Below are 48312 nucleotides of genomic sequence, written 5' to 3'. Positions count from 1 at the left end.
TGACCGGTGGACGGCACCGAGCCGTCGGATGACTTGAAGAAGGGGGAGGCCTCGCGGCCTCCCCCTTTTTTGCGTTTTATAGAGAGCTGTAATACAAGAACTCGCCTTCTTTTAGCTTGTCTTACTGTTTGGCTGTATTTTGAGTCCTTCTTTTGTATTTGCGCGATAATAACTCCCATTGGCGTTAGGGAGGACTTGATGTTTACCGTTTTTGTCTTGGGCAATATTGCTTCGGGTAAGTCGACTGCCTGCCGCTATCTCGAATCTCATGGCGCCATGCTTATCGATCTGGACGAGCTTGCCAAATCGCTGTATGTGCCAGGCTCCGATATCGTCAATGCCCTCGCGGAAGAATTTGGCTGGGATATTTTGGACGAGGAGGGCGGCGTTCGCCGTAACATCCTCGCTTCTCGAGCTTTTGTTTCTCCTGATGCGGTCGCGAGGCTCAATAGCATTGTGCACCCCGTTCTCATTGAGCAGCTGTCACTGAGGATTCTTGATCCGGTTTGCTGCACGGTTTCGTCCCCCTGTTATCCCTTTGCGGTTGTCGAGGTTTCTGCCCCGACTGGTTTTGAGGATGCTTTTGGCCTGGCTGATGAAATTCTGGTTATCAGCGCTCCTTTAGCAGTTCGTCGCGGGCGTGCTATTCATCGTGGTATGGAGCCCTCTGATTTTGATGCGCGTTCTGCATGCCAACCTGATGAGGCTTCGCTTTGCAATCTCGCTTCGACGGTAATCGATAATGCGGCGGGCGATAACTCGCTCTTTGAACAACTGGACGCTTGGCTTGTGCGCCATGGCTTCGGGGATGTAGTGGATAAGGAGGAGGTCGATGCCTAGGACACGTTTCTTTACGTGGTATCGCGTGGCGTCACTTGCCGTTGTGTTCGTCTTTGGCCTTATTTCGCTCGTCTACTCGTATGCTCCTGCCGCTTTCTTTAAGCCTTTGTATCCGATTGACTACGAGGCGTACGTAAAGCAATCGAGCATTTCGCACAATCTTGATCCGTATCTGGTGTGTGCTGTCATAAAGTCGGAATCGAATTGGGATCCCGAGGCCGAGTCGAATCAAGGCGCTCGGGGATTAATGCAGCTGATGCCCGAGACTGCCCAGGATATGATTGCCAAAGGTCTTGTCGATGGTAGCGAGTATTCAGCCGACAACCTTAACGATCCCGCTACGAACATCGAGTTTGGCTGTGCGTATCTTTCGTATCTTCTAACGTATTTTAACGGGTCGACCGACAGTGCCATTGCTGCCTATAACGCTGGCATGGGCAATGTCGACGGTTGGGCGCAGCAGAGCACTTCGCTTCATAATGCAATCACCTTTCCCGAGACGCAGGCGTATCTGATTCGTGTCAATAATGCCTGGGTTCGCTATAAGACCCTCTATCCCGATCGGTTCGTATAGGACTATGCCTGCCGCCTGCGTATACTGCAGATATATGAGTTAGGAGTATCCATGGCGGAATTTGAAGTTGAGCGTGTTGGAGGAGAGCTCAAACGTTTTGGCGTTGAGGGCTCTGAGGTGCCATTTAAGGTTGTATCTCCTTATGAGCCTGCAGGTTCTCAGCCTAAGGCCATTGAGTCGCTTGTGCAGGGCGTGAGGGATGGAGATCGCTATCAGGTTTTGCTGGGCGTGACTGGTTCGGGCAAGACCTTTACGATGGCTAAAACCATCGAGGCCCTGGGGAAGCCGACGCTTGTCATGGCTCCCAATAAAACGCTCGCCGCTCAGCTTGCGAGCGAGCTCAAAGAGTTCTTTCCCAACAACGCTGTGGTCTACTTTGTCTCGTACTACGACTACTATCAGCCCGAGGCGTATGTGCCGCAAAGCGATACATATATCGAGAAAGACTCCTCGATTAACGAAGAGGTCGAGATGCTGCGACATCAGGCGACTGCATCGCTGCTCTCTCGACGCGATGTGATCGTTGTCGCATCGGTCTCGTGTATCTATGGCATTGGCTCTCCTGAGGACTATGCGGGTCTGGCTCCAAACGTCGACAAGAAGGTGCCGCTCGAGCGCGATGACTTTATCCACGCACTTATCGACATTCAATATGATCGCAATGACTATGACCTGGCGCGCGGCACGTTCCGAGTGCGTGGCGATGTCGTCGACGTGTATCCGCCTTATGCCGAGCATCCGTTGCGGTTTGAGTTCTTTGGCGACGAGGTCGAGCTGATTGCCGAGATCGATGAGGTCACCGGAGAGATGCTTCGTGAGTACGAGGCCATCCCCGTGTGGCCGGCCTCGCACTACGTGACCGAGAAGCCGAAGGTCAAGGCGGCTCTGAAATCGATCAGCGAAGAGTGCGAGAAGCGTGTGGCCGAGCTCAAGGCGACTGATAAGTTGCTCGAGGCGCAGCGTCTGCAGCAGCGCACCGATTATGATCTTGAGATGCTCGAGACCATGGGTTTTTGTAACGGTATCGAGAACTACTCGCGTCATCTGGACGGTCGCAAGCCGGGTGAGCCGCCGTTTACCCTGATCGATTACTTTCCCAAGGATATGCTCTGCATCATCGATGAGAGCCATGTGACGGTGCCGCAGATTCGCGGCATGCACGAAGGTGACCGCTCGCGTAAGGTGACGCTGGTGGAACACGGTTTTCGTCTGCCCTCGGCGCTCGATAACCGCCCACTTCGTTTCGATGAGTTTGAGGCGAGGATACCCCAGTTTATCTATGTTTCGGCCACACCGGGCGACTATGAGCTGCGGGTGAGCCAGAACGACGTTGAGCAGATTATTCGTCCGACCGGTCTGCTCGACCCCAAGATTGATGTGCGTCCGGTTCGTGGGCAGATTGACGATCTTGAGGACGAGATTCGCGAGCGCGTGGTGCGCAAGGAGCGCGTACTGGTGACCACGCTCACCAAGCGCATGGCCGAGGACCTGACCGACCATCTGCTTGATGCCGGCATTAAGGTCAATTACATGCACTCCGATACAGCGACGATGGACCGTGTCGAGATCCTGCGAACGCTGCGCGAGGGAAAGATCGATGTTCTCGTTGGTATCAACCTGCTTCGCGAGGGCTTGGATCTCCCCGAGGTCTCACTGGTGGCAATTCTCGATGCCGATAAGGAAGGCTTCTTGCGCAACCGCCGTTCGCTGATTCAGACGATTGGCCGCGCGGCCCGTAACGCCGATGGCGAAGTCATCATGTATGCAGACGTTATGACCGATTCGATGAAAGAGGCCATCGAGGAGACGCAGCGCCGTCGCGAGATTCAGATGGCATATAACGAAGAGCATGGCATTGTGCCCAAGACGGTGCGCAAGGCCATCAACGACATCTCAAGTTTTATTGCCGAGGCCGAAAAAACCGTGGGTTCCAAGGGACGCTCGAAGGGCGACTCTCTTGGCCATGGCGCATTCTATACGCCCGATGAGTCGGGCGAGGGTGGCGTGCCGGAAACGGTGGCGCCCGAGCAGACACTTGCGGAGCAGTTGGAAGAACTGCCGCATGACGAGCTCGTGCGGATCGTCGAAACCATGGAAGAGGATATGCGTAACGCTTCTGCCGCCATGGACTTTGAGGAGGCGGCGCGCCTGCGCGATGCCGTCGTTCAGATTCGGGCGATGCTCGAGGGTGCGTCTGAGGACGAGACGATCGAGCGCTTACGTTCGCAGGCTCGCAAGGGTTCCACGTTCGCATCGGGCAGAAAACGCCAGGGTGCACGGTTTAAGAAATAGCGAACATGCCCCGAGTTCCCTGCGGAGCTCGGGGCATGCGTCTTTTGCGCGCTGGAATTCGTGCGTTAGAGGTCTGCGATCAGGGCTTCGGCACAACGGATGCCGTCGGTGGCGGCGCTCATGATGCCGCCGGCATATCCAGCTCCCTCACCGCAAGGGTAGAGGCCCGGGGTCGACACGGCATGGCATGTTCGGTCTCGGGTGACGGTGACCGGTGAGCTCGAGCGAGTCTCCACGCCGGTAAGGACAGCATCGGAGCGGTCGTAGCCTCGTAGCTTTTTTCCAAGTAGGGGAAGTCCTAGGCGGAGCGACTCGACGATATGCTGCGGCAGGGCTTCGTCAATTGCCGTCCAGGTCACACCGAGCGGATAGGTGGGCTTTACCTTTCCGGGCGCCTTGCTGGCGCGTCCTGCGAGGAAATCTCCGACGAGCTGTGCCGGTGCGTTCCAGTTGGAACCGCCCAGGCGGTAGGCGGCCGCCTCGCAGGCGCGCTGGAGCTCGATGCCGGCGAGTGGGTCATCGTTGGGTAGGTCCTCAGGCGTGACGTTAACGAGCAGGGCGGCATTTGCGTTGCGTCCGTCGCGGGCATTGAGACTGGCGCCGTTGACGCACAAGTGGCCCTGCTCGGAAGAGGCGGCGACAACCTGCCCGCCGGGACACATGCAAAACGAGAACACGCTGCGGCCGTTGGGAAGATGGGCGACGAGCTTGTAGGGGGCTGCTCCGAGGGCAGGATGTCCCGCCGAGGCTCCGAATTGGGCTCGGTCGATGTCGCGCTGCGGATGCTCGATGCGAACGCCCATGGCAAAGGTCTTTTGTGCGAGGACCACGTTGTGGTCCTTAAGGAGCTCAAAAATATCGCGAGCAGAATGCCCGCAGGCGAGGATGAGGTGCTTTGTCTCGATTGGCTCGCAAGCGGTGTCTTGGGACGATTGGACATCAATACCGGTGATGGCGCCAGACGCGTCGATGCGAATGTCGACGAGCTTCGTTCGATAACGGACGACACCTCCGAGCTGCTCGATGCGCTGGGATATAGCGGTTACGACCGTGGGAAGGATGTCGGAGCCAATGTGCGGCTTGGCATCCCACAGAATATCGCGGGGCGCACCCGCCTCGACGAAGGTTTCGAGGATAAGGCGATGGGCGGGATTTTTGGTTCCCGTATTGAGCTTGCCGTCCGAGAAGGTCCCCGCGCCGCCCAGGCCAAACTGGATATTGCTCTCGGGGTCGAGGATGCGCTCCTTTAGAAAGAGGTCGATCGCCTGCGAGCGGCGAAATGCCGGGTCGCCGCGCTCGATGAGCAAGGGCTTAAGACCTGCTTCGGCGAGCGTAAGCGCAGCGAAAAGGCCGGCGCATCCGGCGCCGACAACGACAGGGCGTTCTTGAGGTGCGTCGGAGGCGGGGGAGGGGAATGAAGGCTCATCGTCTTCTATCGCGCGTACGCGCGAGCGGTCACGCTCGGCAACGCTGTCGACCGCTTCTCGCTCGAGGTGGGGACTAGTCAGCTCAACACGAAAGCTCAGGATAAAATGGACGTCTCGTTTTTTGCGAGCGTCGATTGACTTGCGGTGGAGCTCGATGGACTTGATCTCGGAGTCCTTGCAACGTAGGACGCGCTTGGCGACTCGCTTGCCAACAATGAGACAGGCATTTTCATCGTCGGCTTCATCGAGCGACGCGTTGACTTGGGTGATTTCGATCATCGAGGTCTCCTTAGAGGCAAGAAAGAGGCCGTCCGGTATCCCAGACGGCCCGAATGCGTTTTTGATTATAGACTGCGCGGCTACAGGCTGCTTGCAGCGCGAATGCCCGAGATCCAGGCCCACGCAAGGTTAAAGCCTCCGCAATCGGCGTCGATGTCGAGCGCTTCACCGCAGACGTAAAGCGGGGCGTCGACAACGCTGCGCGCGCGTAGGCTGGGTGTTGAGATGCTCTCGACAGATACGCCACCACGCGTGACCTGCGCTGAGCGCTCCTCGGCTGTTCCCTTGACGAGCAACTTAAAGTGCTTGAGGATCGAGACCAGGTGGATGACATCGTTGGAGCCTGGATGGCACTGCTCGAACGCTGTGCAGACGACGCGGGAGAGTTGCGGGGCGAGCATGCCGTCGAGCCAACGGGGATCGCGGGGCGAAAAGCCGCCGAGCAGCTCAACGCGCCGGTTGAGCGTATCGAGCAACTCGTCTTTGGAGAGGTCGGGGAAAACGTCGAGCAGGATCGTATCGCCGTGCTGGATACGACGAGAGAGGTTGAAGACAGCGACGCCCGAGATACCGAAGGTTCGAAACAGCACTTCACCGTCTTCGTGCCAGAGCTCATTATGATTGCGGGCGAGCGTCAAGCGGGCGCGGACGCGCAGGCCATCCAACGTCTTGAGCGCCGCCCGATCGCCAAAGACCGTTGCCGATACGGGGCAGAGGATGGGGCGCAGCGAAGTGAGGGGGAGGCGAAACGTATCGGCGATACCGGTGGGGTTGCCGCCCGTGGCGATAATTACGGCATGTGCCTGCAGGGCCACGTTCTTGCGAGGGGCATCGGCGAGCGCTTTCCGAAGCGAGCGGAGCTCCGATTTTCGGTCGTCGTGCTTTTTTGCCTTGAGCGCCCGCGCTGGACGGTCTATTTGGAGTGCCCAGCCTTCGGAAGCTTTGTGCGCCGAGGCAACGTAGGCTCCGCAGATTAAGGTGATACCTAGGCGGTCGCAAACGTTGAGAAGCGCGTCGCGCACCGATTCGGCGCGAAGGGAGCGCGGGTACAGCCGGCCTTCCTCGGAGGTTGTCATGATACCCAGCGAGGAGAAGAAACCCATAAGCTCTTGTTCGGGCTGGGGGCCCATGACGGATGTGACGAATGCTGGGTGGTTATACCGCTGAGGATCGATCGATTCGTTGGAGAGGTTGCAGCGGCCGTTACCGGTCGCAAGGAGCTTAAGGCCGCAGGCGACATCGCGCTCAACGATGCAGACGCTTTTGCCAACGCGTGCGGCCGTAATGGCGGCGGCGAGGCCTGAAGCCCCGCCGCCGATTACCAGGACGTCATAGAAGGCGCTCGCGTTCACTTAGGCCTCGTCGGTCTCGTGCGGGGTAATAGCCTCGACGGCAGAGACTGCCTTGGGCAACATGCCATCGGGCAGCGCGGTCTCGACCTCGCCCTTATCGCAGGCCTCGGCGAGTGCCGGATTAATGGGAAGCTGCCCCAAGATGTCGAGGTTATAGCGCTCTGCGACCTCGGGGAGCTTGCTCTTGCCAAAGACCTCGATCTTCTTGCCGCAGTCGGGGCACTCAATATAGCTCATGTTCTCGACAATGCCCAGAATGGGGACGTTCATCTTCTCGGCCATGTTGACCGCCTTGGCGACGATCATCGAGACCAGATCCTGCGGGCTCGTGACGATGACGATGCCGTCGACGGGCAGCGACTGGAAGACGGTGAGCGCGACGTCGCCTGTTCCCGGAGGCATGTCGACCAGCAGGTAGTCGATGGGGCCCCACGAGGTCTCGCTCCAGAACTGCCTAATGGCGCCTGCGATGACCGGACCGCGCCAAAGGACGGGGTCGGTCTCGTTTTGGAGCAGCAGGTTGGAGCTCATGACCTTGACGCCGTGCTCGGAGATTTCGGGCAGCATAAGGTTGCCAAGGGCATGGACGTGGCGTCCACTCATACCGAACATCTTGGGGATAGAGGGACCGGTGATGTCGGCATCGAGGACGCCGACCTTGTGGCCGTGACGGGCAAGCTCGGTGGCGATGGCACCGGTGACAAATGACTTGCCGACACCGCCCTTGCCGGAAAGCACGGCGATGACGCGCTTGACCTCGGACAGCGTGTTCTCCTCAAATTGCGACGGCGACGTTTGTCCGCCGGCGGCCTGTGCGTGTTCGCAACCCATGTATGACTCCTTTGTATATGCTGGGGCCGGGGCCCCGCGATGTGACACGAGCGTCATTGTACCCTCGTTTGCGAGCGGGAGTCATTTGCGATGCGTTTGGGCCGAGCGTGCTTGCAATACGATGGGCCCAAGCGAATGGGCGGGCTTACTGAACTTTGCTGGCGAACTCGAGGTATTGCATGCGCTGCAGCTTGTCGATCGTCGAGGCGTAGGGGCTGTCTTCCGATTCCAAGTCGTAGCGCAGCCCGTCGGCACCGAGATAGCCGGCGACATTGATGGTGGGCACATCTGACCTTGTCGCAAGCAGGGCCTTTTGGTAATTGGTGAGCGGGGCGCCGATCTTATTAAGGGTAATGGCTGCAATCTCGTTTGCCCCGACGGTGTCGTAGACGTTGAGCTCGGTATTGCCGGCGATCTCATAGTTAGCCCAGACGAGATATGTCGACTGATAGATACGGAAAGCGTGGCTTGCCGTATCTTCCTGAGGGTACAGCTCGTCGTTGAGAGTCGTTGCGGCGCTCGGCTGATGGTCGCCAAAAAAGACAAGAACAACCGGTCTGCCGATGTTGCGGAGCTCGTTGATAAAGTACTCGAGGTCCCGGTCGGATGCGTTGATGCAGGTGAGATAGGTGTTGAGCGCGCTGTTGGCGCCTTCGCTGGCTCCCTCGACCCAATAGTTTGTCAGCTCTTCGGCGGGAACGGTGCCATAGTCGTAGCCGCCGTGATTTTGCATCGTGACGTCAAAGATGAACTGCGGCGCTTCGTCGGTTCTAAGCAGGTCGAGTATCTTGTCGTAGGTGGCGTAGTCGCATACGCCGGCATGGTAATAGGGCGCACCTTCGAAATCGCCGATTGAAAGAAAGTCTCCAAAGCCCAGCTGCTGATAGATTTTATCTCGATGGTAGTTGACGGGGTTTTGCGGGTGCATAGCGGTAGTGGTATACCCAAGCTCTTTAAGGTCCTTTGCCAGGCTGTTTACGCCATTCATCTGATACAGCTGATAGGGGATCTTGCCTAATCCGACAAAGGCCGTTGTCGCTCCGGTCAAAAATTCGAATTCGGAGTTCGCCGTTCCGCCACCGGCGACCGAAGCGAGCATGGTGCCGCGAACAAGTGTGTCGGGAAGCGAGTTGTAGAATGCGGGGCCGAAGTACCCGGCCGCCTGGAGCTGCTCAAAGCACGAAAGGTCGCTAAAACTCTCGTTCATGACGGCAACAATCGTCGGCTTGATTTCATTGAACTGGGCAACGGCCGCCGCGCGCTGTTCGCTCGAGCCATATGTGCTGTCGTAGACGGCGGCGAGCTCCTGCTCGATGCTCTGCGCCTCATCGGGCGTATAGTCTTCGGGCTTCTCAATGGGCAACTCGTTGACCATTTCGGTGAACGAAGTGATAAAACCCTGAGACGCATACGTGGTGATGGGCTGCCAACGGTCAAATCCAAAATCCAGCGCCTGCTCCAAGTCGATGTTGGAAAAGCCTGAGAGCCCCACAACGGTCACTAGCAGAAAAGCACAGAGGTTAGCGGCGATAGCGGGGAAGACATGGGTGGGCGTACGGAGCTTTCGCGGTCGGATGAGCGAAAGAAGCCCCAGGGAAATCTCCAGCAGGGCGAGAGAGGTTACGATTCCGGCGGTAAAGGTAAACTCGTATCCCTCGCTCACTTCCATTGCGGTGCCAAGGGCCAAGATATCGCTTGGCAGGATGGCTTCGCCTTTAAACGTTATGACGAAGTGCTCGGCAATGCCAAGGACGCAACAGACGACGGGCACGAGGACCATGACGCCTCCATGACGCTGTCCCAGCAAATAAAGGGAGAGCAGAACCGTCGCGAGCAACCCGACGGAAAACCCGAATGAGTTGGCGGGAATGCGATAGAACGTTTCGTTGCAGGCAATTTCGATTGAAACGAACGAGAGCGCTGAAACAGCGGCGATGACAAGGATGTCGCGGCAAATACAGGCAACCGTTCCCGTCGCAAGGTCGGTTTGGTCGATAAGTCCCGAAACCAAGGGCTCGACAAGAAGCATGACGGCGGCAGCACCGAGCGCCGAATAAGAAAGGACCCATAGGGAGCTGCCCTCATTTACGAGCGATTGATTCGTAATCCATGCAGCTACCACGCCGAGCGGGATGAGGAGCGTCGCGCACCAAAAGACGCGGGCAATGGGTGGCTTTTCGTTGCGTTTGATTGAAAAATACACGCGCACGACGACGGCGGCCACGATAAGGACGGCGATGAATATGGGCAGATTGGCCATGTCGCTCGAAGTGATTTCAAGGGGGATATCTTCGGTCATGGACGTTCCTCTGGTACAGCAAATTAAGTTCAGTATTAGATTACTGTAACCTTTCCACGGCATTTCGAGAAACAAAGCGCCCGATACGCAAAGCTAAAGGTCTGCGAATCTTGTATTACGAACATCTGTGCGCGTCGAGTGCGCTAAACTCATCGGCAGTATGATTCGATGCAATAGGAGGCAAGGAGCTTCCATGTCTGATTCCTCTATCGTTATTCGCGGCGCTCGTGAGCACAACCTCCGTGATATCGATGTTTCCATTCCGCGTGACCAACTCGTGGTCATTACCGGTCTTTCTGGCTCGGGCAAGAGTTCGCTGGCATTCGACACTATCTATGCCGAGGGCCAGCGTCGATACGTCGAGAGCCTTTCGAGTTATGCGCGCCAGTTCTTGGGCCAGATGGACAAACCCGACTTGGATTCAATCGACGGCCTTTCGCCGGCGGTGTCGATCGACCAAAAGACGACATCTAAAAACCCTCGCTCGACGGTTGGCACCGTAACCGAGATTTATGACTATCTGCGTCTGCTGTTCGCCCGTGTGGGCACCCCGCACTGTCCCGAATGCGGCCGCGTCATTGAGCGCCAGACGACCGACCAGGTCGCCGATAAGGTCCTGGCGGCGGGGGAGGGCCGCCGCGCGTTTGTGCTGGCACCGGTGGTGCGCGGGCGAAAAGGCGAGTACACCAAGCTGTTTGAGGACCTTCGCGCCGAGGGCTTTAGCCGCGTGCGTGTCGACGGCGAGGTTCGCTCGCTTGATGCCCCTATCGATTTGGATAAGAAATTCAAGCACGATATCGAGGTCGTGGTCGACCGCATCGTGATTCGCGAGAACTCGCTGGGCCGTATTGCCGAGTCCGTTGAACAGGCGACTGCGCTGGCGCACGGCAATGTGAACGTATACTTGCTGCCCGACCGCGACGCTCCCGAGGGGACCGAAGGCGAGTTGCTGGAGTATTCGCTGGCGTTAGCGTGCCCGGAGCATGGACACTCCATCGATGACCTGCAGCCGCGTGATTTCTCGTTCAACGCGCCCTATGGCGCGTGCCCCGAGTGCGATGGCCTGGGCTTTAAGAAGACGGTCGATGCCGAGGCCCTAATCGAAGACCCCTCGAAGTCGATCGCCGACGGGGTCTTTGGCAGCCTGTTTGGCAACTCTAACTACTATCCGCAGATTTTCGCTGCGGTCTGCAAACACTTTAAGGTGAGCGTCGATACGCCGTGGGAGGATCTGCCTCCGCGGGTGTGTCGTGCGTTTTTAGACGGCATGGGCGACCAGAAGATTTCGGTCGACTATCAAAAGCTCGATGGGCGCCGCAGCCAGTGGGACACCAAGTTCTCGGGTGTGCGCAATATCCTGTACGAGCGCTATACCGAGACGACGAATGAGAACACCAAGGCGCGCTTGGAGAAGTACATCCGCGAGGAGCCGTGCTCGAGCTGCCACGGCGCTCGTTTGCGCCCCGAGATGCTCGCCGTCACCGTGGGCGGCAAGTCCATTTACGAGGTTTGTTGTCTGTCGTGCCGTGAGTCGCTCGAGTTTTTTGAGGGCCTGGAACTCACCGAGCGCCAACAGTTTATCGGCGGACGCATCGTCAAGGAAATCCTGGAGCGCCTGCGTTTTCTGGTCGATGTCGGACTCGACTATCTGACCCTCGATCGTGCCTCGGCGACGCTTTCCGGAGGCGAGGCCCAGCGCATTCGCCTGGCAACGCAGATCGGCGCCGGCCTCATGGATGTCCTGTACATTTTGGACGAGCCATCGATTGGCCTCCATCAGCGCGATAACGAGCGCCTGATCAAGACGCTTGAGCGCCTACGCGATATCGGCAATACCGTCATCGTCGTCGAGCATGATGAGGATACGATTCGTGCTGCCGACTATGTGATCGACATGGGCCCCGGCGCGGGCGTGAACGGCGGACACGTAGTCGCGGCGGGAACGCCTGCCGATATCATGGCGTGTCCCGAGTCGATGACGGGCGCTTATCTGACCGGCAAACGAATGATCCGGGTTCCCGATGAGCGCCGCAAGCCCGGTCGCGGCTGCCTTAAGATCACGGGCGCCCGCGCCAACAACCTCAAAAACGTTACCGCCAAGATCGAGTTTGGTACGCTTACGGTCGTTACCGGCGTGTCGGGATCGGGTAAGAGCTCCCTGGTTACCGACACTATCGCACCTGCCCTTACGAATGCCATTCACCGTTCGACGCGCCCTGTGGGTCCGTATAAGAAAATCGAGGGCATCGAGTGTATCGATAAGGTTATCGATATCGACCAGTCGCCGATTGGCCGCACGCCGCGTTCCAACCCTGCTACGTACATTGGCCTGTGGGATGATCTGCGCGCGCTGTTTGCGAGTACGCCGGAGTCGAAGGCGCGCGGCTACTCGCCGGGACGTTTCTCCTTTAACGTGAGCGGCGGTCGCTGCGAAGCATGCAAGGGCGACGGACAAATTAAGATCGAGATGCACTTCCTTCCCGATATCTATGTCCCCTGTGAGGTCTGCGGCGGCAAACGCTATAACCGCGAGACGCTTGAGGTCACCTACCGTGGTAAGACCATCTCGGACGTGCTCGACATGAGCGTCACCGAGGCACTGGCCTTCTTTGGGAATGTCCCGCAGATTAAGCGCAAGCTCCAGACGCTGTACGATGTAGGCTTGGGCTACGTGAGCCTGGGCCAGCCCGCTACGACGCTCTCGGGCGGCGAGGCGCAGCGTGTGAAGCTCGCCAAGGAGCTTCATCGACGCCAGACGGGCAAGACGTTCTATATTTTGGACGAGCCGACGACCGGCCTTCATTTTGAGGACGTCCGCCAGCTGCTCGATGTGCTGCAGCGCTTGGTCGATGCGGGCAACACGGTGCTGGTGATTGAACACAACCTTGATGTCATCAAGGTTGCCGACCGCCTGATCGATATGGGCCCCGAGGGCGGTAACGGCGGCGGAACCGTCGTGGTTTCGGGCACACCGGAGCAGGTTGCGGACTGTCCGCAGAGTTATACGGGCAAGTTTTTGGCGCCGTTGCTCAGGCGTGACCGGGAGCGTCAGGCTCAACTTGATGCTCAATAAATAGGCGATTCAGTTTATGGGCGCCATCGACTCCTTGTGATTCGATGGCGCTTGCTGTGTCGAAGTGACGTATGCAGCCGAATTGGACATATACTTAATCCTTGCGTCCGAATGCGAGGGAAAGGATATGTCATGGCAAAGGCTGTAAAGACGCCAAAAACCAATGCGATGCGCGAGCTGGAAAGCGCCGACATTTCCTATGTTCTACATACGTACGAAGACGATGGTGATGAGTCGGCGGGCCTGGGGGTCGCGATTTCGGAGCAGCTTGGCGAGGAGCCCGGTCAAGGATTTAAGACCTTGGTCTGCGTGACGCCGTCCAACGACCACGTCGTGTGCTGCATCCCTGTTGCCGACGAGCTCGATCTAAAGTCCGCTGCGCGTGCCGCGGGGGAGAAGTCCTTGGCCATGATGCATGTGAAGGATTTGCTTGCGGCGACTGGCTACGTTCGCGGCGGCTGCAGTCCGGTCGGTATGAAAAAACGTTACCGGACGCTCATTGATGAGACATGTGTCCTTTGGGATACCATTTTTATTTCGGGAGGCAAGCGTGGTTATCAGCTCGAGCTTGCACCTGATGATTTAATTGCGTTTTGCGGGGCGACAGTTGCCGCGATTACGAGAGAGGACTGAGCGATGCCGCAGGAAGAATTGAAGCGCGGAGCTCATTTTGCAGAAGAATCTGCGCCTCAGACACCCTCATCCGAAGCTTCTTCGTCGCGAGATGGCACTGATGATATGGGCTCGTCGGACTACTCCACGGTTGGTCGTTCCGCCGGGCTTATGACCATCCTGACCATCGTGTCTCGCGTCACCGGCTTTATCCGCACATGGGCAATGGCGGCCGCTATCGGCATGTCGCTGCTCTCGTCCTCCTATCAGGTCGCCAACAACCTGCCCAATATGCTCTACGAACTCGTGATGGGCGGCATGCTCGTGACGGCGTTTTTGCCCGTGTACATGGGCGTGAGGCGTGAGCAGGGTCGCGAGGCCTCGAACAAGTACGTGGGCAACCTGCTCGGTATTCTGCTATTGGTGCTGGGTGGCATTTCGTTGCTGGGGACCGTGTTCGCTCCGGGCTTTATTTGGACGCAATCGTTCCTTTCGGGTGACGGCGGCAGCATGGATACCGCTGCGTTCATGTTCCGTTTCTTCGCCATCCAGATTCTGTTTTATGGTTTGGGCTCGGTGTTCTCGGGCGTTCTCAACGCACACCGCGACTACTTCTGGTCGACGTTTGCCCCGGTCCTCAACAATGTGATCGTCATTGCGAGCTTTATGGGCTTTGCGCCCGTGTCCGCACAGTTTGGCGAACGTGCCGGCATCATCTTGATTGCGGCCGGTACGACCCTCGGTGTCTTTGTTCAGATGGCATGTCAGATCCCCGCGCTTGGCAAGCACGGCGTGCATCCCCATATCCATATCGACTTTAAGGACCCCGCACTGCGCCAGACGATTGCGCTCGGTATCCCGACGCTGCTCGCCACGGTGTGCATGTTTGTCTCGACTTCTATCACCAACGCTGCTGCGCTGGTGGTCCAGCCCGAGACTGGTCCTTCCGTCATCGCCTATGCGCGCCTGTGGTACACGCTGCCCTACGCGCTGATTGCCGCCTCGCTTTCGACGGCGCTCTATACCGAGCTCTCTCACGACGCACAGGAGAAGGATTACGACAGCGTCCGCACGGGCATTTCGCGTGGCGTCGCCCAGATGCTGTTCTTCCTGATTCCATTCGCGCTGTACCTGATTGTCTTCGCGCGTCCGCTCAACATGATTTACTGCGCTGGCAAGTTCGATGAGTCCGGTGTGGCGCTGGTGTCGGAGTTCCTTATCTACCTGGCACTTTCCCTGCCGCTCTACGGCGTGGTCGTGCTGATGCAGAAGAGCTTCTCTGCCTTGCTCGACATGAAGCCCTATAGCCGCTATTGTCTGTATTCCGCCATCGGCCAGGCGGGCTCGGTTTTGCTGTTTGGCGTTGTGCTGGGCTTCGGTATGCCGGCAATCGCGCTTTCGTATGTCGTCGACTACGTGATCTTGGTCGGTTGCTCGCTGTGGTGGCTGCGTCGTCGCCTGCGTGGTCTTCAGGTCAAATCTATCCTGCATGGCGGGTTCTTTGGCCTTTTGCTCGGTGGCCTGGGTGCTGCCGCAGGCGCCGGCGTCATGTGGGCGCTTGAGCACTTTGTCGGGGCACTTGGCGGCTCGATTCTGATTACTCTTGGCTACGTTTGCGTTGCGGGTGTCGTCTCGCTTGCTGTTACCTTTGGCCTTGCCGTCGTCCTTAAGATGCCCGAGGTCTCGGCGCTGATTCGTCGCAAGTAGGTGCGCGTGGCCGGTCACGACAACATTCCAACGCTTGCCGAGCAGGTTTCGCGCGTTCCCACGCAGCCCGGCTGCTACCTTTGGAAAGACGCCAAGGGCGATGTCATCTACGTGGGCAAGGCGAAAAACCTGCGCGCCCGTATGCGTCAGTACGTGACGCTGCAGGACGAGCGCCAGAAGATCCCGCTGATGATGCAGCTGGTGGCGAGCTTTGACTATATCGTGGTGGAGACCGAGCACGAGGCGTTGGTGCTCGAGCGCAATTTGATTGGTCAGTACCATCCGTACTTTAACGTCGACCTCAAGGATGACAAGAGCTACCCCTTTATCGCCATTACAAAGGGCGACCTGTATCCCGCTATCAAATACACGCGTGAGCGTCATAAGCCGGGAACGCGCTATTTTGGACCTTATACCGATAGCCGCGCGGCACGTGAGACGATAGATACGCTGCGCAAGGTTATCCCCATCTGCTCCGCATCCTGTGCGGAGTGGCGTCGTTGTCGCCGTATCGTCGAGTCCCACAAGGGCGAGGAAGACATCGTCAATATGATTTGCGCGCAAAACGGGCGCCCCTGCTTTGACTACCATGTCGGGCGCGGCCCAGGTGCGTGTGTCGGCGCGATTTCCCCGGCAGACTATGCCAAGAACGTCAAGCGTGTCGAGCACTTTTTGTCGGGCCATCGCAAGGATGTCGTCGATGAGCTGACCTCCGAGATGGCGGATGCCGCTGAGGCGCTCGACTTTGAGCGCGCGGCACGCGTCAAACGTCGTTTGGAGGTCATCAGGGGTCTGGACGATCGTCAGCAAGTCGTTTTTCCCTCCAGTGTCGATATCGATGTCATCGGTTTCTATCGCGAGGAGACCATCTCCGCCGCTTGCGTCTTCGTCGTTCGCGAGGGCCGAACAGTTCGCACCTGCGAGTTCATTCTCGACAAGGGTCTTGATGTTGACGAGGAAGAGCTCCAGTCGGGCTTTCTTAAGCGCTATTACGACGAGACGGCTGATATTCCAGCTGAGGTCAACCTTGCCGTCGAGCTTGAGGATGCGGAGGCGCTGGGGGAGTGGCTTGCGGGCAAGCGTGAGCGTTCCTGCCATCTCCATAGGCCGCAGCGTGGCGAAAAGCACCGTCTGCTCGATATGGCATCCAAAAATGCGCGCCATGCCCTCATGCGCTACATGATGCGAACGGGGTACGCTGACGACCGCACCAATCAAGCGCTCCTGGAGCTCGAAAGTGCGTTGGCGCTGCCATCGCCGCCGTTGCGTATCGAGTGCTTCGATATCTCGACGCTGCATGGCACCTTTACGGTCGCCTCGATGGTGGTGTTTACCAACGGGCGCGCCGACAAGAGCCAGTATCGTCGTTTTAAAATCCAGGCCGAATTGGACGAGGCAAACGACTTCGTGTCGATGTCCGAGGTTTTGGGACGACGCTATGCTCCCGAGCGCATGGCCGACGAGCGCTTTGGCTCGCGCCCCGATTTGCTCGTTGTCGATGGCGGTAAGCCGCAATTGACCGCTGCGATCAAGCAACTTGAGGCTCTTGGGCTCGATATACCAGTTTGTGGCTTGGCGAAGGCCGATGAGGAAGTTTTTGTGCCTTGGGACGAGACTCCCGTCGTGCTGCCGACCGGGTCCGCGTCGCTCTATCTAATTAAACAGGTGCGCGATGAATCGCACCGTTTTGCCATCACGTTCCATCGCGAATTGCGCGATAAAGCCATGACGGTTTCGGTACTCGATGACGTTCCAGGCGTGGGACCCACCAGAAAACGTGCCCTTATGCGCCATTTTGGCTCGATGAAGCGTTTGCGCGCGGCGAGCGAGCAAGAGATCGCGGAAGTTCGAGGCATTCCTGCCGATGTCGCCAAAGCGGTTCACGAGGCGCTCGTTGCATGGAATGCCGAGCGCGCCGAGGCGGCGGCAAAGCAATCCGAAAACTAAACACGCCTCTAAACCACTGATATACATGATTGCGTGATTTTCAATCATGTATTTCACGGCGATTACCAGCCGATTTCGGGTTTTATTAACGCTAAAACGTTTGACTAGCCATGGTGAACAACCCTGCTATTCTGCGGGTTGACGAAGACTGATATCTCACCTCGTCGATACATACTGTCTGGCGAATCGTTTGTCAATGAATTCGGTGAACGGTAGTAAATACCGTTCAAGCGTATGTATGTATCGGTCGCCGAGCGCGGCACCTCAGTTGGGCTCGTCGGTAGGTAAGGTATATATCGTCCGCAAGTTGCGCGGGGGCGCGTCTAGGTGCTCCCGGGTAAGATTCTCTATTGATAGGAGAAGACATGGCCATCATCAACAAGGGTATGTCCAGGCGTTCGTTCCTCGGCCTCACCGGCAGCGTCGCTGCTGTCGCAGGGCTTGGTCTCACCGGCTGCGGTGGCAGCTCTAGCGACGAGGGTTCCGCTTCCGGTTCCACCGATTCCGCCAACCGTGGCGGCGGCGTGATCACCGCTGGTTCCGCTTACGCTCCGTCCAGCTTCGATCCCGCCAGCACCGGCTCCGCTGTGGGCCTGGGTGCTAACTGGCACGTCGTCGAGGGCCTCTACGGCATCGATTACCACGACTACAGCACCTTCAACGAGCTCGCCACCGACGATCCCAAGTCTGTGGACGACACCACTTTCGAGGTCACCATCCGCAAGGGCGCCAAGTTCTCCGATGGCACCGAGGTCACCGCTGACGATGTCGTTGCCTCCTACACCGCTTGCGCCGCTTCCGCTACCTATGCTCCGTTCTTCCAGCCCTTCGAGTCCATCGAGGCCAAGGACGCCAGCACCGTGACGGTCAAGACCAAGGTCCCCAACTTCTCCCTGCTCAAGGATCGTCTGGCCATCGTCCGCGTTACCCCGGCCACCCAGACCGAGGAGGATCGCGCCAAGCAGCCGATCGGCTCCGGCCCCTGGATGTACGACTCTATCTCCGATACCGAGATCACCCTGGTTCCCAACCCCGAGTACAACGGTGAGTATGCTGCTGAGGATAAGAAGATCCAGTACAGCATCCTGACCGACCCCACCGCTCGCGTTACCGCTCAGCAGGAGGGCTCCACGCTCGTTATGGAGCTCGTTACCGCTGACGCCGTCGACCAGCTCGAGAGCGCCGGCTGCAAGATCGATAACGTTCAGGGTTTCGGCACCCGCTTCATCATGTTCAACGTCGCCAAGGAGCCTTGGAACAACGTCAAGGTCCGTCAGGCTGTCATGTATGCGCTCGACACCGAGAAGATGGTCAGCAACACCTTCGCCGGCCTTGCCACCGCTGCCAGCTGCTACCTGCCCAAGAGCTTCACCAACTATCATGAGGCTTCCACGGTGTACAAGACCGACGCCAAGAAGGCTAAGAAGCTCATCGAGGAGTCTGGCATCACCCCGGGTGCCATCACCCTGCGCACCACCGACAACGAGCAGATTAAGGGCATGGCCGCCCAGGTCAAGAACGACCTCGACGCTCTCGGCTTCGATGTGACCATCCAGACCGATACCTCGCCGGCCACCTACGCTGCCATCGACGGCGGCGAGGCCTACGATATCCTCCTTGCCCCTGGCGATCCTTCCTGCTTCGGCGCCGACCCCGACCTGCTGCTCAACTGGTGGTACGGCGACAACGTCTGGATGCAGACCCGTTGCCCGTGGAAGGAGTCCGCTGAGTGGCAGAAGCTCCACAGTCTCATGGACGAGGCTCTTGCCGCCGAGGGCGACGAGCAGCAGAAGAAGTGGAACGAGTGCTTCGACATCATTGCCGACAACGCCGTTCTGTACCCCGTTGTCCACGTCAAGACCGTCTCCGCTTCCTGGGACGATCCGTCCACTGCGCCCAACGGCGAGGCCCTCGATGGCTTCAAGGGCATCGGCACGACGAGCATGTCCTTCAGGGGCGTTGCGACCGTCAAGGCGTAAGACTCGCTTGAGTCTGTATGCAGGATGTCGGTCGTTGGGACCGTATCCTCATAGTTGAAACAAAGACCCGGGCGACCTCGATGTCGCTCGGGTCTTGTAATGAGTATCCGTACTCATATACCAGTTGGTCCTACCGACAAAAGAAAGGGGAGAGAACGTGAACAACTTGCTACGTTTGATTGGAAGGCGTCTTGTGGCGCTGCCGATCATGGCATTGGGCGTCACCGTCCTGGTGTTCTTCCTTATGTCGTTCTCCAAGACCGACCCCGCCTACACGGCGTTGGGTGACGGTGCCTCGCCCGAGGCGGTTGCCGAGTACCATGAGAAGTATGGTCTGGACGACCCCTGGCCCGTGCGCTACGTGCGCTATATGGGCGATTTGATCCATGGCGACATGGGCACCTATGGTGCTGCTCGCAACTCCGTTGCCAAGCGCATCTCCACGGCCCTGCCTGTCACGATGCAGCTGACCTTCATCGGCCTTGCCATCGGTGCGGTCGTTTCGTTTTTGCTCGGCGTCATCGCGGCACTGTATCGCGACAAATGGCCGGACCAAGTGATCCGCGTCTTTTCCATCGCCGGCTTGGCAACCCCGTCGTTCTGGCTTGCCGTTCTGTTGATCCTGCTGTTCTCTTCCTACCTTAAGGTGCTCCCGGCATCGGGTGCTCTGCCTCACTTCACCACGAATCCGGCTGGTTATCTGGGCCGCATGATTATGCCCGCCATCGCCTTGGCATTTCCGCTGACGGGCCAGATGACTCGTATCGTGCGTACCGCCATGGTCGAGGAGCTCGACAAGGACTATGTCCGTATGGCTCGCGGTGCCGGCGTTCCCGAGAAGGTCGTCGTCGGTATCAACGTTCTTCGCAATGCGCTGATCACCCCGGTCACCACCCTCGGTCTTAAGATCGGTTACCTCATGGGCGGCGCCGTCGTCATCGAGGTTATTTTCAACCTCCCCGGCATGGGCACCGCGATTCTGCAGGGCGTTCAGGGCAACGAGGCGAACCTGGTTCAGGGCGTCGTTATCGTCGTTGCTCTTGCCTTCATCATCATCAACATCGTGGTTGACATGCTCTACCTGCTCATCAACCCGCGCATCAGGACGGTGTAGATTATGGTAAAGATTCGAGAGAAGCAAACCGAGCAGCTCGAGAAGGCTGCCTCCAAGGGGCTCAAGCTCGGTGGCTGGAAGAAGATGACGCTGTCTTCTAAGATTGCCGCCGTCGTGCTGGTGCTGGTCGCCCTGACTGCGATTCTGGCGCCCCTTCTTGCCCCCTATAGCCCGGTCGAGATCTTTACGGCTCGCCAGGCTCCCGGCAACGGATTTATCTTCGGTACCGACGATAAGGGTCGCGATATTCTGTCGCGTATGCTCTACGGTGGTCGTTACTCGCTGATTATCGGCTTTGGCGCCACTGCCATGGCTCTGGTCTGCGGCTCGGTCGTGGGCGCCCTTGCAGCGGTTTCGCGCAAGGCCGTCTCCGAGACGATCATGCGTATCTTGGACATCATCATGTCCATCCCGGGCATCGCCCTCGCGGCCGTCTTCGTCTCCATCCTGGGCAACTCCGTGCCGTCGATCATCTTCGCCATCGGCTTTATGTACACTCCGCAGATTGCCCGTATCGTGCGCGCCAACATCGTGTCCGAGTACGGCGAGGACTATGTCCGCGCGGTCATCGTTTCCGGCGCCAAGGCTCCGTGGATTTTGATCAAGCATGTTCTGCGTAACTGCATCGCCCCGATCATGGTCTTCACCGTTACCCTGGTCGCCGACGCCATCATCTTCGAGGCTTCGCTGACCTTCATCGGCGCTGGTATCCAGGAGCCCACCGCTACCTGGGGCAATATCCTAGCCGACGCCCGCGGCGGCGTACTCGCCGGCCGTTGGTGGCAGGCGCTGTTCCCGGGCCTGGCCATCATGATCACCTGCCTGGCGCTCAACATCCTCTCCGAGGGCATTACCGACGCCATGGCCGCTGCTCCCTCCGCCGCCCTGGATCCGACCGATTCCTCCAAGCGCCGCGAGGCCGACCTGCTGGTCTCCGACCCCGTTCGCGCCTACAAGGAGCAGGCCCAGTCCCTCTCCGCTCGCCTTGGAGCCCTGCGCGATGTCGAGCTCAAGCGTGACGATCGCCATGTGCCCGACGAGTCTGTCGAACCGATCCTTTCGGTCCGTGACTTCTGCATCCAGTTTGAGCACCACGGCGATATCAACGTCGTCGACCATGTCAACTTTGACGTCCGTCCTGGCCAGACTATGGGCCTGGTGGGCGAGTCCGGTTGCGGTAAGTCCATCACCACGCTGGCCATCATGGGTCTGACCGACGATGACGAACATCTTTCCGGCGAGGTCCTCTGGGAGGGCCGTGACCTGCTCAAGATGAGCAAGAAGGAGTGGTTCGGCCTGCGCGGTACCGATATCGCCATGGTCTATCAGGACGCCCTGTCCTCGCTCAACCCCTCCATGCTCATCTCTGCCCAGATGAAGCAGCTCACCAAGCGCGGCGGCACCCGCAGCGCCGAGGAACTCCTGGAGCTCGTGGGCCTCGACCCCAAGCGTACACTCGAGAGCTACCCGCATGAGCTTTCCGGTGGCCAGCGTCAGCGTGTTCTGATCGCTATGGCCCTTACCCGCGACCCCAAGCTGGTCATCTGCGACGAGCCCACGACCGCCCTGGACGTTACCGTCCAGAAGCAGGTCATCAAGCTGCTCAACGACCTTCAGGCCAAGCTCGGCTTTGCCATGATCTTCGTCTCGCATGACCTGGCGCTGGTCGCCGAGGTCGCCCATAACATCACGGTGATGTACGCCGGTCAGGTTATCGAGCAGGCGCCCACCAAGGAGCTGCTCACCAACCCGATCCACGAGTACACCCGCGGTCTTCTGGGTTCCGTCCTGTCCATCGAGAGCGGTTCGGGCCGCCTGCACCAGGTGCCCGGCGCCGTTCCGAGCCCGCGCGATTTCCCCAAGGGCGATCGCTTCGCGCCCCGCTCGAGCCATCCGCGTATTGGCCTGGACACCCGTCCGGTCTTCAAGCGCGTGCCCGGCACCGAGCACTTCTATTCCGAGCTCCCCGACGAGGTGCTCAAGGCAAATGGTTTGACCCCTCACGCGGAGGTGATGTAGATGAGCGAGACCGCAGTCAACGGCGTCGAGCCGATCATCTTCCTTGATGACGTCCACGTCACCTTTAGGACCCGTACCGGCTCGATTCTGCACCCTAACCTGGTTCACGCCGTCCAGGGTGTAACGATTAAGCTCATGCCCGGTCAGACGATCGGCATCGTCGGCGAGTCCGGTTGCGGTAAGTCCACCACCGCCAACGTCATGTGCGGCCTGCAGGCCCCCACGAGCGGCAAGGTCTACTTTAAGGGCAAGGACGTTACCAAGCGTACCGCCGAGGACCGTCGTCACATGGGCCGCGTCATCTCGGTCGTGTTCCAGAATCCGGCTACGGCGCTCAACCCCCGCATGGTCGTTCGCGAGCAGCTGCTCGACCCCATGCGCGTTCACAACCTGGGTACCGAGGCCGAGCAGGAGAAGCGCGTCAAGGAGCTCTTGGAGCTCACCGGTCTGCCCAGTTCCGCCGCCGAGGTTCTTCCCGGCCAGCTTTCGGGCGGCCAGCGCCAGCGCGTCGCAATTGCCCGTGCCCTGTCGCTGAACCCCGATGCCATCATCGCCGACGAGCCCACCTCGGCTCTGGACGTTTCGGTCCGCGCGCAGATTCTGAACCTGCTGACCGACCTTAAGAAGGAGCTCGGCCTGGCCATGGTGTTCATCAGCCATGACATCCAGACCGTCCGCTATATCTCTGACGACATTATCGTTATGAATGGCGGCAAGATCGTCGAGCAGGGCGAGGCCAAGCAGGTCTTCCAGCACCCCCAGGACCCCTACACCAAGATGCTGCTCGGCGCTGCGCCGTCGCTGCTGCATCCCAAGCTCGGCGAGTAGCCTCGCTTTCCCTCCCGTGCGCCCGGTTCCCTTGCCGGGCCCACCTCCGTTGCGATTTCGAAAGGTTGGGTTCACGAGCCATGCCAAGTGCTCAGGAGCTACAACATCAATTTGGTGAATATCGAGGCGCCATGCCCCGTCCATCAGATTTCGATCTCTTTTGGAAGGATCGCATGGCCGAGGCCGACGCGGTCGGGCTTGACTATGCGATCGAGACGGCATCGGTCACAGATGCCGTGACCTGCCAGCTTTTCGACCTCTGGTATACCGGCATGTGTGGCGCTCGCCTGCATGCCAAGTACCTTAAACCCGTCTCGGACGAGCCCGTGCCATTGGTACTTCAGTTCCATGGATATCCGGGTGCAAGCCGCAGCTGGTTTGAGCAGGCGTCGTTTGCGGGCATGGGCATGGCACTCATCGCCCTCGACTGCCCCGGTCAAGGAGGTCCCTCCGAGGACATTGGTGGATTTGAGGGCACAACGGTCGCGGGCCATATCGTCGCCGGTATCGACGGCGACCCGGCCAACCTCTACTATGTCCGCTTGCACCAAGATATTCGCATCCTGTGTCGCATCGTTCGCGAGCTCGAGGGCATCAATCTTGCCCGTGTGTTTGTGAACGGCGCGTCGCAGGGCGGCGGTTTGGGCATTGCGACCTGTGCACTTAACAGCGAGCTTATCAATCGCGCCGCCATCCTCTATCCCTTCCTGTCGGATTTCCGCCTGGTCTGGGACTTGGATGCCGACGACATTGCCTACGAGGGCCTGCGCTATTGGTCTCGCTGGTTTGACGAGGACTCGACTCGTATCGACGAAGCCTATGCCAAGCTGGCGTACTTCGATTCCAAGAACTTTGCCCCTATGGTCAAATGCCCCGTGCTGTTTGGCACCGGCACAGCCGATACCGTCTGTCCGCCAGCGACGCAGTTTGCGGTCTATAACAACCTGACCTGTGAAAAGCGTCATGAGTTCTTTGAAGGCTTTGGCCACGAGGAGATTCAGGATTTTGACGATCTGATCATTCCGTTTTTCTGCAAGGGAGGGGAGGCTCATGTCTAAGTGCGAGAGCAATGTCAATGAGCTGATTGTCCCCGACCTTGTGGGGATTCCCGGGACGGTTTCGTCAAGGCTCTCTGAATATCGGGACTGGCACGGTGATGTTCAGGCAGATGTTTCTGATTTGGAGACATGTGCTATGGATCTTGAGATTCAAGGCCTGGTCATTACGGCGATCGATTTCGCCAATCCGTATGCCCGCTACTCCGAGGTTTCCTTTGAGCTTGGTGGCGATGTGGTCCACGCACGTTTGATCGAGCCTGCCGGTCGCGCCCGAGCATCCGAGCTTGTGCCGCTATGTCTGATGTTTCACGACATCGACCGACCCGTGCGGGGATGGCATCACATGACGAGGTTTGCGGCCATGGGATATGCCGTGCTTGCGCTGGACGATGAGGCGATTGGACCCAGCGATCTGCGGCAGGGGATTACCTCGCCTGCTTTTGTCAGGCGCGTCCGTTGGGGCTGCGCGTTGGCGGAGGTCGCGCGCAATCTTGATGGCATGGACCCCGACCGCATCTTTGCATGGGGCGAGGGTCTTGGCGGCGGAGTCGCGCTGGCGGTTTCTGCTCTGGACGAGCGGGGCCTCGCCTGCACGGCGGTTGCCAATCCGCTTCCTGGCGGCCTCGAGGCGCTGTCGTCTCGGGTGCGCGGATCGGTGCTCATGGGCACATCGCTTATGGATACCGTGAGCGATCCCAAGGATCAGTTTGCCGTATTCAACGGTCTTGAGTGTGACCGGAGGCATATCATCTATGCCAAATACGCTCATGAGCGCATCAATGCGTTCGAAAACGAAGTCGTCGACTTCTTTAACCAAACGTTCTACTCGTGTTCTTTGGCCTAGACGGCCTGGACACTGCCAACAAGAGTGGGTGGCATAGGGCCGCCCGCCAGACAACTAAGGAGATTCTTGTGGCAACTCAGAAATTCACCGGCGTTATCCCTCCCGTCGTTGTTCCCGATACCGAAGATCACCAGCTCGATGTTGCCTCCTTTGAGCGCAGCATCAACCGCATGATCGATGCCGGCGTCGATGGCCTGTTCTTCTTGGGCTCTTCGGGTGAGGTCGTTTTCTCCACCGACGAGCGTCGTCGCCAGATCATCGCCGAGGCCGTCCGCATCGTCGACCACCGCGTGCCTGTTCTGGTCGGCATCATCGATACCGAGACCGAGCGCATGATTGAGCACGGCAAGGTCGCTCAGGAGCTGGGCGCCGATGCCCTCGTCGCCACCTGCCCGTTCTATGCCCTGCAGGGCATGACCGAGGTCGAGGAGCACTTCCGCATCCTGCACGAGGAGCTTGACCTGCCCATCTTTGCCTATGACATTCCCGTCTGCGTTCACACCAAGCTCCCCTGGAAGCTCCTTGCCAAGCTCGGCGCCGAGGGCGTCCTTGCTGGCGTCAAGGATTCCTCGGGTGATGACATCTCGTTCCGCTACCTCGTTCAGGAGAACGAGAAGAACGGCCATCCGATGAGCATCCTCACCGGCCACGAGGTTGTTGTCGACGGCGCTTACCTCGGTGGCGCCGACGGCTCTGTCCCGGGTCTCGCCAACGTTGAGCCCGAGGGCTACGTTCGTCAGTGGAAGGCCGCTCAGGCTGGTGACTGGGCTACCGTCAAGGCCGAGCAGGATCGCCTCAATGAGATTTCGCACATCTGGGATGTCACCTCGGGCGTCCAGGGCTATGCCGGTGGCGTCGGCGCCTTCAAGACCGCTATGAACCTCATGGGTATCTTCGACAGCCCGACCATGCCGCGCCCGGTGAAGGCCATGACCGGCGAGAACGTCGAGGCTATTAGGAAGGTCCTCCAGGACAACGGCCTCCTGTAAAGCTTTCCCAGGCACCCGACCTCGCCGTTCAACCGTGTGGCCATGACTATTAGGTCAATGGCCACACGGTTTCTCGGCGATCTTGGGCACCAGGAAAACCTTTACTGCGCTGTGACGGCTAGCCTGACGGCGCATTTCCTATAGTTGTTTTTTATCTCCGAAGGAGAGCGACATGGAGAACAAGTACGTCTGTTCTGTCGATATCGGCGGAACTAAGATCGCGACTGCCATCATGGAGTACCCGGCTGACGGTAGTGTGCCCCATCCCGTTTTTGAGGCCGAGGTTCCCACCGAGGCCCAAGAGGGCGGCGAGGCCGTCTTCCAGCGTATCGAGGCGTCCATCAAGGCTGCTCTCGAGGCGAATCCCGATGTCGAGGTCCTTGGCGTCGGTATCGGTGCCGCCGGCGTCGTCGATCCCAAGACGGGCGCCATCGCGTATGCCAATGAGATCATGCCCGGCTGGTCCGGCGTTCAGTTGGGGCCGCGTCTGCGCGAGGATCTCGGTCTTCCCGTTGCCGTTGTAGGCGACGTGCAGGCTCATGCTCTGGGCGAGGCCCACTGGGGCGTCGGCAAGGGCAAGTTCTCCGTCTTGTGTCTTGGCATCGGTACGGGCATCGGCGGCGCATATGTCGAGAACGGCCGCGTGATGCAGGGCTTCCATGGTGCTGCTGGCCATATGGGCCACATCGAGTGCTCGGCTGCCGCCGGCATTCCCTGCGCCTGCGGGCGTTCCGGCCATCTGGAGTCGGTTGCTTCGGGCACTTCCATTGGTCGTATGTACGATGAGCGCTTTGGCCGCGTCGACCCCAGCCGTCCTTCGGTCGGTCGCGATGTGAACGACCTGTGCCGTGCAGGCGACGCAAAGGCGACCGAGGTCATCCATGATGCCGGCTTTGCGTTGGGTGCCAGCTTGGGCTCGCTCGCTAACATCCTGGACCCTGAGGTCATCGTGCTTTCGGGCGGCGTGATTCACCAAGGTCCCGATTGGCGTTCGCAGACGTGGAAGGATTCGGTGCACGAGGGCTATGCCAGCCAGGCGCTCGATCCGCTTCAGGACACGCCGATCCTCATCGGTTCTCTGGAGGGCGATGCTCCGCTCATCGGTGCCGCTGAGCATCTTCTTGCCTCGTTGAAGTAAACGTATCTGCTGTAGGAGCCTCCCGAGACAACACGCCTCGGGAGGCTGTTCTGAGAAAGGTTGCAGCCTTATGACCGTCGATCCTTTGATTCAATCCCTGAAGGGCAAGCTCGTCGTGAGCGTTCAGGCGTATATGGGCGAGCCGCTTCGTACGCCCGAGACCATGGCTCAAATGTCTCGCGCTTGCGAGCTTGGCGGCGCCGCCGCCATTCGCTGTCAGGGCCTTGCCGACATTGCCGCCATTAAGGGTCGCTGTGAGGTTCCTGTTATCGGCCTGTGGAAGGATGGGCACGAGGGCGTTTACATCACGCCGACGCTGCGTCACGCTCGCGCCTGCGTTGCCGCGGGTGCCGATATCGTGGCGATCGATGCCACCGATCGTCCGCGTCCCGATGGCAAGACGGTCGAGGATACCTTCCGCCCGCTGCACGAGGAGGGTGTGCTCCTGATGGCGGATTGTGCCACCATCGAGGACATTCGCCGTGCGGTTGATATGGGCTTCGACCTTGTATCCACCACGCTTTCTCATGGTGTCGCCGCCATCGACTGCACCATGGCCGATGGCCCCGATCTGCCGCTCCTGCGTCAGGCGACCGAGGAATTTCCCGGTCTTCCCATCATCTGCGAGGGCCGCGTTCACACGCCCGAGGAGGCTCGCGCCGCGATCGATGCGGGCGCCTGGGCCGTTGTCGTCGGCACCGCCATCACGCACCCCACGAGTATTACGAGTTGGTTCAAGGCTGCGCTTGAGGCGTAAGACAGGCCTCGTATCCGCTCGGGGCGGTATACTCAATATAGGCAATTGACCGCGCGGGATCCGGGTTGCTGGGTCCCGCGCTTGTTTTTGGGAGGCAGCACATGCAAAAGGGAGATGCCATGGATGCGGCGGAGCGCTCGGAGCGCATCCCCGATATCGTCATCATCACCGGAATGTCCGGATCGGGCCGAACGCAGGCCATGCATGTGTTCGAGGACATGGGCTACTTTTGCATCGACAACTTGCCTCCGCGTCTGATCGCCCAGCTCGCCGAACTCGTCGGCATCAATACGGGCGTGGGCAGGCATCTTGCCGTCACCTGCGACTTGCGCAGCCAGGGCTTGTTCGATGAGCTGCTCGATGCCGTTGCCGCGCTCGAGGAGCGCGAGATGAGCTGCGACATCGTTTTTCTCGAGGCCTCTGACGAGGTACTGATCCGTCGTTATAGCGAAAACCGCCGCCGCCATCCCATTGCCAAGCCGGGGGAGACTACGGCCGATGCGATTCAGCGGGAGCGCCTGCAGCTGCAGGGTGTGCGCGATCGAGCGGATATGATTATCGACACGAGCCGCTTGCGCACTTCTGCCTTACGTAACAAGCTTCGCATGGCGTTCTCCGAGTTGTCCGACCAGCAGCTCATGGACGTTCACGTGTTCTCGTTTGGCTTTAAGCATGGTATGCCCGTCGAGGCGGACATTATGATCGACGTTCGCTTCCTGCCCAATCCTTTCTACGATCCCGAGATGCGCACCATGACCGGTCTCGATAAGAAAGTCTCCGACTTTGTTCTGGACCATCCCAAGACTCAGGAGTTCTGGAAGGCCTGGACGCAGCTGCTCGATACGGTCATGCCCGGCTATATCGCAGAGGGCAAGCCGCAGCTTTCTATTGCCATCGGTTGCACGGGCGGTCAACACCGCAGTGTTGCCATCGCCGAGGCCACGGCACGTTATTTGGAAGGCGCCCAGTATCACGTGAGCATTTCCCATCGCGACTTGTCGCGCGCCAACACGAAAGCATAGGCCTGCATGTCGTTTACCGCCGAGGTGCGTGACGAGCTCGCGCGCTGCGAACCCGAATGTGAATACTGCGATTTGTCGACGCTTGCCGCCCTGACGCGTGTGAGCGGTACACTTTCGCTGGCCGGCTCCGGGCGGTATCGTTTGACGGTCGCGACCGAGACGGGCGCCGTCGCGCGCACGATGATCACACTGACGCATCGTATCCTTAAGCTCAAAACGGAATTCACCGTTCGTAAATCGGTCTTGCATAAGGTCCGTAACTATCTCATTACCCTGCCCGATCAGCCCGACCTGGACAAGGCTCTGGTGCTGCTGGGCATTCTCGACCGCAGGGGAGGACTCGTCGCCGGTGTTCCCCGGCACATCGTTGCCCGTCCCTGCTGCAGGCTTGCCTACATCCGCGGCGCGCTCATCGCCGGCGGTTTCGTGGCCGATCCCCGCGGCGACTTTCATTTGGAGGTCGCGGTGCAGGGCGAGCAATATGCCAAGGGGCTCTGCGATCTGCTGGAGCAGATTGGGGTCCATGCGCGCGTCAACGCACGGCGCGGATCCTTTGCTGTCTACATTAAGAGCGCCGAGGAGATCGAGCAGCTCCTAAAGCTGGTCGGCGCCAAGCGCAGCGTTGCCGAGATTGAGGAAGCGCGCGCGGTTAAATTGGTTAAGAACGACGTAAATCGTCGCGTGAATGCCGAGCTAGCCAATCAGACTAGAAGCGCGGGTGCCGCCCAGCATCAGCTTGCGTTGATCGATGAGCTCGAACAGCGGGGTTTGCGCGACACGCTTCCGGACGCCTTGGCGGTCTTTTGCGACCTGCGCGAGCGCTATCCCGATCTGTCGCTGCGCGACTTGGGGGAGATGGCCGACCCTCCCTTGTCGAAGTCGGCCCTCTACCATCGAGTTTTGAGGCTTGAAAAGCTCATTGAAGCAAACAAGTAGTTTGAAGTATCGACTTATATACGGATTTAGCTGCTATTTTATTCTTTAAAACGTTTTAACGTAAATTTGATTTTCAATTTCGAGCATTCTCGTGAAATTCAAGTCAAAAAAAAGGTATATTAGGCGAGTGGTTAGTTTGTGGGCCTCAACGGCGGGCGCTGTAGCTCGCGGGGGCCTTACGAAAGGAGACACAATGGCAGTAAAGGTTGCTATTAACGGCTTCGGTCGCATCGGTCGTCTGGCTTTTCGTCAGATGTTCGGTCATGAGGGCTCCGAGATCGTCGCTATCAACGACCTCACCTCTCCCGATATGCTCGCTTACCTGCTGAAGTACGACTCCACGCAGGGCAACTACGCCCGCGATCACGAGGTCGTTGCTGGCGAGGATTCCATCACCGTTGACGGCAAGGAGATCAAGATCTACAAGGAGGCCGACGCCAACAACCTGCCTTGGGGCGACCTCGACGTCGACGTCGTTCTCGAGTGCACCGGCTTCTACACCAGCAAGGCTAAGGCTCAGGCCCACATCAACGCTGGCGCCAAGAAGGTCGTCATCTCCGCTCCGGCCGGCAGCGATCTGCCCACCATCGTGTACAACGTCAACCACGAGACGCTGACCGCTGAGGACAACATCATCTCCGCTGCTTCCTGCACCACCAACTGCCTCGCCCCGATGGCCAAGGGTCTGAACGACTTCGCTCCCATCGTGTCCGGCATCATGACCACCATTCACGCCTGGACCGGCGACCAGATGCCGCTCGACGGCCCGCAGCGCAAGGGCAACAAGCGTCGTAGCCGCGCCTGCGCCGTCAACATCGTCCCCAACACCACCGGTGCTGCCAAGGCTATCGGCCTGGTTCTCCCCGAGCTCAACGGTAAGCTCATCGGTGCCGCCCAGCGCGTCCCGACGCCGACCGGCTCCATCACCAACCTCTACGCTGTCGTTGACAAGAAGGTCACCGTCGACGAGGTCAACGCCGCTATGAAGGCCTACGCTGCCACCATCTCCGAGACCTTCGGTTACAACGAGGACGACATCGTCTCCACCGACATCATCGGCGAGACCCATGGCTCCATCTTCGACGCCACTCAGACCATGTGCTCTGACCTCGGCAACGGCCAGACCCTCGTTCAGGTCACCTCTTGGTACGACAACGAGAACTCTTACACCTCTCAGATGGTCCGCACCATCAAGTACTTCGAGAAGTTCGTTGCTTAATTTAGCTTTTAGCGAATAGCTCGTTGAGCGTCTAAAGAAGGGCGCGGCCTTATAGGGCTTACACCCTAGGGTCGCGCCCTTTTTATAGGAAATCGTCTGCCGTAATGGGAGGCAGACACGTACGAAAGGTAGAAGCAAACATGGCCTTTACCAAGAAGACCGTCCGTGACATCGATGTCGACGGCAAGCGCGTTCTCGTCCGCGTTGACTTCAACGTGCCTATCAAGGATGGCGTCGTTGGCGACACCACCCGCATCAAGGCTGCCCTGCCCACCATCAACTACCTCGTTGAGCACAATGCTCGCGTCATCCTCATGAGCCACCTCGGACGTCCCGATGGCACCGGCTTCCAGCCCGAGCTGTCCCTCGAGCCCGTCGCCAAGAAGCTCGCCGAGCTCTCTGGTCTCGACGTTGCCTTTGTAGCCGACACCTACGGCGAGAAGGCTGCCGAGGCTGTCGCTGCTGTCGAGCCGGGCAAGGTTCTCGTTCTCGAGAACGTCCGCTTCGATAAGCGTGAGAAGAAGAACGACCCCGAGATCGCCAAGAAGCTCGCTTCCTATGGTGACGTCTTCGTTCTCGATGCGTTCGGCACCGCTCACCGCGCCCAGGGTTCCGTTGTGGGCCCCGCCGCTTACCTGCCTGCCGTCGCCGGCTTCCTGCTCGAGAAGGAGGTCGACACGCTGACCGGCATCTTCGCCGAGCCCGAGCGTCCCTTCGTCGCTATCGTCGGCGGTTCCAAGGTTTCCTCCAAGATCGGCGTTCTCGATCACCTCATCGACTCCGCTGACACCCTGATCATCGGTGGCGGTATGGCCTACACCTTCTTCCTGGCTCAGGGCCTGTCCGTTGGTCAGTCCCTCAAGGAAGAGGACTGGGTCGAGCGCGCCGGCGAGATGCTCAAGAAGGCCGAGGAGAAGGGCGTCAAGATTCTGCTCCCCATCGACAACCGTGTTGCCGATCACTTTGGCGAGGACGCTGTCCCCGAGGTTGTCGCTTCCGACGCTATCCCCGACGATCGTGAGGGCATGGACATCGGCCCCAAGACCGAGGAGCTTTACGCCGAGGCCGTCAAGGGCGCCAAGACCGTGTTCTGGAACGGCCCCATGGGCGTCTTCGAGTTCGATAACTTCGCTCACGGCACCCAGGCTATCGCCGAGGCCGTCGCCGAGGCCGACTGCACCTCGATCATCGGCGGTGGCGACTCTGTCGCAGCCGTCAACAAGTTCAACCTGGCCGACAAGATGAGCTGGATCTCCACCGGTGGTGGCGCTTCCATGGAGCTCGTCGAGGGTAAGGCCCTGCCCGGAGTGGAGGCGCTTCTCGATGCCTAATCGCACCCTTCTTATCGCTGGTAACTGGAAGATGAACAACGACGTCGCCGAGGCTGCCAAGCTCGCCGACGAGCTGGCTCAGGCTCTGCCCGAGGTTCCGGCTGGCGTCGAGGTGCTCGTCTGCCCTCCGACCATTGACATCACCACGGTTCATGACCGCATTCAGGCTGCCCCCATCGCCCTCGGTGCACAGAACGTGTACTGGGAGGCCAAGGGTGCCTTCACCGGTGAGTCCTCTTGCGACATGCTCAAGTCCGCTGGCTGCACCTACTGCATCATCGGTCACTCCGAGCGTCGCGACTACTTCCACGAGACCGACGAGGATCAGAACAAGAAGGCCAAGGCCCTCGTTGCCGCCGGTCTTGTTCCCGTCTTCTGCTGCGGCGAGTCCCTCGAGGTCCGCGAGGCTGGCACCTATGTCGAGCACGTCGTGAACCAGGTCAAGGCTGGCCTTGCTGGTCTTGAGATCACCTGCCCCAAGCAGGTCGTCGTCGCCTACGAGCCCATCTGGGCCATCGGCACCGGCAAGACCGCTACCGCCGAGGACGCTCAGGAGGTCTGCGGCGCTATCCGTGAGACCCTCAAGGAGATGTTCGGCGAGGAGCTCGCTAACGGCATCCGCGTTCTCTACGGCGGTTCCGCTAAGCCCGGCAACATTGCCGAGCTCGTCGCCAAGCCTGACGTTGACGGCGCCCTCGTGGGCGGCGCTTCCCTCAAGGCTGCCGACTTCGCCTCTATGGTCGTCAAGGCAGGCGAGTAGGACATATGGCACAGCGTCATCTTCCTGCACTCCTGATCATCATGGACGGCTGTGGCCTGGCTCCGGCCGATGGCGAGAACGCCGTCGCCGCTGCCAAGACGCCCTTCCTTGATAGCCTGTACGAGAAGTACCCTCACACCACGCTCGGCGCTTCGGGCGAGGACGTGGGCCTTCCCGATGGCCAGATGGGTAACTCCGAGGTGGGTCACCTCAACATCGGTGCCGGCCGCATCGTGTTCCAGGAGCTTTCGCGCATCAACAATGCCATCAAGGACGGCTCCATCGCCAAGAACGAGGTCTTCGTCAAGGCTATGGACGATGTCAAGGCCGAAGGCAAGACTCTTCACCTCATGGGCCTTATGAGCCCTGGCGGTGTTCATTCTCACATGAACCACGTCGAGGCTCTGGTCAAGATGGCTGCCCAGCATGGCGTCAAGACCGTTCGCGTCCACGCCTTTATGGATGGCCGCGACGTCGACCCGCAGTCCGGTGCCGGCTACATGAGTGAGTTCTGCGCCTTCCTGGCTAAGATCTCCGAGGAGACCGGTTGCGACGCTCGCGTTGCCACCGTTTCGGGCCGCTATTGGGCCATGGACCGCGACAACCGTTGGGAGCGCATCCAGCGCGCCTACGATGTCATGGTCAACGCGTCCGATGCCGATACCGATCCCGTTGCCGGTATCAAGGCCTACTACGAGAAGGATCCGCGCGGCGACGAGTTCGTCGAGCCCTTCGCTGCCCACAACGAGGGCATCCACGAGGGCGACGCGGCCATCTTCTTCAACTTCCGTCCCGACCGCGCTCGTCAGATGACCCGCGTGTTCACGGACAAGGAGTTCGACGGCTTTGAGCGCGAGCAAATCAAGCTCTCGCACTTTGTGACGATGACCGAGTACGACCCGACGTTTGACGTCGAAGTCGCCTTCCCCAAGACGTTCCCCGAGAACGTCCTGGCCGACGTTATCGCCGACAATGGCCTGAAGCAGCTGCACACCGCCGAGACCGAGAAGTACGCTCACGTGACGTTCTTCCTCAACGGCGGCATCGAGGAGCCCAAGGAGGGCGAGGAGCGCGTGCTCGTCGCTTCCCCCAAGGTCGCTACCTACGATCTGCAGCCCGAGATGAGCGCTCCCGAGGTTACCGAGAAGCTCGTCGCCGCCATCAACGAGGATCGCGCTGATTTCTACATCGTGAACTTCGCGAACTGCGACATGGTTGGTCACACCGGTGTCTTCGACGCTGCCGTTAAGGCCGTTGAGGCTGTTGACGATGCCCTGTCCAAGGTTGTCCCGGCGATTCTCGCCAAGGGCGGCTTTGCACTGATTACCGCCGACCACGGCAACGCCGATCACATGTTTGACGTTGCTTCCGACGGTTCCAAGCATCCGTTTACGGCTCACACCACCAACCGCGTGCCGTTCATCATCGTTGATGATAAGGCCAAGCTCACCGGTATCGAGGACGGCCGTCTTTCCGATATCGCTCCGACCATGCTCACCATGGCTGGTATTGAGCCTTCCGCCGAGATGACGGGTCGCGTGCTCGCCACCGAGGCCTAATAGAAAACAAATACCGTTTTCTAGTAAGGGGGTTGTCCACAACCGGACGACCCCCTTTTTGGAATTTCTGCCATTTCTACCCCGTCCCTAAATGGCAGGTGGGGGAGTGTTGGAGGTTGTGGTACAGTACTGGAGATTGAATTGTTCTATTAAGGAGCTTATCTATGGGTCCGTTTCAGATTCTTCTGTTTGTCGTTTGGGCTGTTTCTGCCGTGGCGCTGACGATTCTCGTTCTGATGCATTCCGGTAAGGGCACCGGCGTTTCGGATATGATCGCTAGCTCGCTGTATAACTCCAGCTCTGCCACGGGCGTCATGGAGCAGAACCTCGATCGCCTGACGGTAATTATGGCCGTCGTTTTTGCCGTGTGTGTCGTTCTGTGCATGTTTTTCTTCCCGCAGGGCATCGTCGGCTACTAAGCATCGGCGTATATACGTTTGTAAGGGGTCCCGCATGTGCGGGGCCCTTTTTGTTTACAGACTTGTAACAGAGCCAAAATATCCCCACATACTTCGCCCAACTAAAGAAAATCTCGACCGTTAACCGGAATTAGCCCCAAATCGTGCATAAAATGCGCTACTGTATTGCAATACGTTGGTCCGCTTTGTATAACCAGCCAAAACGGCGGACCGCGTTTGAATGGTTCGATTGGGCTGTCTTGACGTTGCCCGACCGAACTACTTTGTCCTATCTCATAAGGAGGATGGCATGGCTGATTCTATGTTCCACCAGCCCGTTATGGGTCGTCGCGCCTTTGTCGGCGGTACCCTTGCTGCGAGCTCCATGGCTTTTCTTGCCGCATGCGGCAAGAAGGGCGGCGACGCTTCCGGTTCTGAGTCCGGTTCGACGCTGAACTTCTACATCAACAACCCGGTCTGCATCGACCCCTACAATGTCCAGGAGGACCAGGGCACTCAGGTCGAGTACCAGCTCTTTGACGCTCTGACCTCTTATGACGCCGAGAAGGGCGAGATCGTTCCGCTGGCTTGCGAGTCCTTCGAGGCCAACGACGACGCCACCGAGTTCACCTTCAAGATCAAGAAGGCCAAGTTCCACAACGGTGACGACGTTACCTCCAAGTCCTTCAAGCTCGGTTGGGAGCGTCTGGTCAACACCAAGTCGGCCATCGCTACCGAGTATGGCCCTTCCGAGGTCTCCTATCACCTTTCCATGGTCGAGGGCTATGACGATCTGCTTGCCGGTAACGCTACTGAACTCAGCGGTGTTACCTGCCCCGACGATGAGACCCTCGTCGTCAAGCTGTCTTCCGCTTACGCCGACTTCCCCTTCGTCGCCTCTCACCCGGCTCTGGCCCCGGTTCCCGAGTGCGCCGAGTCCGATGCCAAGAGCTTCTACCTTGCACCGGTCGGTAACGGCCCGTTCATGATGGACGGCAAGTGGGAGGATGGTCAGGAGATCAACCTCAAGAAGTTCGACGATTACTATGGCGACAAGGCCAAGATCGATGGCATCCACTTCCAGGTCATCAAGGACATGGAGACCGCTTACAAGGAGTTCCAGGCCGGTAACCTCGATGTCTGCGACGTTCCCGTTGCTCAGATCGACGCCGCCAAGAAGGATCGCGGCGTGTCCAAGGACGGCTACACCATGGGTGACGGCGAGCGCATGCTGCTCGGCTCCGAGCCTTCCACCTACTACCTGACCTGCAACAACACGGCCGAGCCGTTTAACAACGCCGACCTGCGCAGGGGTATCTCCCTGGCCATCAACCGTGAGGCCATCTGCAAGACTATCTTCAAGGGTACCCGTACCCCCGCCGACGGCATTGTTCCTCCGGGCATCGATGGCTACAAGGAGGGCGCATGGGAGTTCTGCGCCTACGACGTCGACAAGGCTAACGAGTACCTGGACAAGGTTGCTCCCGCTGGCGCTAACGGCGATCGTGGCATTAACGTGACCCTTTCCTACAACCAGGATGGTGGCCACAAGGAGATCATGGAGTCCATCATCGGTGACCTCGCCAAGGTTGGCGTTACCGCTGTCTCCGATACCCCTGAGTGGTCTGCCTTGCTCGAGCAGTACCAGAACTTTAACTATCAGTTCGGTCGTCTGGGTTGGATTGCCGACTACCCGATTATGGACAACTTCCTGTATCCGCTGTTCCACTCCGACTCCCTCGGTGGCGACAACCGCTCCGGTTACAACAACCCCGAGTTCGACGCCAAGGTCAACGAGGCTCGCACCACGGTTGACGACGAAGAGCGCGTTGCTAAGATGCAGGAGGCCGACGCTATGGTCGCTGCCGACTGCCCGGTCATCCCGGTGATGTTCTACACGCACACCATCGTCGGCTCCGATCGCATCAAGCACCTCTATGTCGATCCGCAGAAGCACGCTGAGCTGGGTACCGCTGAGCTCGCCTAAGAGTTTGCAGCTTCCGTGAGGGTCAAGTATTTACGTAGACCTCATGGGAAACATACAGTTCTCCCTAACCTGGGGTAAACTGGCTGATGGTAATTTTGGGATGCCGGTCTGGCGATCGGCATCCCATTTAGGTTAATCCCTAGATAGGGGAGTGGTATGGGTAAGTACATCGTTAAACGTGTGCTTCAGTTCATCCCGGTATTTTTGGGCGTTACGCTGATTCTGTTCGCCCTTCAGAATATCGTGCCGGGAGATCCGATCAAGCTGATCGGTGGAGACAAGGCTCTGTCCCCCGAGGTGGAGCTTCAGCTTCGCGTCCGCTATCACCTGGTCCAGTCGGACGAGGACGGCAACGCGATCCTTGACGAGAACGGCGACCCCGTTCAAACGTCGCTCGTGGACCGTTACTTGTATTACATGAACGGCCTGCTTCATGGCGATCTGGGCAATTCGTATCAGCGCAAGCTGCCGGTTACGGAAATTTTTGCCCAGAAGTATCCGTATACGGTCAAACTTGCCGCGTGCGCCATCGTGCTCGAGGCAATCATGGGTATCGGTGCGGGTATCATTTCGGCGGTAAAGCGTTATTCCTTCTGGGATATTTTGGTAACGCTCACCACGTCGATCCTCGTTGCGGTCCCGGCCTTCTGGCTCGGTATGTTGCTGCAGCTGTTCTTTGGCGTCATCCTCAAGGACGCTACGGGCGGTGCAATCTCCATGCCGATCTCGGGTGCCGGCGGTTCCAGCTCTCAGTATCAGGATTGGATGCACTATGTGCTTCCGACCATTACGCTGGCTTCGGTTTCGACCGCTTATGCCGCCCGCATTATGCGCTCGCAGCTGCTTGACGTCATGAACCAGGATTACATCCGTACGGCAAAGGCCAAGGGTCTCTCCAATCGCGCGATCATCGTCAAGCATGCGCTTAAGAATGCACTCATCCCCGTCGTTACCTATATTGGTGTCGACTTTGGTGGCATGCTTTCGGGCGCCATCCTGACCGAGACGGTTTTTAACTGGCCCGGTATCGGCTATGAGGTCTATCGCGCCATTAGCATGCGTGACTGGCCCATCGTTATGGGCGGCGTTACGCTCATCGTCGTCGTCGTCATGGTGATTAACCTGCTCGTCGACATTAGCTATGCATTCCTCGACCCGCGCATCCGCCTTGGCGGTCCGTCGGATAAGGCCTAAGGGAGGTACGTCTCATGCAGGAAACTGATTCTCAGTCTCAGGAGCAGGCTACCGCCACCAAGGCCGCATCTGCTCCCGCCAAGTCCCGCACGCTGTGGGGTGACGCTTTTAAGCGTCTTCGCAAGAACAAGCTCGCCGTTATCGGTGTCTGCTGGATCATCATCGTCGTTTTGGTTGCCCTGACCGCAGATCTGTGGGCTAAGCCCTGGCTCGGTTCGCCGACGGCTTCCGACTCGACCACCATGGCCGAGACGTCGCTGTTGGCTCCGTGTGCAGAGCACCCGTTTGGCACCGACGCCCTTGGTCGCGACATTCTCGTCCGCGTTATCTACGGTGCACGCGTTTCGCTGTCCGTCGGCATTATGGCCACCGCGATCTCCACGGTGATCGGTCTGGTCATGGGTGCTCTGGCCGGTTTCTACGGCGGGATCTGGGATACGATCATCATGCGCTGTGCGGACATCTTCCTGGCGTTCCCGTACGTGCTGTTCGTTGTCGCCATGATCGCCGTTATCGGCCGTGGTCTTCAGAACGTCTTTATCGCCATCGGTATTCTCGGCTGGCCTTCGATTGCGCGCGTCTTCCGCTCTGCAATCTTGACGGTCAAAGAAAACGACTATGTTGACGCTGCGCGCGCGATGGGTGCATCTGATGCTCGTATCGTAGTGCGTCACATCTTCCCGAACTCCGTCGCCTCCATCGTGGTCTACGCGACCATGAACATTGGTGGCGCCATTCTGACCGAGTCCGCTCTGTCCTTCCTCGGCATGGGCGTTATTCCGCCTACGCCTTCGTGGGGCTCCATGATTCAGGACGGTCAGCAGTATCTTCTGACTGCTCCCTGGATGATGATCATGCCCGGTCTGGCAATTCTCTCGACGGTGCTCGCCTTCACCCTGCTGGGTGACGGTCTGCGCGACGCCCTCGACGTCAAGATGAAGGACGCATAAGGATGAAGAAGAACAAGAACTATGTGGACCTGAAGGACCAGCCGGTTCCCGAGGGCCAGCATCTGCTCGAGGTCGATGACCTTAAGATGTATTTCCATACCGAGGATGGTGTCGTTCGCGCTGTCGACGGTGTGTCCTACACGCTCGATCGCGGCGAGACCCTGGGTGTCGTCGGTGAGTCCGGCTCCGGTAAGTCCGTGACCGCCATGACCATCATGGGCCTCATCTCGATGCCTCCGGGAAAGATCGAGGGCGGCGACGTTCGCTATCGCGGTCGTTCTATCCTCGAGATGACCGAGGAAGAGATGCAGCACATTCGCGGAAACGACATCGCGATGATCTTCCAGGATCCTATGACCTCCTTGAACCCGGTCTATAAGATCGGCAAGCAGGTGGGCGAGGGCCTTCGTCTGCACCGTGGCTACTCCAAGCAGGAGGCGCTCAAGCGCGCTACCGAGCTTTTGGACCTCGTGGGTATCCCCGAGCCCGAGAAACGCGTCAATGAGTATCCGCACCAGTTCTCCGGCGGTATGCGTCAGCGTGTCATGATCGCTATGGCTCTTGCCTGCGATCCCGATATCCTGATTGCCGACGAGCCCACGACGGCTCTGGACGTTACCATTCAGGCTCAGATTATCGAGCTCATGCAGGAAATGCAGGAGAAGAACGGCAACGCCATCATCATGATTACCCATGACCTGGGCGTCGTTGCCGATATGGCCGATAAGATCATGGTTATGTACGCCGGCCGTCCCGTCGAGTTCGGTACTGCCGAAGAGATCTTCTACGAGAGCCGTCATCCCTACACCTGGGGCCTTATTCGTTCCATTCCGGAGCAGGCTATCGATGAGAAGAAGCCGCTGACGCCGATTCACGGCAACCCGCCTTCGCTCATGAACCTGCCTGAGGGCTGCGTGTTCTCGCCTCGTTGTCCCTATGCGACGGACAAGTGCCGCAAGCAGCGCCCCGAGCGCGTTGTCACCGAGTCTGGTCATTACTCTGCGTGCCACTACTCCGGTGACCCCGAGTTCCTCAGGAACGCTCCTGCGACGTCCCGTACGCGCAAGGATTCCGAGAAGGGAGGCGAGGCGTAAATGGCAGACAATAACGAGCGCACTCCGCTGCTGAAGGTCGAGCACCTTTCTAAGGAGTTCCCCGCAGAGTCCGGCATGTTCGCCAAGCGTTTTTCCAAGCGCGTCGTCTCTGCTGTGAATGACATTTCGTTCGAGATTTATCCGGGCGAGACCTTTGGCCTGGTCGGCGAGTCTGGTTGCGGTAAGTCCACCACGGGCCGCACCATCATGCGCCTGACCAAGCCGACGGCAGGTAAGGTGTTCTTCCAGGGCAAAGATGTTGCCGAGATGAGCAAGCACGAGATCAAGGATATGCGTCGCGAGATGCAGTTTATCTTCCAGGATCCCTATGCTTCGCTGAACCCTCGTATGACGATTGGTGAGATCGTCTCCGAGCCCATGACCATTCATGGTGTGGGCACCAAGGAAGAGCGTATCGAGCGTGTCCGCGAGCTGCTGGATGTCGTCGGTCTGAACCCCGAGCACATCAACCGCTATCCGCACGAGTTCTCGGGCGGCCAGCGTCAGCGTGTCGGCATCGCCCGCGCTTTTGCGCTGAAGCCCAAGCTGATTATCTGTGACGAGCCGGTATCCGCTTTGGATGTTTCCATTCAGGCCCAGGTTCTGAACCTGCTTAAGGAACTGCAGGACAAGTTTGGTACGGCGTATCTCTTTATCGCCCACGACCTGTCCGTCGTGCAGCACATCTCCGATCGCGTTGCCGTTATGTATCTGGGTAAGATGGTCGAGGTTTCGGATTGGAAGACGCTCTATAGCGAGCCTCACCATCCGTACACGCAGTCGCTGCTGTCTGCCGTGCCGGTGCCCGATCCGGATATCCAGAAGACCCGCAAACGCATCATCCTCGCTGGCGACCCGCCGTCGCCGCTGGATCCGCCGACCGGCTGCCGTTTCCACACTCGCTGCCCGATCGCGCAGGGCATCTGCTCCGAGAAGCTTCCAGAGTTTAAGGAAGTTGCCCCGGGCCACTGCTGCGCGTGCCACTTCGCCGAGCCGTTCCCGATCAAGGAATCGCACATCGACCTGTAGTCGGTTGTTCTCGTCCGGGCCCGGCCTGGTGTTGCTTTTCAGAACGTCCTCGGACATGTCGGAAGCCCCGCTGCGCGCTACGCGCTGCGGGGCTTCCTCCGTCCTGCGGAATGTTCTGAAAAGCAACACCAGGGCGGGCCCTGCGTTAACGCGGCAGAGGGGAGTGAGATTCCTTGATTGCTCACTTAATCTAATAGGAAAGTTGGTGAGGCCGGAGCTTTGGCTCCGGCCTCACCATATAAGGGCTCGGCTTTGCCGAGCCACCAAATTTGCATCAGCCCCAGAACATGTTTGAGAACTGTGCCTGGAGTATGTGTTGCTAGGCCCCGAATCGGTGCTGCCTCCCGGCGCATTCCGCAGGGGGAGCGATATTTTGCAGCACGAAGTGCGCAGCAAAATATCGCTCATGCCCGAGGACGCGCCGGGAGGCAGCACCGATTCGGGGCCGGACATGCGAATCTACCTGCGCAATTACAAATTCGTAAACTTTTTTGAAAAAAGTGCTTGCACAGTTCTCGAATCATAGGTTATTATCTTCCTCGTTGAACGCGCGGGTCGAACAAAACGAACTGCGAATCAACAACATAGCATGTCGGAGTGGCGGAATTGGCAGACGCGCTAGCTTGAGGTGCTAGTGACCGATTTTTGGTCATGCGGGTTCAAGTCCCGCCTCCGACACCATCGCATTTGAGAAGCCTCTTCGGAGGCTTTTTTGTTACCGATAGACGGTGGGGTCCACGATGGAAACGCTTGAACGCAACGAGTGGGCAGACGTTGCCCAACTAGTCGAGATCACGAGCGATGCTGTCATCATCTGCGAGCTCGACGGAACCATTCTGCATGTGAATAATCGCTTACTTGGTTTGATGTGCGAGGAACGCGCCGACGTCATCGGTGGAGATGTTAAAGACGTCCTGTACTCGTCCGCTTTTGAACGTGCGACGGAACATCGTTTGCCATTTGAAACTGATGGCTCCGAGAGCGAACTGATGCTCAAGCTGAGCGATGGCTCCTTTATTCCCGTATTGGTTCGCGCAGGCTGCGTAACGCCTCCACGTATCTTTGGGCGCCGCGCGCCACGTGTCCTGGTGGCGCTTCACAGTATTGAGGAACAGTATTCTCACGACCGGCAACTCAAGCGTGCGTTATCGGAGCTTAGAGTGGCGAACAAGCGTCTCTCTGGCACGCTCTCGGTCATTATGAGCACTGTGGGCTCCGATGAGTTACCCAGCCTGCTTGATACCGTTTTGAACCAGCTTGTAGGAACGCTCGATGCTTCGGGTGCTGCTATCTATTTTTCTGAGAGCGGCGGCTTTAAGCTCCGCGGTGTTTCCAAGGAGCTGCTCGACAGCTACCTGCCCGAGTTTTTGCCGTATGGCGCTGGCATTCCGACGTATGTTCTTCGCGAGTCGCGTGCCTGTCGCTTGTCGATTCAACAGGACCTTGAGGGCGATAAGGCCGCCTCCGGTATGTTCATGGACCTGGATAATCGTTCTAAGCACCTGTTGCGCATGCAGGATATGCCTCCGTACCGCAGTGAAATCTGTCTTCCCGTTTTTTACGGTACGCAGATCCTCGGCGTGCTGGAAGTTGGTTGGAAACGCCCCCAGGCACCGCTCGCTTATGATGTTAATGTACTTGAGGTCATTTGCGATTACCTGTCTATCCAGCTGGTCGGCATGGCATCGAGCCTTCGCTCCCGTCGCACGGCCGAGCTTGGCCGCTCGCTCAATGTCTTGCGGGATGAGTTGTTTACCTTTCTAGACGATTCCGCCGCGGCTACCCAGGCGGTATCGTCCGAGATCTGCAATATGCTCAACTGCCATTTTTGCCCTATTGAGTATGACGCCAGTCTGGATTCCTACGTCATAGATTTTGAAGGCGGCAGTCGCGTTGCTTTGCCGGACGATCCCGAGAAGCTTTTCTTTTCCACGACGGCGCCAGCGGCACGTTTGGGGGCTGCCCCTGATGGCTTTGAGGCATCTGTTTTGGGCGGCACGAGTGCCGAGGACCTTAAACACGTCCGTATAACTCGCGTTGACGAATCGATGCCTATGGGAGGCTGGCTTAGAGCGCATGGCCTGCCTTGCCAGGGTCTCTACGTCGACGCCGGCATCGAGGCGGGGCGCCCACGCCCTGAGGGCGATGGCAAGCACAGTAACGACGCAATCGTTCCTGCTTCTGTTGCGAAGGGGCCGACGACGCGTGCGCTGCTGCTTCGTGATGGTAGCCAAGAGCCGATTGATGATCTTGAATATGACTACTTGGTGCACTTGGCGCATGACTTTGAACTGATCTACGAAGGCGAATTTCAAAAGCGCGAGGAGCGCCATATCGCTCAGACCCTCCAGATTGGCATGAGAAATTCCCTGGGGGATGTTCCGGGAATCGCCGCCGATTCGGTGTACCTGTCGGCCACGAACTCGGCGTTGGTCGGCGGCGATTTCTATACGCTCATCCGTCTTCCCGACGACTGCGCCGTCATGATTCTGGGCGATGTGTCTGGCAAAGGCATTGAGGCTGCATCGATGTCCGCGCTCGTCAAGACGGCCCTGACGGCATATGCCTGGGAGGGCGCTGGACCGGCCCGCATGGCACGCTCCCTTAACAGCATGCTCATGGGCTTCTCGAGGGTCGAGACGTTCGTGACGGCCTTTATCGCCAAGATTGACCTTAAAACCGGACGCGCAACGTATTGTTCGGCGGGCCATCCTCCGACCATGGTCATCAGACCAGAGTCGATGCCGCTGGGTGGCGGCGAGGCTCGTGGGGGAGAGGTCGAGCTGCTTGGATGCCAATCGGGGGTAATCGGTGCCTTTGAGAGCATGGTGTACGAGACAGGCGTGTTTACGTTCGCTCCTGGTGACATGCTATTTATGTACACCGACGGAACAATCGAAGCGCGTGACCGCTCGGGTGCGTTCTTTGGCGAGCAGCGCCTTCGTGATCTTCTGCTCTCTGTCTCGGGTGAGGGCGTATCGGGAATCTGCGGCAAGGTCTTGGGCGAGCTCGACCGATTTACCGAATCGGCGCTGGACGATGACATCGCATTAGTGTCCCTTGAGTTTTTGCGGGGCCGGTCCTAAACAGCGACGCTGGGCGCGCCGAATCCGCACGGTTGCGGAAAGGCATGCATCGAACAAGCTCTTTTGGGGAACCATGGTCGTATGAATGAGTGGAATGACATAGCGGTTTTGACGCCACCAGGCGATATCGACATCGCCACGGTGCCTGCGCTGCGTCGGCGGTTGGATGCTTTGATTGGCCGCGGCGTGCGTCGTGTCGTCATCAACTGTCAGGCTGTTAGCTTTATCGATTCGACGGGCTTGGCATTCCTGCTTACGCGCGCTCGTGAGCTCATGAGGCGAGAAGGCCTGCTTTCGCTCGTCAATGCATCAGGTGAAGTTGTTCGCTTTTTGGAGATTGCTCGTCTTGTCGATATCCTTCATGTCGCGGGGCCGGCACGGGAGTCTATTCCCGCCATTCCGGTGGGGGAGCTGCCTCGCTGGAGTAAGAGCGTCGAGGTCCGTCAGGGTATCGAGAATCTTCCATACTACCGACATCGCATCGCCGAACTCCTTGAATCGCTTCCGTTGCGCCGTGACGAGCGCTACGATGTCGCATTGGCGTCGGGGGAGGCACTGGGTAATGCCTATGACCATGCGGGCGGTATCGGGTGCGTCCTGACGGTTCAGGCCTATGGCGATCGCGTTGTGGTTGAGGTGCTTGATCGAGGTGCTGGCTATTCTATCGATGAAACGAGCGAGCCGGTCGCATCCGAGGAACGCGGCCGCGGTATCAAGCTTATGCGTATGCTCGTCGATAACGTGGAGGTTGCTCGTCGTACGGACGGCGCCGGCACGCGCGTGCAGATGGTGAAGCTGTTTAGCGGAGCGCTGGAATCGTGTGCCTAGCCAATCGCTTTAGCGCGTTTAGCTACTAAGAACATGCGGCAGACAAGTTTTTTGAAAAAAGTACTTGCGTCTTTTGGACAACTCGCGTAAATTAATAACCCGCAAGCGGACATGGCTCAGTTGGTAGAGCACAACCTTGCCAAGGTTGGGGTCGCGGGTTCGAGCCCCGTTGTCCGCTCCATTGCATTTCCGGACCGTTTAGGCGGTCCTTTTTCGGCGAAGTGGCCAAGTGGTAAGGCAGAGGCCTGCAAAGCCTTTACCCCCGGTTCGAATCCGGGCTTCGCCTCCAGGCAACATCCGGGCGCTCCGGCGCCCGTTTTGTTTTACATATGCGGACATGGCTCAGTTGGTAGAGCACAACCTTGCCAAGGTTGGGGTCGCGGGTTCGAGCCCCGTTGTCCGCTCCAAACGCAGCAGCCCGACTACTACGGTAGCCGGGCTTTTTCGTACCCATCGCTTGGGCTCGAACCCGAGAGGGAGCGAGCGTTAAGCAAACGCGGAGCGTTTGTAGCGAGCTGGCGAGGACGCCGGCAGGCGGCCGAAGCCGGTGCGGATCCGCGAAGCGGATACGCGGACGCCCCGTTGTCCGCTCCAACTATCTTACGCGGTTCTAACGAACCGCGTTTTTTGTTGACGCTGCGCGAGCCCCGGGCACCCCATCTTGCCCCTCAATCGTCGGTCGCGTACATAAAGTACGCTTCCCTCCTCTTTCGCGGCAACTTGGGGCACCCGGAGCCCGCTCGCTGTCGTGGCCGGAGGAGTGGGCCTTCCGTTCTTTTCACTGATCGATCGATTCGTCCCAGGAGACTCGAACCCGTGAGGGAGCGAGCGTTTGGGGCGTGGCTGTGGCGTTGTTTGCCGCGAATGTCCGCTTTGGGCGTATCATCGTGGGCATCTCGCAAAACCTCGTTGCAAGGGAGACTCATCCCATGGCTACAGAAAAGTCCTCGTCGCGCCCGTGGATGTCCGATGCCGCGATCTATCAGATCTACCCGCGCTCGTTTAAGGATTCGACTGGTTCGGGTCTGGGCGATATCGCGGGCATTACCCAGCAGATGGACTATCTTGAGCGGCTGGGTATCGAGGCCATCTGGCTGAGCCCGTTTTACCCATCGCCTCTTGTTGATGGCGGCTATGATGTGGCGGACTACTGCGATGTCGACCCACGTCTCGGCTCGCTTGACGACTTCGATGACATGATCGCTGCGGCTCACGCGCACGGCATCAAGGTCATCGTCGACATCGTGCCCAACCATTCGTCCAACCAGCACCCCTGGTTCAAAGCCGCTCTTGCCGCCGGCCCCGGATCGCCCGAGCGCGCCCGTTATATCTTCCGCGATGGTCGCGGCGAGCACGGCGAGCTGCCTCCCACCAATTGGAATGCCAACTTTGGCGGCCCCGCCTGGACGCGCGTCGCGGACGGTCAGTGGTATCTGCACATGTTTACGCCCGAGCAGCCGGACTTTGACTGGTCGTGCCCCGAGGTTCACGCGTTCTTTTGTGACGTCTTGGCGTTTTGGAGCGATCGAGGCGTCGATGGCTTTCGCATTGATGTGGCGCACGGTCTCGCCAAGGATCTCGACCGCGATGACCTCGACCGGTGGCATCTCGCCGAGGGCGATGACATGGTTGACGACGGCACCCATCCGCTGTGGGACCGCAACGAGGTCCACGAGATCTATCGCGAGTGGCGCCGCGTGTTCGACCGCTATGATCCGCCACGCAGCGCCGTTGCCGAGGCGTGGGTGCTGCCCGAGCGCCAGTATCTCTACTCGCGCCCCAGCGAGCTTGGCCAGACATTCAACTTTGAGTTTGCCAAGGCCACTTGGACCTATGATGACATGCACGCCGCAATCGAGGAGGGCTTGAAGGCGGCCATCGAATCCGATTCCGCCTCGACCTGGGTACTCTCCAACCACGACGTGCCGCGCGTGGCGACACGCTATGCCCTGCCGCAGATCAAGGCGACGCGCTACCATCAGATTGCGCTCGACTGGCTCTTACGCGACGGGTCGTCTTATGACGAGGACCGTGAACTCGGCGAGCGCCGCGCGCGGGCGGCCCTTTTGCTCGAGCTGGCGCTTCCGGGCTCGGCATACGTGTATCAGGGTGAGGAGCTCGGCCTTTTTGAGGTGGCTGACATCCCGTGGGCTGCACTCAAAGATCCCACTGCGACCAATACGCACGGACCGAAGCGCGAGAAGGGGCGCGACGGCTGTCGTGTGCCCCTGCCGTGGGTGGCAGCGGACGATCCCGCGCAGGGCGGATCGTTTGGGTTTTCACCGGCGGACGCCGATGCGGCGCCCCATCTGCCACAGCCTGCATGGTTTTCCGATTACGCTGCCGATAGGGAAGAAGCGGACCCGACATCGATGCTTGCGCTCTATCGCGACGCCCTCTGGCTGCGGCGCAGGCTGCGCGGGTGCGCCAACGATCTTGCGTGGCTCGATCTTGACGGGCGCACCGGCCTTGCGGATGGTGCCGAGGGCGCTGGGGGTGGCGTCATCGCCTATCGCCGCGACAACGGCTGGGCGTGTGTGACGAACTTCGGTGCAGCACCCGTGGAGCTGCCGGCGGGCAGGGTCCTGCTCACCTCATCACCGCTTGTAGACGGCAGGCTCGCGCAGGACAGTTCTGCCTGGATCATGCTCGCTGAGTTGTAGGGGCCTCTTGCGGCGAGTTTGCGTTTGCCTGTGCTTTCCGTGGTGGCTGATGTCTTTGCGAGGTTCGCGAGGGCGTCGCAAAACTTTTCAAAAAAAGTTCTTGCATAGGATGCGGGTATCACGTAAGATTAATCCTCGTAAGCGGACATGGCTCAGTTGGTAGAGCACAACCTTGCCAAGGTTGGGGTCGCGGGTTCGAGCCCCGTTGTCCGCTCCATTTGGGCGTTTAGCTCAGGGGGAGAGCGCTTCCCTGACACGGAAGAGGTCAGAAGTTCAAATCTTCTAACGCCCACCAAA

General features: G+C 58.9%; 35 protein-coding genes and 6 tRNA genes. 37 read left to right on the top strand and 4 right to left on the bottom strand.

Annotated features, from left to right (window positions below; translation table 11 throughout):
* Positions 1 to 198 precede the first annotated feature (198 nt).
* From coaE to uvrB, 3 genes are read left to right on the top strand one after another with little or no spacing between them, the layout of a single operon-like run.
* Positions 199 to 840 carry a dephospho-CoA kinase gene (gene coaE, locus ACRX4W_RS08380; RefSeq protein WP_432300026.1) on the top strand — a complete coding sequence of 214 codons (642 nt, stop codon included), beginning with the start codon at positions 199 to 201 and terminating at the stop codon, positions 838 to 840.
* Positions 833 to 1414, top strand: coding sequence for a lytic transglycosylase domain-containing protein (locus tag ACRX4W_RS08375; RefSeq protein WP_432300025.1), 582 nt, complete (start codon positions 833 to 835; stop codon positions 1412 to 1414). Before coaE ends, ACRX4W_RS08375 begins: the two co-directional genes overlap by 8 nt.
* Before the next feature lie 51 nt (positions 1415 to 1465).
* The gene (gene uvrB, locus ACRX4W_RS08370; RefSeq protein ID WP_432300023.1) at positions 1466 to 3706 is read left to right on the top strand and encodes an excinuclease ABC subunit UvrB; all 2241 of its coding nucleotides are present in this window, start codon (positions 1466 to 1468) and stop codon (positions 3704 to 3706) included.
* Positions 3707 to 3771: 65 nt separating this feature from the next.
* Here uvrB and ACRX4W_RS08365 read toward each other — a convergent pair whose 3' ends face one another.
* The 4 genes from ACRX4W_RS08365 to ACRX4W_RS08350 all read right to left on the bottom strand — a co-directional run bounded on the left by ACRX4W_RS08365 (position 3772) and on the right by ACRX4W_RS08350 (position 9894).
* Complete coding sequence (locus tag ACRX4W_RS08365; RefSeq protein ID WP_117817427.1) at positions 3772 to 5412, bottom strand: NAD(P)/FAD-dependent oxidoreductase; 1641 nt, start codon at positions 5410 to 5412, stop codon at positions 3772 to 3774.
* A gap of 80 nt (positions 5413 to 5492) precedes the next feature.
* The gene (locus ACRX4W_RS08360) at positions 5493 to 6764 is read right to left on the bottom strand and encodes an NAD(P)/FAD-dependent oxidoreductase (RefSeq protein ID WP_117640773.1); all 1272 of its coding nucleotides are present in this window, start codon (positions 6762 to 6764) and stop codon (positions 5493 to 5495) included.
* Positions 6765 to 7595: an Mrp/NBP35 family ATP-binding protein gene (locus ACRX4W_RS08355; protein WP_022094864.1), complete on the bottom strand. Its 831-nt coding sequence runs from the start codon at positions 7593 to 7595 to the stop codon at positions 6765 to 6767. It abuts the gene before it with no gap.
* A gap of 145 nt (positions 7596 to 7740) precedes the next feature.
* Positions 7741 to 9894, bottom strand: coding sequence for an LTA synthase family protein (locus tag ACRX4W_RS08350; RefSeq protein ID WP_158549377.1), 2154 nt, complete (start codon positions 9892 to 9894; stop codon positions 7741 to 7743).
* Positions 9895 to 10087: 193 nt separating this feature from the next.
* On the opposite strand from ACRX4W_RS08350, the gene uvrA reads away from it, so the two are divergent.
* From uvrA to ACRX4W_RS08180, 34 genes are all read left to right on the top strand, one after another.
* Positions 10088 to 12967, top strand: a complete 2880-nt coding sequence (uvrA, locus tag ACRX4W_RS08345) for an excinuclease ABC subunit UvrA (RefSeq protein ID WP_432300019.1) — start codon at positions 10088 to 10090, stop codon at positions 12965 to 12967.
* Between the two features lie 132 nt (positions 12968 to 13099).
* Entirely contained in the window at positions 13100 to 13600 is a 501-nt protein-coding gene (ybaK, locus tag ACRX4W_RS08340) for a Cys-tRNA(Pro) deacylase (RefSeq protein WP_117855078.1), read from the top strand.
* A 105-nt stretch (positions 13601 to 13705) separates the two neighbouring features.
* A complete protein-coding gene (gene murJ, locus ACRX4W_RS08335) occupies positions 13706 to 15286 on the top strand; it encodes a murein biosynthesis integral membrane protein MurJ (protein ID WP_432300017.1) in 1581 nt (526 codons plus the stop codon).
* Between the two features lie 6 nt (positions 15287 to 15292).
* Positions 15293 to 17233 carry an excinuclease ABC subunit UvrC gene (uvrC, locus tag ACRX4W_RS08330; RefSeq protein WP_432300015.1) on the top strand — a complete coding sequence of 647 codons (1941 nt, stop codon included), beginning with the start codon at positions 15293 to 15295 and terminating at the stop codon, positions 17231 to 17233.
* A gap of 365 nt (positions 17234 to 17598) precedes the next feature.
* Positions 17599 to 19212: an ABC transporter substrate-binding protein gene (locus tag ACRX4W_RS08325; RefSeq protein ID WP_117647497.1), complete on the top strand. Its 1614-nt coding sequence runs from the start codon at positions 17599 to 17601 to the stop codon at positions 19210 to 19212.
* Positions 19213 to 19369: 157 nt separating this feature from the next.
* Complete coding sequence (locus tag ACRX4W_RS08320) at positions 19370 to 20326, top strand: ABC transporter permease (RefSeq protein ID WP_055251823.1); 957 nt, start codon at positions 19370 to 19372, stop codon at positions 20324 to 20326.
* A 3-nt stretch (positions 20327 to 20329) separates the two neighbouring features.
* Complete coding sequence (locus ACRX4W_RS08315; RefSeq protein ID WP_035138893.1) at positions 20330 to 22345, top strand: dipeptide/oligopeptide/nickel ABC transporter permease/ATP-binding protein; 2016 nt, start codon at positions 20330 to 20332, stop codon at positions 22343 to 22345.
* Positions 22346 to 23173, top strand: coding sequence for an ABC transporter ATP-binding protein (locus tag ACRX4W_RS08310; protein WP_006236159.1), 828 nt, complete (start codon positions 22346 to 22348; stop codon positions 23171 to 23173).
* An 80-nt stretch (positions 23174 to 23253) separates the two neighbouring features.
* Entirely contained in the window at positions 23254 to 24231 is a 978-nt protein-coding gene (locus tag ACRX4W_RS08305; RefSeq protein ID WP_117564875.1) for an acetylxylan esterase, read from the top strand.
* On the top strand, positions 24224 to 25075 hold the full coding sequence (locus tag ACRX4W_RS08300; RefSeq protein ID WP_432300011.1) for an acetylxylan esterase: 852 nt from the start codon (positions 24224 to 24226) through the stop codon (positions 25073 to 25075). Before ACRX4W_RS08305 ends, ACRX4W_RS08300 begins: the two co-directional genes overlap by 8 nt.
* 68 nt (positions 25076 to 25143) lie before the next feature.
* On the top strand, positions 25144 to 26064 hold the full coding sequence (locus ACRX4W_RS08295; protein ID WP_089573615.1) for a dihydrodipicolinate synthase family protein: 921 nt from the start codon (positions 25144 to 25146) through the stop codon (positions 26062 to 26064).
* Between the two features lie 172 nt (positions 26065 to 26236).
* Positions 26237 to 27202, top strand: a complete 966-nt coding sequence (locus ACRX4W_RS08290) for an ROK family protein (RefSeq protein ID WP_022094876.1) — start codon at positions 26237 to 26239, stop codon at positions 27200 to 27202.
* Positions 27203 to 27272: 70 nt separating this feature from the next.
* Positions 27273 to 27959, top strand: a complete 687-nt coding sequence (locus ACRX4W_RS08285) for an N-acetylmannosamine-6-phosphate 2-epimerase (protein WP_022094877.1) — start codon at positions 27273 to 27275, stop codon at positions 27957 to 27959.
* Between the two features lie 101 nt (positions 27960 to 28060).
* A complete protein-coding gene (rapZ, locus tag ACRX4W_RS08280) occupies positions 28061 to 28981 on the top strand; it encodes an RNase adapter RapZ (protein ID WP_022094878.1) in 921 nt (306 codons plus the stop codon).
* Positions 28982 to 28987: 6 nt separating this feature from the next.
* Entirely contained in the window at positions 28988 to 29917 is a 930-nt protein-coding gene (gene whiA, locus ACRX4W_RS08275) for a DNA-binding protein WhiA (protein WP_432300007.1), read from the top strand.
* Between the two features lie 193 nt (positions 29918 to 30110).
* Positions 30111 to 31136 carry a type I glyceraldehyde-3-phosphate dehydrogenase gene (gap, locus tag ACRX4W_RS08270; protein WP_022094880.1) on the top strand — a complete coding sequence of 342 codons (1026 nt, stop codon included), beginning with the start codon at positions 30111 to 30113 and terminating at the stop codon, positions 31134 to 31136.
* Positions 31137 to 31276: 140 nt separating this feature from the next.
* Entirely contained in the window at positions 31277 to 32467 is a 1191-nt protein-coding gene (locus ACRX4W_RS08265; protein ID WP_022094881.1) for a phosphoglycerate kinase, read from the top strand.
* The gene (gene tpiA / locus ACRX4W_RS08260; RefSeq protein ID WP_022094882.1) at positions 32460 to 33227 is read left to right on the top strand and encodes a triose-phosphate isomerase; all 768 of its coding nucleotides are present in this window, start codon (positions 32460 to 32462) and stop codon (positions 33225 to 33227) included. Before ACRX4W_RS08265 ends, tpiA begins: the two co-directional genes overlap by 8 nt.
* Positions 33228 to 33232: 5 nt before the next feature.
* Positions 33233 to 34786, top strand: a complete 1554-nt coding sequence (gene gpmI, locus ACRX4W_RS08255) for a 2,3-bisphosphoglycerate-independent phosphoglycerate mutase (RefSeq protein ID WP_432300004.1) — start codon at positions 33233 to 33235, stop codon at positions 34784 to 34786.
* A 164-nt stretch (positions 34787 to 34950) separates the two neighbouring features.
* On the top strand, positions 34951 to 35205 hold the full coding sequence (secG, locus tag ACRX4W_RS08250) for a preprotein translocase subunit SecG (RefSeq protein WP_006236144.1): 255 nt from the start codon (positions 34951 to 34953) through the stop codon (positions 35203 to 35205).
* 289 nt (positions 35206 to 35494) lie between these two features.
* Positions 35495 to 37171 (top strand): peptide ABC transporter substrate-binding protein, encoded by a 1677-nt coding sequence (locus ACRX4W_RS08245; protein ID WP_196033307.1) that lies wholly within the window; start codon positions 35495 to 35497, stop codon positions 37169 to 37171.
* Between the two features lie 156 nt (positions 37172 to 37327).
* Positions 37328 to 38365 (top strand): ABC transporter permease, encoded by a 1038-nt coding sequence (locus ACRX4W_RS08240; RefSeq protein WP_022094885.1) that lies wholly within the window; start codon positions 37328 to 37330, stop codon positions 38363 to 38365.
* 14 nt (positions 38366 to 38379) lie between these two features.
* Positions 38380 to 39315, top strand: coding sequence for an ABC transporter permease (locus tag ACRX4W_RS08235; RefSeq protein ID WP_055310513.1), 936 nt, complete (start codon positions 38380 to 38382; stop codon positions 39313 to 39315).
* 2 nt (positions 39316 to 39317) lie between these two features.
* On the top strand, positions 39318 to 40409 hold the full coding sequence (locus tag ACRX4W_RS08230; RefSeq protein ID WP_432300000.1) for an ABC transporter ATP-binding protein: 1092 nt from the start codon (positions 39318 to 39320) through the stop codon (positions 40407 to 40409).
* On the top strand, positions 40410 to 41438 hold the full coding sequence (locus ACRX4W_RS08225; protein WP_006236139.1) for an ABC transporter ATP-binding protein: 1029 nt from the start codon (positions 40410 to 40412) through the stop codon (positions 41436 to 41438).
* A 591-nt stretch (positions 41439 to 42029) separates the two neighbouring features.
* A tRNA-Leu gene (locus ACRX4W_RS08220) sits at positions 42030 to 42119 on the top strand.
* 59 nt (positions 42120 to 42178) lie between these two features.
* Positions 42179 to 44524: a GAF domain-containing SpoIIE family protein phosphatase gene (locus ACRX4W_RS08215; protein WP_432299997.1), complete on the top strand. Its 2346-nt coding sequence runs from the start codon at positions 42179 to 42181 to the stop codon at positions 44522 to 44524.
* 81 nt (positions 44525 to 44605) lie between these two features.
* Complete coding sequence (locus ACRX4W_RS08210; RefSeq protein WP_055286928.1) at positions 44606 to 45352, top strand: anti-sigma factor antagonist; 747 nt, start codon at positions 44606 to 44608, stop codon at positions 45350 to 45352.
* Between the two features lie 105 nt (positions 45353 to 45457).
* Positions 45458 to 45533, top strand: a tRNA-Gly gene (locus ACRX4W_RS08205).
* 34 nt (positions 45534 to 45567) lie between these two features.
* Positions 45568 to 45641 (top strand) — tRNA-Cys (locus ACRX4W_RS08200).
* A gap of 42 nt (positions 45642 to 45683) precedes the next feature.
* Positions 45684 to 45759 (top strand) — tRNA-Gly (locus ACRX4W_RS08195).
* A gap of 522 nt (positions 45760 to 46281) precedes the next feature.
* Positions 46282 to 48015: a glycoside hydrolase family 13 protein gene (locus tag ACRX4W_RS08190; RefSeq protein WP_432299995.1), complete on the top strand. Its 1734-nt coding sequence runs from the start codon at positions 46282 to 46284 to the stop codon at positions 48013 to 48015.
* A 141-nt stretch (positions 48016 to 48156) separates the two neighbouring features.
* Positions 48157 to 48232: transfer RNA gene (locus tag ACRX4W_RS08185), tRNA-Gly, on the top strand.
* 3 nt (positions 48233 to 48235) lie between these two features.
* A tRNA-Val gene (locus ACRX4W_RS08180) sits at positions 48236 to 48310 on the top strand.
* Positions 48311 to 48312: the final 2 nt, after the last annotated feature.

The organism is Collinsella aerofaciens, assembly GCF_964283865.1.
In the GTDB taxonomy this organism is placed as follows: Bacteria; Actinomycetota; Coriobacteriia; order Coriobacteriales; family Coriobacteriaceae; genus Collinsella.
Note: the sequence above shows the minus strand (reverse complement) of the source record. Positions and strands in the feature narration are given on the sequence as shown.

Excerpts from the sequence above, each read along its gene's own strand:
- ACRX4W_RS08285 (WP_022094877.1), top strand. The coding sequence starts at position 27,273 with ATGACCGTCGATCCTTTGATTCAATCCCTGAAGGGCAAGCTCGTCGTG.
- ybaK (WP_117855078.1), top strand. The coding sequence starts at position 13,100 with ATGGCAAAGGCTGTAAAGACGCCAAAAACCAATGCGATGCGCGAGCTG.
- ACRX4W_RS08230 (WP_432300000.1), top strand. The coding sequence starts at position 39,318 with ATGAAGAAGAACAAGAACTATGTGGACCTGAAGGACCAGCCGGTTCCC.
- uvrA (WP_432300019.1), top strand. The coding sequence starts at position 10,088 with ATGTCTGATTCCTCTATCGTTATTCGCGGCGCTCGTGAGCACAACCTC.
- ACRX4W_RS08240 (WP_022094885.1), top strand. The coding sequence starts at position 37,328 with ATGGGTAAGTACATCGTTAAACGTGTGCTTCAGTTCATCCCGGTATTT.
- ACRX4W_RS08245 (WP_196033307.1), top strand. The coding sequence starts at position 35,495 with ATGGCTGATTCTATGTTCCACCAGCCCGTTATGGGTCGTCGCGCCTTT.
- murJ (WP_432300017.1), top strand. The coding sequence starts at position 13,706 with ATGGGCTCGTCGGACTACTCCACGGTTGGTCGTTCCGCCGGGCTTATG.
- gpmI (WP_432300004.1), top strand. The coding sequence starts at position 33,233 with ATGGCACAGCGTCATCTTCCTGCACTCCTGATCATCATGGACGGCTGT.
- ACRX4W_RS08310 (WP_006236159.1), top strand. The coding sequence starts at position 22,346 with ATGAGCGAGACCGCAGTCAACGGCGTCGAGCCGATCATCTTCCTTGAT.
- ACRX4W_RS08210 (WP_055286928.1), top strand. The coding sequence starts at position 44,606 with ATGAATGAGTGGAATGACATAGCGGTTTTGACGCCACCAGGCGATATC.
- ACRX4W_RS08355 (WP_022094864.1), bottom strand. The coding sequence starts at position 7,595 with ATGGGTTGCGAACACGCACAGGCCGCCGGCGGACAAACGTCGCCGTCG.
- ACRX4W_RS08350 (WP_158549377.1), bottom strand. The coding sequence starts at position 9,894 with ATGACCGAAGATATCCCCCTTGAAATCACTTCGAGCGACATGGCCAAT.
- secG (WP_006236144.1), top strand. The coding sequence starts at position 34,951 with ATGGGTCCGTTTCAGATTCTTCTGTTTGTCGTTTGGGCTGTTTCTGCC.
- ACRX4W_RS08190 (WP_432299995.1), top strand. The coding sequence starts at position 46,282 with ATGGCTACAGAAAAGTCCTCGTCGCGCCCGTGGATGTCCGATGCCGCG.
- ACRX4W_RS08265 (WP_022094881.1), top strand. The coding sequence starts at position 31,277 with ATGGCCTTTACCAAGAAGACCGTCCGTGACATCGATGTCGACGGCAAG.
- ACRX4W_RS08215 (WP_432299997.1), top strand. The coding sequence starts at position 42,179 with ATGGAAACGCTTGAACGCAACGAGTGGGCAGACGTTGCCCAACTAGTC.
- uvrB (WP_432300023.1), top strand. The coding sequence starts at position 1,466 with ATGGCGGAATTTGAAGTTGAGCGTGTTGGAGGAGAGCTCAAACGTTTT.
- rapZ (WP_022094878.1), top strand. The coding sequence starts at position 28,061 with ATGCAAAAGGGAGATGCCATGGATGCGGCGGAGCGCTCGGAGCGCATC.
- whiA (WP_432300007.1), top strand. The coding sequence starts at position 28,988 with ATGTCGTTTACCGCCGAGGTGCGTGACGAGCTCGCGCGCTGCGAACCC.
- gap (WP_022094880.1), top strand. The coding sequence starts at position 30,111 with ATGGCAGTAAAGGTTGCTATTAACGGCTTCGGTCGCATCGGTCGTCTG.
- ACRX4W_RS08225 (WP_006236139.1), top strand. The coding sequence starts at position 40,410 with ATGGCAGACAATAACGAGCGCACTCCGCTGCTGAAGGTCGAGCACCTT.
- ACRX4W_RS08305 (WP_117564875.1), top strand. The coding sequence starts at position 23,254 with ATGCCAAGTGCTCAGGAGCTACAACATCAATTTGGTGAATATCGAGGC.
- ACRX4W_RS08375 (WP_432300025.1), top strand. The coding sequence starts at position 833 with ATGCCTAGGACACGTTTCTTTACGTGGTATCGCGTGGCGTCACTTGCC.
- ACRX4W_RS08235 (WP_055310513.1), top strand. The coding sequence starts at position 38,380 with ATGCAGGAAACTGATTCTCAGTCTCAGGAGCAGGCTACCGCCACCAAG.
- ACRX4W_RS08290 (WP_022094876.1), top strand. The coding sequence starts at position 26,237 with ATGGAGAACAAGTACGTCTGTTCTGTCGATATCGGCGGAACTAAGATC.
- ACRX4W_RS08325 (WP_117647497.1), top strand. The coding sequence starts at position 17,599 with ATGGCCATCATCAACAAGGGTATGTCCAGGCGTTCGTTCCTCGGCCTC.
- ACRX4W_RS08300 (WP_432300011.1), top strand. The coding sequence starts at position 24,224 with ATGTCTAAGTGCGAGAGCAATGTCAATGAGCTGATTGTCCCCGACCTT.
- ACRX4W_RS08315 (WP_035138893.1), top strand. The coding sequence starts at position 20,330 with ATGGTAAAGATTCGAGAGAAGCAAACCGAGCAGCTCGAGAAGGCTGCC.
- tpiA (WP_022094882.1), top strand. The coding sequence starts at position 32,460 with ATGCCTAATCGCACCCTTCTTATCGCTGGTAACTGGAAGATGAACAAC.
- ACRX4W_RS08365 (WP_117817427.1), bottom strand. The coding sequence starts at position 5,412 with ATGATCGAAATCACCCAAGTCAACGCGTCGCTCGATGAAGCCGACGAT.
- coaE (WP_432300026.1), top strand. The coding sequence starts at position 199 with ATGTTTACCGTTTTTGTCTTGGGCAATATTGCTTCGGGTAAGTCGACT.